This is a genomic window from Rhodococcus sp. SB1D (assembly GCF_048573875.1).
GTDB lineage: Bacteria > Actinomycetota > Actinomycetes > Mycobacteriales > Mycobacteriaceae > Rhodococcus_F > Rhodococcus_F qingshengii.
Genome location: NZ_JBMAIQ010000001.1, coordinates 114,508 through 170,411 on the forward strand (window position 1 = coordinate 114,508; position 55,904 = coordinate 170,411).

Below are 55,904 nucleotides of genomic sequence, written 5' to 3' on the forward strand. Positions count from 1 at the left end.
GGCGACGGCACACCGAACTGCCTCGTCGGAACCTGCTTCGCTGAGAGCGAGCAGTGCCGGATAGATCGCGTTGACGAGCGCGTCCCGGTCAATGGTTCCGAGGGCGCGACCGAAGGCTGACGACACCTGAAGAAGATTTGCCATGCGCAGGACGTCGGCGGATTTGTTGTGGCCGGCGGCGTGGAACAGTGCAGGGTTGAAGAAGACGGCATCTCCCTTCTCCAAAGGTAATTGGACGTAATTGGCCTCGAAGAACTCCTTGAACTCGGGACGCTCGAACGCGAGGTATCCGGATTCGAATTGTTGGGAGTACGGCAGATATTTCGTCGGGCCCGTCTCGACCGGCATGTCCACATGGGCGACTGCACCTTGCAAGGTGAGGGCGGGGGTCAAGCGATGAACGTGCGCTCGGAACTTCGCAGCGACGTCGCTCGACATGAAACCGAGGTGGTAGTCGCGATGTGGATTCTGTGCGGCGCCACCGGGATTGACGACGTTGACGTCCGACGTCACCTGATACATGGGGCCGAGCCAGGCTTCCGAAGCTAAGGCGACAATGCTGTTTGCGTAGTAGTCGACGTAAGCCTTGGGATCTTCGAGCGCCAACTTCAGTTGTGCTCCCCAGATCCGGTCATTGGCTCCGGGTTTGGCGAAGTGATCTCCGGACACCGCGCCGGCTTCGTGTTGGCGCGCAATGAGTTCACGGAAGACCGCACTGGCGCGATCCAATACCTCCGCGTCGAACGCGCCTTGGAAGACCGTGATGCCTGGACCGGTGAGTAACGCCCGGGCGATCTCGTCCTGAATCTCCGCCCGGATTTCAGGATTCGACAATTTGTCGACCAGAGCATCCGAGCGGTAGAGAAGAACGCCGTCGGCCACCGAATGGGCGTACGGGTAATCGACGGGGTCTGTCTCGTGTGCGACCAGAGCGGCGAAGTCTTCGATGTTGCAATCTTCTCGGTGCAATCTACCCGCGAACGGCACGGTGTGGTCGGTCAGTGCTGGAGTCATTCGGGGGCCTTCCTGCGGAGTTCACGATGTGCTGTGACTCAAAGACTGCCAAGGAAAAGCCATCGAAACTACCCCTGAAATCCATCAAAAAGACCTCAGGAAGCGCTCCCCGTGGACTCGACCGGTGACGGAAGATCTGCGCGCTACGACGGGATCACGTTCCTGGGTGAGAGTTAGAGAGTGAAGGCGTTCCGGAAAGCAGTGAGTGCGGTGTCACTGTCTCCGGATGCCCAGCCCTCCAATCCGATCGTGCCGGTGTAACCCTGCTCGGCGAGAACGCGTGCGATGGCTGGGTAGTTGATCTCGCCGGTTCCGGGTTCGCATCGGCCGGGTACGTCGGCCACCTGAATCTCGCCGATGTTGTCACCACAACGCCGCACGAGTTCGATGAGGTTTCCTTCGCCGATCTGTGCGTGGTAGAGGTCGAGCATCATCTTGAGGTTGGGGTGTGAGACGGATTCCACCAGTGCCAGAGTGTCTTTGGCTCTGGCCATCGGTACGCCAGGGTGATCGACGATCGTATTGAGATTCTCGAGGCAGAAGACGACTCCGGCGTCTTCACCCAGTCGCGCGATCTTCTCGAGAGCGCGTTGGGCCGTCAGCCACATCGCTCCCGTAGTTCGATACTGCGGGCGCGCGGCCTGTCCGTCGATCAGCTCGCCGGTATGGAAGTTCAGCCGAGGAACGCCGAGTTTCGCTGCCGGCGTGAGGCATAGCGCCGCTGTACGTACGAGTTCGGCGCTGCCCGTTTCGTCGAACAAATCGCCGTGAAGATAGCCGGTCATCGAGGAGAACCGAGCCCCGGTGGCGACCAGAGCATCGAGGTCCTTGTCTTGCCAACTCCAGATCTCGGCTGCGAACCCCGCCTCCGAGATCCGCCGAATGCGTTCGACGACAGGGAGTTCGGTGAACGTCATCTCGGCAGAGACCGCCAAATCGAAGGGGCTCACTGCGGCACCGACAGCAGCGATACGGGCAGTCCGGTTTCCACGGATTCTTTTGCAGCCAGTGCGATTTCCAGGGCGTTGCGAGCATCGAGACCGTCGACCGACGGCGCGCTGCCGGAGCGGATGCAGTCTGCGAAGTGCGCTAGCTGGGCAACATAGGCGTCGTGAAACAGTTCGATGTTCACCCGAGGTGTGTCGGCCCGAACGCCCGGTGAGCTGTAATGACGCATCGCGGTCCGCGTGACCTCGCCTGCACTCACCATTCCACCGGAACCGAAAACCTCGCCGCGAACGTCGTAACCGTAGGTGGCCTGGAAGTTGGCCTCGGCCGACGCGAAGGCGCCGTTGTCGAACCGCAACTGAACCATCGACGTATCGAGGTACCCCTGCTCCTTGTACTGCGGATGGACGAGAGCATCGGCCTGCGCGAACACCTCGACGACGCGTGCCCCCGGGTTGAGCCAGAGCAGGGCGTCGAAGTCGTGAATCAGTGTCTCGTTGAAGATCGTCCACGGCTTGACTCGAGAGGCGACGTCGGCGGTGATTCCCGGATCGCGAGTCAGAGAGCGAAGTAGCTGCGGTGTCCCGATCCCACCGGAGGTGATCACGTCGTGTGCCGCGGCGAAGTCGGCGGCGAAGCGCCGGTTGAAACCGACCTGCAGCGCAACATTGTTCGCGGCGCATGCGCCGATTGCGCGATCGGCGTCCTCGAGTGTCAAAGCCATCGGCTTTTCGCAGAAGACATGCTTGCCGGCCTCCGCTGCTGCTACCACGAGATCGGTGTGAGTTGATGCGGGCGTACTGATGAGCACCGCTTCGACGGTCGGATCGGCAATCAGCTCAAGGGCGTCGGTGTACGCGCGGGCGTCGGGACTGACACGTTCGATCAACGACGCCGCAGCGCCGGGCGCAGGATCGGCGACGGCGACGAGACGGGTGCCGGGGATACGCAGCGCGACGGACTCGCCGTGGAAACGGCCGATCCATCCAGCGCCGATCAGACCGACTGCAACAGAGGCAGACATGGGGGCTCCGTTCGGAGTGAGGATGAGGAACTAGATCGTTCTAGTCGTGTCAGTAAAGCGCTGGTTGCCTCGTGCGTCAACGTTTCGGCGTGTATTCGCTGGAACGATCTAGTCTGTGGAGGTGAACAGTCGACGCCCCACCTTGCAAGACGTAGCAGACCTGGCCGGTGTGTCACGCGCACTGGTGTCCATCGTCATTCGTGATGTCCCGGGTGCCAGCGATGCGACGCGGGTACGGGTCAAGGCGGCCGCGGACGAACTCGGCTATCGACCCGACAACGCGGCGCGACTGCTGCGCCAGCATCGCAGCCGCCTGATCGGTGTCAGTTATGTTGCCGCGCAAACCTTTCACGCGGAGCTGCTCGACGAGATCTACGACGCAGCCGAACGCTTGCGCTACGACGTCGTTCTCAGCGCCGTCTCGGACCGCAGGCCTGGCTCGCGCGCCGTGCGCACCCTGCTCGACGACCGATGCGAGGCGATCTTGCTGTTGGGTTCGCAGGCGCCGGAATCGGAGATCGTCGACCTGGCGGCGAAGGTTCCCGTCGTCGTGCTCGCTCGGAAGATGCCCTCAGCACATGTGGACGTTGTCCGCACGGACGACGAGGCGGGCGCCGTGATGGCCGTGAATCATCTCGTCGGACTCGGGCACCGCTCGATCGTCCACGTCGACGGCGGACGCGGTCCGGGCGCCCAGGAGAGGCGTCAGGGCTACCGGAAGGCCATGCGGGCGGCCGGACTGGAATCGCGGATACTTCCCGGCGGCCTCACGGAGGAGTTCGGCGCGGACGCCGCGCGGTCGATGGTCGAACAAGGGATTCCCGGTGCGGTCTTCGCTTTCAATGATCGTTGCGCGCTAGGAGTCCTGGACGTCTTCTTGCGTGCGGGAGTCTCGGTGCCCGGAGACGTCTCCGTGATCGGATTCGACAACAGTGCATTGGCAGGTTTGGCGCACATCGATCTGACCAGTGTCGGGCAGGACACGGCGTTTCTGGGTGGCGCCGCGGTGGAGCGAATCTCCGAACGCCTCGACGGCGGAAGTGGACTCTTGGGCAGGGACATAGTCGCGCAACCACAACTTGTAGTTCGAGGTTCAACTGGACTCGTAGGGCGTTGACCTGGCGTTTCGACCTAAACTAGTTTGTCCGGTCTTTGATAAGCAGTCCTAATGTCAGAACAAACTATTGACATTCGACTGTGACGGGTATTACATCTTTCACATACAACCGAGCACCATCCGTTCGCGGGCCGTTGGTTGATGTCGAGAGGGAGTTCACATGTCGTTTCTCACGGGACGCAAGAGCGTTGCCGTACTGGCCGGAGCCTCAGTCGTGGTCTTGGGTCTGGCCGCCTGTTCCAGCACCGGCGGAAAGCCGGATTCTTCCGGATCCGGAATGGGCGCGGGTACGGCGGACACGCCCCGCGCCACCATTGCGATGATCACCCACGAGGTTCCCGGTGACACGTTCTGGGATCTGGTGCGCAAGGGCGCCGAAACCGCAGCGGCCAAGGACAACATCGAACTTCGGTACTCCGCCGATCCCGAGGCACCGAACCAGGCCAACTTGGTTCAGAGTGCGATCGACAGCAAGGTCGACGGGATCGCCGTCACGCTCGCGAAGCCCGACGCCATGGTTGCAGCGGTCCAAAGTGCCACCGCCGCGGGCATTCCGGTGGTCGCCCTCAACTCGGGCCTCGAAACCTGGAAGGACATGGGCGTCAAGGAGTACTTCGGTCAGGACGAGTCGATTGCCGGTGAAGCTGCCGGCGAGCGACTCAACACCGAAGGTGCCACCAAGGTGCTGTGCGTGATTCAGGAGCAGGGCAACGTGAGCCTCGAATCACGGTGCGCCGGTGTGAAGAAGTCGTTCAAGGGAACGACGGAGATTCTCAACGTCAACGGCAAGGACATGCCGTCGGTGGAGTCGACCATCACCGCGAAACTTCAACAGGACCCGGCAATCGATCGAGTTCTCGCGCTCGGTGCGCCGTTCGCATTGACGTCCGTGACGTCGGTCGGCAATGCGGGCAGCAAGGCGAAGGTCGTCACCTTCGACACCAACGCGGCGCTCGTCGACGCCATCAAATCCGGTGACGTGCAGTGGGCAGTGGACCAGCAACCCTTCCTGCAGGGCTACCTCGCCATCGATTCGCTGTGGCTTTACCTCAACAACGGCAACGTGATCGGTGGTGGCTTGCCCACCCTGACCGGACCCGCGTTCATCGACAACACCAACATCGACTCGGTCGCCGAGTACGCCAAGAACGGAACTCGCTGATCCGGGCGCACGGAGGGCTGAGAGTCCGCCCTCCGTGCGCCTGTCCAGCACGGAAGGGAAATCATGTCCACTCAGGCAGATCTCGACCTTGCCGCCCATAAAGTCGTGACCGATGAACGGGTGAAGGAGCAAAAGCGCATTCAGCGTCTGCTGCTCCGCCCGGAGATGGGTTCACTTGTCGGCGCCATCGCCATCTTCATCTTCTTCTGTATCGTCGCGGCACCGTTCCGTACGCCGGAAGCGCTTGCGACAGTGCTCTACTCCAGCTCCACGATCGGCATCATGGCTTGCGCGGTCGCCCTGCTCATGATCGGCGGCGAGTTCGACCTCTCCGCCGGCGTCGCAGTCACCACGTCCTCGCTCGCCGCGTCGATGATCGCCTACAACCTGCACCTCAACCTGTGGGTGGGCGCGATTCTGGCGCTGGTCGTCTCGCTCGCCGTCGGATTCTTCAACGGCTACCTCGTCATGAAGACGAAGATTCCCAGCTTCCTCATCACCTTGAGTTCGTTCCTGATGTTGACCGGCATCAACCTGGCCGTCACCAAGCTCGTGAGTGGTCAGGTGGCCACACCCAGCGTCTCCGACATGGCCGGATTCGATTCCGCGAAAAAGGTATTCGCGTCGTCGTTCTCGGTCTTCGGGGTGTCCGTCAAGATCACGGTCGTGTGGTGGCTGCTGTTCACCGCGATTGCAACATTTGTTTTGTTCAAGACCAAGATCGGCAACTGGATCTTCGCGGTCGGCGGCAATCAGGACAGTGCCCGCGCGATCGGTGTCCCGGTGACCGCAGTCAAGATCGGTTTGTTCATGACCGTCGGCTTTGCTGCCTGGTTCGTGGGCATGCATCTGCTGTTCTCGTTCAACACCGTTCAGTCCGGTCAGGGTGTCGGTAACGAGTTCCTGTACATCATCGCCGCAGTCATCGGCGGTTGCCTGCTCACCGGTGGTTACGGAACCGCGATCGGCGCTGCGATCGGCGCATTCATCTTCGGTATGACCAACCAGGGCATCGTCTACGCAGGCTGGAACCCGGACTGGTTCAAGTTCTTCCTCGGCGCCATGCTGCTGTTCGCGGTCATCGCCAACAACGCATTCCGCAACTACGCTGCGAAAAGGTGACACATGAGTACCACAGCTGAAGTTCCCGCTCTCTCGAACTCGGGCGGCAACGTGCCACTGATCGAGCTCAAGGACGTCGGTAAGCAATACGGAAACATCATCGCGCTCAAGGGAATCAACCTGCGCGTCGGTGCGGGTGAAGTAACAGGCGTGCTCGGTGACAACGGCGCAGGCAAGTCCACGCTGATCAAGATCATCGCCGGTCTGCACCAACAGAGCGAAGGTGAACTACTCGTCGACGGTGAACCGACAACGTTCCACTCGCCGAAAGAAGCTCTCGGCAAAGGCATCGCGACGGTCTATCAGGACCTCGCCGTCGTTGCGTTGATGCCGGTGTGGCGCAACTTCTTCCTCGGGCAGGAACTGCGCAAGGGTGGTCTGATCAAGTCGCTCGACGCCAACGCCATGCGCGCGACGACTCTTTCGGAACTGTCGAAGATGGGCATCGAACTACCTGACGTCGACGCACCGATCGGTAGTCTCTCGGGCGGTCAGCGTCAGTGTGTTGCCATCGCCCGCGCCATCTTCTTCGGCGCGCGCGTGCTGATTCTCGACGAGCCGACAGCAGCGCTCGGCGTCAAGCAGTCGGGAATGGTGTTGCGCTACATCACCGCTGCCAAGGAACAGGGATTCGGCGTCATCTTCATCACGCACAATCCGCACCACGCGTACATGGTCGGCGATCACTTCGTGCTCCTCAACCGAGGCAGGCAGAAGCTCGACGCCAAGTACGACGACATCTCACTCGAAGAACTGACCAAGGAGATGGCGGGCGGTGACGAGCTCGAGACGCTGACCCACGAGCTTCGCCGCTAGATCAAAACCTCGCGACTACAGCCTCGGTTCGAATCGAACCGAGGCTGTAGTCGTTTCGTCACAGGATGGTCGTCGGCCGAACCCCGAGGCCGGAATGCATGTACGCCTCGTCGATCATCGTCATGTTGGCTACCGCGTCGCCCGGCCCGATCGGCAGCGCCGAGACCCCGGACAGATGATCGGCGAACGCTTCGAGTTGATAGGTGTACGACGACTTCGTGCCCAGATGCTCGACGCTCGTGCGCCCACCGGCCGTGACGGAGACACGGTCGTCGATGTCCGGCTGCAGGAAGTTGTGTACCAGGACGTCTCCTTCAGTGCCGAATACTCGGAAGATGAAGTGATACCGCTCGTCCAACATCGTGGTCACCACGGATGCCGTGGCGCCGCTGGGGTATTCGAGTTCGATGTCGAACCACGAATCAACCCTCGGAGCATATTCCTCGTGGCGGGTCTCGGTCACCACTGGCGCACCACCACAGACGTCACTCAGCGTCCGGGAAGCATGTAACCCGTAGCAGCCCAGGTCCATCAGTGACCCGCCTGCCAATGCGAGCTCCCACCGCGGGTCGTTCTCGGATGGTGTGGGCATCCGCAGTACGGTTTCCACCCGAGTGACCGCGCCGACTGTGCCGCTCCGAACCACATCCAGCAGGCGCCGGTTCACCGGATGAAAGAGGTAGTGGAACCCCTCGAGCAGCGTCACTCCGCTCACGCGCGCTGCCTCGGCTACAGCACGCGCTTCCACCGCGTTGCTCGAAAACGGTTTCTCCGTCAGCACGTGCTTGCCGGCCCGAACGGCGGCGAGATTCCACGGTCCGTGCAGGCTGTTGGGTAGCGCGTTGTAGACGACGTCCACCTCCGGATCCGAGATCAGCTCGGCGTACGAACCGACCACCCGTTCGATCCCATGCTGGGCCGCATAGGCTCTGGCCCGCTCGGGGTCGCGTGCGGCAACGGCCACCAGGCGGTGCCCGGTGGCCGTTGCAGGTTTGATCATCGCGTTCTCGGCGATGCGTGAGGCTCCCAGAATGCCTATCCGCAGCGGGGTAGGTGTCACAGAACCGACCGCAGATACTCGACGCTCGCTCGCACATCGCGCACCGGTCCCTCGTCCGACGGCGCTTCGGCCAGAATGGTGTCCTGCTCGAGCACGTACCACCCGTCGAAACCGTGGCGCTGCAATATGGCTGTGACACCGGCGATGTCGACGTCGCCGCCACCGAGTGGACGGTACATTCCCGCCTTCACGCCGTCGGTGTAGGTGAGCTCACCTCTGCGAACGCGTGATGCGAGGGCATCGTCGACGTCCTTGAGATGCACGTGGGTGATGCGCTCGGGAGCTTGACGCGCCAGGTCGACCGGATCGGTGCCGCCGATCAACAGGTGGCCGGTGTCCAGGCACAGGGGGATGGCCGAGCCGTCGAGCACTCGCAGGACCTCGTCGCGCTGCTCGATCATCGTTCCGACGTGAGGGTGGACAACTGCCCTGATTCCGCGCTCGGCCGCGGCGTCGGTGAGGCGATCGAGATTGTGCAGCAGGGTTTTCCAACTCTGCTCGTCCAGTTCCGGGCGTGAATCGTAGCCGTCGGAACCCGTCGCGGCGGCCAGGACCAAAACTTCGGCACCCGAGGCGACGAAACCATCGAGGATGGGGGAGATGCCGGGAACCGGATCATGATCGCGATCATGCAGCAGTACCGGTGCGAACCCGCCGACTGCGCTCAGATCGTGATCCGCGAGCACCTTGGCCATTTCGGCGGGTGCAGTCGGCAGAAAGCCCTCCGGTCCGATTTCCGTTGCCGCCAGACCGACTTCGCGCATTTCCCGGAGGACTTGCGCAGGGTCGAGCTGGTAGCCCCAGCCCGGGACTTCGCACACGCCCCAGGAGATCGGTGCGCCGGCGATGCGAGGAGTGCTCATGTGTGTGCCTCATTCTTGTCGTGAAGGAACAGATCTTTGACTTCGGTGATCGTGACGGGCCGACCCTCGCGCAGAGAGTGCGTTGCAGCTTCGGAGATCCAGGCCGACTCGACCGCATCTGCGGGCGTGCACGGTGATTCCCGACGCCCGGCGACAACGCCGAGGAATGCTTCGAGTTCCGCACGGTAGGCGGACGTGAAGCGGTCCATGAAGAACGTGTACGGCTCCTTCGAGGGGAACGATGTTTCGGGGTCGAGGGAGCGGAGTGGCAAGCGGTCGTCCAGCCCGGCAACGACGGAGTCCGCCGAGCCGAGTACCTCGAGTCGGCAGTCGTAGCCGCGGCCGTTGTAGCGGGTATTCGACACGACCGCGATGGTTCCGCCTTCGAAAGTGAGAACCGTTGCGGCGGTGTCGACGTCACCGGCATCGGCGATCCCGCGATCACCCTGATTCGAGCCGGTGGCAAAAACAGTGGTGACTTCGCGGCCGCTGATCCACCGTACGATGTCGAAGTCGTGGATCGAGCAGTCGCGGAAGATGCCGCCTGAGTGTTCGATGTACGAGATCGGCGGGGGAGCGGGATCGAGGGTGGTCGATCGGAGAGTGTGGATCCAACCGAGTTCTCCAGATCGAACCGCGTCGTACGCCGCCACAAATGACGGGTCGAATCGGCGCTGAAATCCGATCTGGACTGGTACCGACGTCTGCTCGGCAGTCGCGAGTACACGAACGGAGGATTCGATGGAGTCGGCTACCGGCTTTTCGCAGAACGTCGGGATGTCTAGGCGAACAGCGGCTTCGATCAATTCGGCATGTGAACTCGACGGCGCGGCGATCAGAACGCCGTCGATGCCCGACGCTAGAAGCGCGTCGGGATCGGCAGCGGACTCCACGTCGAGTTCGCTTGCCACGTCCGAGGTTCGACGTGCGTCGACATCGGTGACAACCAGTGCGTCGACGCCGTTTAGCGTCAGTAGATTTCGGGCGTGGTAGCTGCCGATTCGTCCGAGGCCGACGACTCCGATACGAGCGCCCATCAGTCCAGCCCTCCGAAGACGTTCTGGTCCCAGTCGATGATCGAACCCGTCACGACTCCGCTGCGATCGGAGAGCAGGAAGACGACGAAGTCGGCGATTTCGTCGACCTGTCCGAGCTTGCCCATGGGGAGGGTGCTGCCCGCGCGTTCCTGCCAGTCGTCACCAGCGTCGTGAAAAGCTCTCTGCGTGAGGTCTTCACCCTCGGTCTGTGTCCACCCGATGTCGAGACCGTTGATCCGGATACGATCCCAGCGATGCGCATGGGCGGCGTTGCGGGTCAGCCCCGCCAGCCCGGCCTTCGCTGCCACGTACGGCGCGAGATACGGCTGCCCGCCGAGTTCGGACGTGGAGATGATGTTGACGATGGACCCGGGGACCGCACGCTCGCGCATGTCTTTGACTGCTGCCTGCATCGTGAAGAACGGACCGCGAAGGTTCACCGCGATGTGCTGGTCGAAGAGTTCTTCGGTGGTGTCGAGCAGCGTTCCGCGTGAAGTGAGCCCGGCGGAATTGACCAGAGCATCCACGCGGCCGAAGTGAGAGATCGTCTCGGCCACGCTGTCGAGCGCGGAATCCGTTTGTGCCACATCGGCTTCGATGAAGTGAGTTCCCGGAAGTTCTGTCTCGAGAGCCTTTCCGACGTCCGGGCGTCGGCCGGTGAAAGCCACCTGAGCGCCCTCACGGACTGCGGCGCGTACGATTCCGGCGCCGACGCCTTGCGAGCCGCCACTGACCAGTAAGACGGTGTCGGCCAGGAGTGCGGGCCTGGTTACGCCCGGCGTAGAAGTCATGGGTTTAGTCTGGCTGTGACGAAGACCTCGAGCAACAGCAAAAAACCATCAAATATCCATCATCGTGAGGTAGTTGTGGCGCATCGATTCAAAGTACGGGAGATCGCTCAGCAGTCGGGCCTGAGTGAGGCCACCGTCGACCGGGTGCTCAACGACCGTCCTGGAGTTCGCGACGGCACACGATCGGAGGTTCGCCAGGCGATCACGGACCTGGAACGTCAACGCTCGCAACTGAAACTGGTCGGTCGCACGTTCATCGTCGACGTCGTGTTGCAAACTCCTGCAAGGTTTTCCGACGCCGTCCGTGACGCGCTCGAGGCCGAACTGCCCACCCTTGCACCCGCTGTAGTTCGTTCCAGGTTTCACTTTCGTGAAACCGGTTCGGTAGAAGCGATGACGTCGACGCTCGACAAGATTCGCCGGCGTGGCTCCCACGGAGTCATCGTCAAGGCTCCCGACACTCCGGAAGTCGTGGCGGCGATCGACCGGTTGGTGGCGGCAAGGATTCCGGTCGTCACGTTGGTGACCGACGTTGCCGGCAGCAGGCGAGCCGCCTACATCGGCATCGACAACCGAGCCGCTGGAGCCACCGCCGCGTACTTGATAGATCAGTGGCTGGGGGATCGGGAAGGCAACGTGCTGGTCAGCATGAGCAGTGGGTTCTTCCGCGGGGAGGAAGAACGGGAGATGGGATTTCGCTCCGCCATGCGAGTCTCGGCTCCGCATCGACGGTTGATCGACATTCCGAACAGTGACGGTCTGGATCAGACGAGTAGGAAATTGGTGCGAGCGGCACTCGAATCCGATCCGCAGATCCGTGCCGTGTATTCGATCGGTGGTGGCAACCTGGCCACGGTCGACGCGTTCGAAGAATTGAACCGGGAGTGCAGTGTCTTCATCGCCCACGATCTCGACGGTGACAATCGAAAGTTGCTGGGGGAGAAGCGAATATCGGCGGTGCTCCACCACGATCTGCGTGCGGATGTTCGCACTGCCTGTCAGGTGGTCATGAAGGAACACGGCGCCATGGGCGCTCACTTCGGCTTTACGACGTCACCGGTCCAAGTCGTGACACCGCTCAACATGCCCCCGACATAGCTGTGCGCGGTCAAGGAGTCCGGAGACTCCCTAACCGCGCACAGGGCCGAAGGCCTGACTATCGAGCGAAGAGCAGTGCTCGCTTGACTTCCTGAATAGCCTTTGTCACCTGGATGCCGCGGGGGCACGCGTCGGTGCAGTTGAACGTGGTGCGGCAACGCCACACGCCGTCCTTGTCGTTCAGGATGTCGAGACGCTCGGAAGCGGCCTCGTCACGGCTGTCGAAGATGAACCGGTGTGCGTTCACGATGGCAGCGGGACCGAAGTAGCTGCCGTCGCTCCAGTACACGGGGCACGACGTGGTGCAGCATGCGCAGAGGATGCACTTGGTGGTGTCGTCGAAACGAGCACGGTCGTGCTGGCTCTGGATGCGCTCACGAGTGGGCTCGTTGCCACTGGTGATGAGGAACGGCTTCACGGCGCGGAATGCGTCGAAGAAGGGCTCCATATCGACAACCAGGTCCTTCTCGACGGGCAGGCCCTTGATGGGCTCGACCGTGATGGTGACCGGCTTGCCGTCCTTGGGCAGCATGTCCTTCATCAGCAGCTTGCAGGCCAGACGGTTCACACCGTTGATCCGCATCGCGTCCGATCCACAGACTCCGTGTGCGCAGCTGCGACGGAACGTGAGGGTGCCGTCGAGGTAACCCTTTACGTACAGCAGCAGATTGAGCAGACGGTCGGTGGGCAGTGCCGGGACCTGGAAACTGTCCCAGTGCTGGCCCTCGCCCGATTCGGGATTCATCCGCGCGATCTTGAGAGTGACCATGACGGCCCCCTCGGGAACAGCGGGGAGTTTGGGTGCATCTACAGCAGGCGCAGACATCAGTACTTACGCTCCATCGGCTCGTAGCGGGTCTGGATCACCGGCTTGTAGTCCAGACGGATGTCGGAGAGCAGGCCGTCACCCTCCTTGTACGCCATCGTGTGCTTCATGTACTCGGCGTCGTTGCGATCCGGGAAGTCCTCGCGAGCGTGGCCGCCGCGCGATTCCTTGCGGTTGAGGGCGCCGACGACGGTGACCTCTGCCATTTCGAGGAGGAAGCCCAGCTCGATGGCCTCGAGCAGGTCGCTGTTGTAGCGCTTGCCCTTGTCCTGGACCGTGATGTGGTTGTAGCGCTCCTTGAGAGCACGCACATCCTTGAGAGCCTGGGTGAGGCGCTCTTCGGTGCGGAAGACGGAGGCGTTGTTGTCCATCGACTGCTGCAGCTCGGTGCGGATGTCCGCAACGCGCTCGTGGCCGTGATCGGACAGGATGACGCCGACCCAGTCTTCGACCATCGCGGCCGGGGTTTCCGGCATGTCGACGAACTCGGTGGAGTTCGCGTACTCGGCGGCAGCGATGCCGGCGCGACGGCCGAACACGTTGATGTCGAGGAGCGAGTTGGTACCGAGACGGTTTGCACCGTGTACGGAGACACAGGCGCATTCGCCGGCCGCGTATAGACCCTTGACGATCTCGTCGTTGTTGCGCAGCACCTCACCGTTGATCTTGGTGGGGATACCGCCCATGACGTAGTGGCACGTCGGGTAGACGGGCACGGGCTCCTTGACGGGGTCCACGCCGAGGTAGGTGCGCGAGAACTCCATGATGTCGGGGAGCTTCTCGTCGAGAACTTCCTCGGGGATGTGCGTCACGTCGATGTAGACGTAGTCCTTGTTCGGGCCGGCGCCGCGGCCTTCGAGAACCTCGAGGACCATCGAACGAGCCACGATGTCACGCGGAGCGAGGTCCTTGATGGTGGGTGCGTAACGCTCCATGAAGCGTTCACCGTCGGCATTACGGAGAATGCCACCTTCACCGCGGACGGCTTCCGAGATCAGGATGCCGAGACCGGCGAGTCCTGTCGGGTGGAACTGGTGGAACTCCATGTCCTCGAGGGGCAGGCCCTTGCGGAAGATGATGCCCATGCCGTCACCGGTGAGGGTGTGCGCGTTGGACGTCGTCTTGTACATGCGTCCCGAGCCGCCGGTCGCGAAGACGATCGACTTGGCGTGGAAGATGTGCAGCTCGCCGGTCGAGAGCTCGTAGCAGATGACACCGGTGGCAACCGGGCCGTCCTCGGTCTCGGTGATGGCGATGTCGAGCGCGTAGAACTCGTTGAAGAACTCGACGTCGTGCTTGACGCAGTTCTGGTAGAGCGTCTGCAGGATCATGTGACCGGTGCGGTCGGCGGCGTAACACGCACGGCGGACGGGTGCCTTGCCGTGGTCGCGTGTGTGGCCACCGAATCGACGCTGGTCGATCTTGCCTTCGGGCGTGCGGTTGAACGGCAGACCCATCTTCTCGAGGTCGAGCACCGCATCGATGGCCTCCTTGGCCATGATCTCGACGGCGTCCTGGTCGGCGAGGTAGTCGCCGCCCTTGACGGTGTCGAAGGTGTGCCACTCCCAGTTGTCTTCCTCCACGTTCGCCAGTGCGGCACACATGCCGCCCTGGGCCGCGCCGGTGTGGCTGCGGGTGGGGTAGAGCTTGGTCAGTACGGCCGTGCGGGCACGGGGGCCAGCTTCGATTGCCGCACGCATGCCTGCGCCACCGGCGCCGACGATGACCACGTCATAACGATGTTCCTGCATGAAGTCTGTGCTCCCCTAGCTCGCCGAGATATTGGGGTCGAAGGTGAAGATGACGTACGTGCCCAGGCCCATGATCAGGATCATCGAGAGAACGAGGATCGTGGTCAGCCAGAAGCGCGTGGAGTCCTTGCGGGAGTAGTCCGCGATGACCGTGCGCAGACCGTTACCGCCGTGCAGCTGTGCCAGCCACAACATCGTCAGATCCCAGAACTGCCAGAACGGGCTGGACCAGCGACCTGCGACGAACGCGAAGTTCAAACGGTGAACGCCACCGTCGAGCATCAGCATGATGAACATGTGGCCCAGGACCAGAACGATCAGGGCGACGCCGGAGAAGCGCATGAAGAGCCATGCGTACAACTCGAAGTTGTTCCGAGCCTTCGCGCGCGGGGACCGCGGGTTGTCCAGGCTTGCGGGACGGTCGTATGAGGTGCCCAGGCTCTTGGCTTCGGGTCCGTGAGTAGTCGCCATGTCAGTGCTCCGCAAACATGTTGATGAGGATGCGTCCGGCGCCTGGGATCATCACCAGGAACCAGATCGTCAGAATGGTCCAGAGCATGACGCGCTGGTACTTCGGGCCCTTCGACCAGAAGTCCACCAACATCACGCGCACGCCGTTGAGGGCGTGGTAGAGGACTACGCCGACGAGGCCGATCTCCATGAGGCCGACGAGGGGGTTCTTGTACGTGTCGATGACGGCGTCGTACGTATCGGGATTGACCCGAACGAGTGCCGTATCGAGAACGTGTACGAATAGGAAGAAGAAAGTAGCGACGCCTGTGATCCGGTGTAGAACCCAGGACCACATTCCGGGGTCGCCCCGGTAAAGCGACCTCGTGCGCTCCTTCTGAGGAGCGGCTTCAGTCGTAGTACTCATCGAGTGCTGTGCCTCCAACGTCATTGGTGGACGCGTCGAGCCTGCAGAGAGCTTCGATGTACCTCAGCCCGGGCTCGACGGGATCCTGAACCGACTTGACTCAGACTCTAAACCTATGTGAAACCGGGAACTAATCAGATGCGGGATTCGTACGCGTACCAAACTCTTTGTAAGGTTTGCCTTTCCAATCTCGCCGAGACGGTTTCGGCGTGGTTTCTGCATCCATTCAGTCGGCGTGATTGGATAACGAACCATGGGTGACATCGACTGGAAGTTGTTGCGGCACAACGCGCAAGTGGTCATGCGGCAGGCTTATGCACCGTACTCGGGCTATGCAGTGGGTGCAGCTGCCCTGGTAGACGATGGTCGGATCGTCTCAGGATGCAATGTGGAAAATGTCTCATACGGTTTGAGCCTGTGTGCCGAATGTGGACTCGTCGGTAACTTGGCCGCCACCGGGGGCGGGCGGCTGATTGCCTTCACGTGCTGCGACGCGAAGGGCTCGATTCTGATGCCATGCGGCAGGTGCAGACAGCTTCTTCTCGAGCACGGCGGGGGTGAGATGCTTGTCGACACGAGCAGTGGGTTCAAGCCGCTGAGCGAGCTGTTGCCTGATGCTTTCGGGCCGGAACAAGCAGAGGGGCTCCGCCATGTTTGACGCAGTTTCCATCATCGGCGCCAAGCGTGACGGCCGCGAGCTGTCGGGAACCGAGATCGACTGGATAGTTCAGGCGTTCACACAGGGGATCGTCGGTGACGAGCAGATGTCGGCGCTCGCGATGGCGATCTACTTCCGCGGAATGTCGCGAGCAGAGACCGGTCGATGGACCGAGGCGATGATCGAATCCGGCGGGAGGATGGACTTTTCGGACTTGCCGCTGCCCACCGTCGACAAGCATTCGACCGGTGGAGTGGGGGACAAGATCACCCTTCCGCTTGCACCCCTCGTCGCTGCCTGTGGTCTTGCAGTCCCGCAGTTGTCGGGCCGCGGACTCGGCCACACCGGTGGAACTCTCGACAAGCTCGAGGCCATTCCAGGTTGGCGAGCCGAGCTCACGGCGACGGAGATGGTCGACATTCTCTCGGACCCGAAAATCGGCGCGGTGATCTGCGCTGCCGGAGCGAATCTGGCCCCCGCGGACAAGAAGCTCTACGCGCTGCGCGACGTGACCGGAACGGTGGAATCCATTCCGCTGATCGCAAGTTCGATCATGAGCAAGAAGATTGCCGAGGGAACCGGCGCCCTGGTGCTCGACGTCAAGGTCGGTTCCGGAGCGTTCATGAAGGACCTCGGCGACGCGCGAGAGTTGGCACGCACGATGGTCGAGCTTGGCAACGACGCCGGCGTGCGTACAAGCGCTCTCATCACCGGGATGGACACCCCGCTCGGATTGACGGCGGGCAACGCCCTCGAGGTACGTGAATCCGTCGAGGTGCTGGCAGGCGGCGGGCCGTCGGACGTCGTCGAGCTGACCCTGGTCCTGGCTCGGGAGATGCTGTCCGCGGCCGGGATCGACGGTATCGACCCCGCCGACAAACTGGCCGACGGCACGGCAATGGACCGGTGGCGCGCGATGATCGCCGCACAAGGTGGGGACCCACACGCGACGCTGCCGGTGGCCCGGCACAGCGACGTTGTCACCGCGGACCGAGACGGCGTACTGACCCGACTCGACGCCATGGCGGTGGGCATCGCGGCCTGGAAACTGGGAGCCGGACGCGAACGGCAGGGCGAAGCCGTTCAGGCCGGTGCCGGCATCGAGATGCATGCAAAGCCTGGCGACGTGGTCCGTGCCGGGCAGAAGCTGATGACATTGCACACCGACACTCCCGAGAGATTTGATGCAGCGCGACGAAGCCTCGGCGGTGGATGGTCGATCGGGACCGATTCCGACACCGTTTCGCGACCGTTGCTCATCGAGCGAATTGTGGGTGATTCGCGTTAGCGTTGGCGAATGAACGCACCGGAGTTGACCACGATCCGCAGCGCACCCAAAGTTCTTCTCCACGATCATCTCGACGGAGGACTCCGACCCGAGACCGTTCTCGAACTGGCCGAGCAATGTGGCTACGACGAGCTGCCGGCGAATACGGCATCCGAACTGGCGCAATGGTTCCGAACTGCCGCTGACAGTGGATCGCTCGAGCTCTACCTCGAAACGTTCGCGCACACAGTCGCCGTGATGCAGACCCCCGAAGGGCTTGCACGGGTGGCACGTGAGTGTGCCGAGGATCTGGCCGACGACAACGTCGTCTATGCCGAGGTCCGTTTTGCGCCCGAGCAGCACCTGGAACAAGGCCTGAGTTTGGACGAGGTCGTCGAGCACGTTCTCGAAGGTTTCCGGGCCGGCGAATCCGCTGCCAGGGTCGCGGGACGGGAGATCCGCATCGGCTGTCTTCTCACGGCGATGAGGCATGCCGCGCGGTCGCGGGAGATCGCCGAACTCGCGGTGCGATTCCGGGACCGCGGGGTTGTCGGGTTCGACATCGCCGGTGCCGAGGCCGGTAACCCACCGAGCCGGCACCTCGATGCTTTCGAGTACATGCGTGATGCGAACGCTCACTTCACGATTCACGCGGGTGAGGCTTTCGGGTTGCCGTCGATCCACGAAGCCATCGCCTTCTGCGGAGCGGATCGGTTGGGCCACGGCGTGCGGATCGTGGACGACATCGACGTAGGAGTGCAAGGTGGGGCAGAGTTGGGTCGGCTCGCGAATTACGTCCGTGACATGCGCATTCCCCTGGAACTGTGCCCGAGTTCGAACGTGCAGACCGGGGCCGTAGCCGCCCTGGCGGACCATCCGTTCGGACTCTTGGCGGACTTGCGCTTCCGAGTGACCGTCAACACCGACAACAGGCTGATGAGCGACACCACCATGAGCCGGGAAATGGCCGCGTTGGTCGAGACCTTCGGTTACGGATGGACCGATCTCGAACGCTTCACCATCAACGCGATGAAGTCGGCCTTCATCCCGTTCGACGAGCGCCTCGCGTTGATCGACGACGTCATCAAGCCGGGCTACGCCGTGCTCATCGGCTAGATGACGTGCGCCCGACTACTCAGATCGAAGCCGGGTCTCGAACTCGCGTTCGAGTTCGCGCCAGGCCTCGGATTCCTTGGTGAACGGCGCACTCGGAGCCATCCGCGACGGATCGGGGTTGAGGAGGTACGAGACGTACCAACCCAGCTCGTTCGACGCGGACAGAGCCTCCTCGGTGGAGTCGTCGTCGGCGAAATCTGCTGCATCGGTGAACAATTCGACTGCGAGTTCCAGCTGCTCGGCATCTACGACGTCCGGGCCCTGGGCGAGGTCGTCGGCGATACCGGGCAGAACGTAGACGTTCTCGTCCGTGACCTCGATTTCGAGTGAACCGTCGACGGCCGCATTCTGAATTTCGCCGTACGTACTGACCTGCGAGAGATCGTGTTCGTGGTTGTCGGCGAGGTAGCGAGCGAGTGCGCGCTCGCTACGGAAGACGGTGATCAGTCCGTCCTTGCCGAGGAAGATCGCCTGATCCCCCATGTAGCAGCGCAGAGTGTAGAACGTCTCGGCCGAGGTGATGATGCGGATCGGGTCGACACCGACCTCACCCCAGAAGGTCTCGACTTCGTCTTCGTCCTCTTCGAGGTCGTCTTCGTCGAATTCCTCGTCCTCGCCCTCCTCGGCGACATCGTCGGCGTCGACGGTGTTCTCGGCGGCAGCGAGCAGTTCAGCTTCGGCGACCGCCACAGCAGCTGCATCGACCTTCGGGGAGGTGACCACCTTGTCGATGGCGTCGAGAACGGCGTCCCAGTCCTTGACGATCGCAGCGCCGACCTGGTCCCACAACTCCAGGCCTTCGCGGCCTTCGAAGGTGCCGGCGCCGGTGGCAAGCGCGCCGAGTACCGGATGGCCGCTGAAGAAGCGGATGACCGCGTCGAGTTCGCACACCTCACCGATGTTGCGAGCCATGTTCAGGGTGTCTTCGAGTTCCGAGACCGCCAGTGCCTCAGGGTCACCTGCGGCCAGTTCCGGCACGCCGACGAAATCGAACGTGAAGTTCTCTTCCGGTTCCAACTCGGCTGCCGACAGTCCGGAGACGACGGCCCACGCCGGATGCTCGACCAGGTCGTTGTCGGAGTCCGTTCGGATGAAGGCCGCGAGTTCCGCGACGGAGGAGAACCCGTAGAGGTCTTCCTCATGGCCGAGAAACGCTTCCCACTCGTCGTCGCCCTCGCGCCAGCGAGGTGCCCACAAAGTGACGAGGTCTCCGTCGGTGAGTCCGATTTCGATAGGGACGATGTCTCCAGCCATGGGCGGAAGCCTATCCACCGCAGCGCGAAAGGCATAGCGGGGGTTCGTCACGTTTGTTTCAGGGCTACTCGGAGCTCACTGACCAGTCGCTCGCGTTCGTCGTTGGACTGTCGAACTGCCTGGTGAATCGTGGCCACCGTCAATGCGGCCACCGTCTGAGAATTCATCGCGGTGACTGCGTCGGTGATCCGTAGGTCGACCAGAGCGCCCAGCCCGTCGACAGTCGCCGTGACTATCCCACCCTCGCTCGAGACGACTACCCGAAGAGCGCCGACCCCGTCGACGGCGTCCTGCAAGAGTCCCGTCCGGTGTTTCGCCAGCTCCATGATTCGATCAATCTCGCTCATATCGAACGCATCCAGCTCGACGGAAGGTTCTGGCCCTCGGCGGCGTCGACATCGGCCAGTTCGTCTCGGGTCGGGAGACCGAGCCGATCGAGGATCGCTGCCGGGACTCCGGTCTCCTCGAGCTCCACACGATGGCGGGCGCCGGCTTCGATTGCTGCATGTGAGCACAGCGTGAGTATCTGCTGCGCCAACCGCTGCCCGCCGTACCGCAGTTCGTCCTGGCTGATCCGCAGGTCCACGGGCACGGCGTGCTCCGTGGCGCGGACCGCGATGGTTCCGTTGCGGTTGACGGCTACGGCTGTGATGATCGGCGGTGATTCGCGCTTGTTCTCGGGCATGATTCCCTGTCATTCCGTCGGACGGTAGAAGCCGTGAAAGCCCATGCTGCTGTTCGTGGTTCGGATGGCGCTGATCTCGACAGGATCGCCGGCTTCGACCATCTGACCGTTGCCGATCACCATGGCGACGTGTCCGTCCCAGACCGCGAGGTCGCCCGGCATCAGATTGTTCTGATCGACCTGGTTCCCGATTCCCTGTTCCTGAGCCAACCTCGGAATATCGACTCCGGCCTGGCCGTACGCCCATTGCGTCAGACCACTGCAGTCCAGACCGACTCCGGGTGTCGTGCCTCCCCAGGCGTACGGGACACCCTGTTGAGTGAGCGCGTTGCGTACGGCAGCAGCGGCCTCGGCGTTCGGTGCGGTGGCAATCGAGCCGTCGGGAAGTTCGACCTCAACGCCACCGACGGAACCGGAACCACTTGCGGAACCGGAACCACCGACGGAACCGGAACCACCCGCCGACTCGGAGACCCCAGGTGCGGGATCGGGTATCGGGACGGACGGGACGAGTGCGGACATCTTGTCGGTCGACCCGGCCAGCTCACCGCGTACCCGCTCGATAACCGATACCGCGCGTCCGAGGTGCTCCAACGCGGCCGACAACAACATCAATTGGCCCGTCGGTGTCATCAGCGTCGGCCCGGCCTTGATCGCGAGTGTCAGAAACGACTGGAGAATCTCACCGAGTTCGGTCATTCCCGCGTACACGGACGTTGTCGCTTCGTCCACGACGCCGGCGATGTCGTTTCCGCGATCGGCGAGGTTTCGCGTCGACGTCTGCGTCTGCTCGGTTTTGGTCACCGCAGCAGTGAGAGCAGTCGACGAACTCTGAGAGGACGCCAGTTCGCTCAGTGCCGCGCTTCCCAGTTGGTAGGCGATCTCGAGGGCGTCCGTGGCGATTCGGATGCCGACGTCGGGTCCACTTGCGCTGGGGACACCAGTCCCGACAGTGTCGACCAGGTCGATGATCGGTCGTGCGAGTGCGTCGACGTCGATCATGAGCGTGCGGCTTCAGCGAGAGTCCTTCGTACCGATTCCTCGGAGTCGAGATAGACGGCGTGAGCGTCGCGGGTGGCTGACTGGACGCTGGAGATCACAGCGGACAGTCGATCGATGTCGTCGATGTGCGCTTGCTGTGCTCGGCTCGCGACATCGACGAAGTCGCCGCCGATCAGCCCCAGCACAGTGGACAGAGCCAAGTGATCGCCACCCGCCGCGTCCTGTCGAGCTTGCGCGACGTTGTCGGCAACAGTGCCCAACCGCGTGGCGAACTCCGCGATGCTTTCAGTGTCCAGATCCAGATTTGTCAACTTGTCTTCCCCCCGTTGCGCTTACTCCCTCTTGGACGCCGCGCGGGGTGCTCCGGTTCCCGAGGAACTATTCTGATGGTCATGCAAACGCACGTAGTCGACCATCCGCTCGCGGCGGCCCTCTTGACGACAATGCGTGATGCACGCAGTGAGAACGCATCTTTTCGTTCCGCACTTCGCAGGCTCACGCACATGCTGGTCTACGAGGCCATGCGTGACGCGGAGGTCGAGGAATTTCCGGTCGACACCCCGGTAGCAGCGACGACGGGCATCCGGCTCGCGAAGCCGCCGTTGTTGGTACCGGTGCTGCGGGCCGGTCTGGGCATGGTCGAACAGGCGAGTGCGCTGATTCCGTCGGCCGGCGTCGGCTTTGTCGGAATGGCACGTGACGAAGAGACTCATCAGCCGGTTCCGTACCTCGAATCCCTGCCGGCGGATCTGTCCGGGATCCCGGTGTTCGTGCTCGATCCGATGCTCGCCACCGGTGGTTCGATGGTGCACACCATCGACTTGCTGGTTGCGCGTGGCGCGACGGATGTCACGGCAGTGTGCGTCGTGGCCGCTCCGGCCGGCGTCGACGCGCTGGCAGCGTCCGGCCACCCGGTTCGTCTGGTCATCGCGAGCATCGACGACGGACTCGACGAGAACGCTTTCATCGTCCCCGGTCTCGGTGACGCCGGCGATCGGCAGTTCGGACCCCGCTAGAGCGAAAGGGCGAAGGTTCGGAGTTCGGCCAGCCGGGCCTTCGCCTGCTCTACTGCGTTCGCGAGGTCGGCGCGGTTCGCCACCGGGACGACAACTTCGAGATAGCACTTGAGCTTGGGCTCGGTTCCGGACGGTCGAACAACCACGCGGATCGACGGCCCGTCGAATATCACTGCGTCGGTGCGCATACCACCGCGAACCAGGGACAAGTCCTCGGTCGTGACCGGCTCGCCCGCGAGTTGGCTTGGCGGATCGGCGCGTAGCCGTTTCATCATTTCCGCGATGTCACTCGAGTCCTCGACGCGGCGGGATACTTGGTCCCCGCAATGCAGTCCGAATTCGACGGCATAGTCGCCTAGAACGTCCAACAGGGTTCTGTTGCTGCCCGCGAGGGTGGCAGCCAAGTCAGCCACCAGAACGGCAGCTGAGATTCCGTCCTTGTCCCGCACCACATCCGGATCGGCGCAGTGCCCGATCGCTTCCTCGTAGGCGTAGACGAGTCCGTCGCCGGCGCGCGTGAGCCACTTGAATCCGGTGAGTGTCTGCGCAAACCTGGCTCCGCGGGCTTTCGCCAACTTCGAGAGCAGGGTCGAGGAGACGATCGTCGTCGCCACCAACGAATCTTCGGGCGCCGTGCTCAGTACGTGGTCGGCCAGGAGCACCCCGGTTTCGTCGCCGCGCAACATGCGCCACTGATCACCGTCGCGAACTCCGACGGCGCAGCGGTCGGCATCCGGGTCGAGTGCGATCGCCAGATCCGCGTCGACACTTCGGGCAAGGGCGAGCAGGCGGTCTGCGGCGCCGGGCTCTTCGGGATTGGGGAACTCGACGGTCGGAAACGTGGGGTCGGGATCGAACTGCTCCGCCACGACGTGCAGGTCCTCGAATCCTGCTGCTCGCAGAGCCGCGGTCGCAGTCTCACCCCCGACGCCGTGCATTGCCGTGAGCGCAATCCGGATCGAGCGGGCGTCGCCGTGCGGGAGGGTCGCGATGCGGGCGATGTACTCCTCGACCAGAGAATCGTCGGCCGGAATCACCGATGCTCGCGCGACGTCGGCGGCACTACCGATGCGAGCGATCTCGCTCTCGATTTCACGATCGGCGGGGGAGACGAGTTGCGCTCCGCCCGAGAGATACACCTTGTAACCGTTGTCGGCGGCAGGATTGTGGGAGGCGGTGATCTGGATACCTGCCGCTGCCCCGAGCCTGCGCACCGCGAACGCCACCAGCGGTGTCGGCAGTGGGCGGGGGAGCAGGGTCACCTCGAACCCGGCCGCTGCCATGACCTCGGCGGCGGCCAGAGCAAATGCCTCTGAACCGAGCCGGGCGTCGCGGCCGACCACAACGCGGGACCCGCCCTGGCAGCGAGCTGTCAGCCAGGCCGCCAGACCGGCCGTGGTCCGGATGACGACCGCGAGGTTCATGCCGTTGGGTCCGCCGCGTACCGGCCCGCGAAGCCCAGCAGTGCCGAACGTCAGCGGTGCGGAAAAGCGTTCGGCCAGTTCATGTTCGGAAAGGGCGGCTAATTCTGCGCGGGTAACTGGGTCCGGATCGGCGTCGATCCACTCGTTGACGTTCAGTGGTGTCACAGCTGCTCGACCAGTTGGCGCAGCAGCACTCCCATCCGGGCCGCCGAAGCTTTGCCTGCCGCCAGCACCTCCTGATGGTCCAGTGGGGCGCCCGTGATTCCGGCGGCCAGATTGGTGACCATGGAGATGCCGAGAACGCGGGCGCCGAGCGCGCGGGCCGCGATGGTCTCGTGAACCGTCGACATGCCGACCAGATCGGCGCCGAGTGTACGAAGCATTCGAATCTCGGCCGGAGTCTCGTAATGCGGACCGGGAAGCCCGGCGTAAACACCCTCGGCAAGGTCCGGGTCGATCGAGCGAGCCAGCGCACGCAGTTCCGGCGAGTAGGCGTCGACCAGGTCGACGAACTCTGCGCCGACGAGGGGAGAGCGGGCCGTCAGGTTCAGGTGGTCACTGATCAGCACTGGTTGTCCCACTGCGTAGTCCTCGCGGATACCGCCGGCCGCATTGGTGAGGATGACGGTGTCGGCGCCGGCAGCAATGGCTGTCCGGACCGGGTGGACGACGGTACCGAGATCGTGGCCCTCGTATGCGTGCGCGCGCCCGAGCAGCAGCAGGACTTCGGTGTTTCCGACGCGCACCGAACGAATGGTGCCCGCATGGCCGAGGGCGGACGGTGGGGCGAAGCCAGGAAGATCCGCCATCGAGACTTCGGCTGTCACGTCCGCACCGGCGTCGCCGAACACGTCTGCGGCATCGGTCCACCCCGACCCGAGCACGATGGCGACTGACGGTGACGAAGAGCCAGTCATGGCGGACAGAGCAGCGGCGGCGGCCTCGGCGATCGTTCCCATGTGAGCAACCCTACTGAGGAGTCGGGTCGGTTCGCCGGGTGAGTTGGCGGGCGTTACTCTCCCATCCATGCCTTATCTCGAACGCGACGGCGACGTATTCATCCTGTACCTCGGCAACGAGGGCGAAACGGACAACGAGAACCGCTTCGGCCCCGAGTGGATCGACGCTGTTCACAGCAAGTTGGACGAGGTCGAAGCGCACGAGGGTCCCGCAGCCCTGGTGACGACGGCGACGGGCAAGTTCTACACGAACGGCCTGGACACGACGTGGATCTTCGGCAATCTCGACGGTCTGCCCGGCTACCTGGACAAGGTCCACACCATCTACAGCCGTTTGCTGACCTTCCCGATGGCCACGGTCGCGGCCGTGCAGGGGCACGCGTTCGGCGCCGGCGCCATGCTCGCGTCCTCGCACGATTTCCAGATCATGCGCGCGGACCGCGGCTTCTACTGCCTCCCCGAGGTCGGACTGAACATGCCGTTCACTGTCGGCATGTCAGCACTGTTGAACAGTCGTCTGCCCAAGCAGACGGCAGTCGACGCGATGACGACGGGGCGTCGCTTCGGCGGTGCCGACGCACTTGCTGCGGGCATCGTGCAGGAAACGGTCGACGGAGACGGAGTGCTCGCCGCTGCTGTGGCCAAGGCGTCGGCACTTACGTCGACTCACGGCAAGAACTTGGCGGGAATCAAGGCAGGCATCCACCGCGATGCTCTTGCAGACCTCGCTCAGGTGACTGACAAGAGCAACTTCTCCTTCGGGTGAGACAATGATCGCGTGAACCAGAATGTCGACAGCGCAGTCAGGTCCGTAGAGGCCGATCTGATTGCGCTGTCGCATTCGATTCACAGCGACCCGGAACTCGCCTTCGAGGAGTTCCGCAGCGCTGCCAAAGTGTCGGACCTGCTGGCGCAGCACGGTTTCGCGGTCACTCACGGGATCGTCGATCTGCCGACGGCCTTCGATGCCACCTACGGCAGCGGAGAGTTGGTCATCGCGATCTGCGCCGAGTACGACGCGTTGCCCGAGATCGGTCATGCCTGTGGGCACAACATCATTGCCGCCGCCGCGGTCGGGGCCGGCATCGCGTTGGCTACCGTGGCCGACGAACTGGGTATCACAGTCCGAGTGATCGGTACTCCCGCGGAGGAAACCGGTGGCGGCAAGGTCCTGATGCTCGAGCGTGGTGCCTTCGACGGCGTCGGCGCTGCCATGATGGTTCATCCAGGGCCGATCGACATCATCGGTGCGACCTCGCTGGCCTTGGCGGACATCGCCGTGAGTTATCACGGTCGCGAGGCGCATGCGTCTGCTGCGCCGGAGTTCGGTCGTAACGCCGCCGACGCAGCGACGCTCGCTCAGGTGGCGGTCGGACTGTTGCGTCAGCACCTGCAGCCAGGTCAACAGATTCACGGAATCGTCAGTGACGGCGGCACGGCTCCCAACATCGTTCCGGCTCGGTCCGAATTGCTCTACTACCTGCGTGCCGAAACGGCCGCGTCGTTGGCCAATCTGTCCGAGCGTGCCGACGCGTGCTTCGCCTCGGGTGCACTCGGCACCGGGTGCACCCACGAAATCCGCACGGTATCGCCTACTTACACCGAGCTGACCCCCGATCCGTGGCTGGCGGCGGCGTACCGTGAACAGATCGTCGATCTCGGGCGGGTGCCACTGGCAGCGGAATGGGAGCGCTCCCGTCCACTGGGTAGTACGGATATGGGTAATGTGACCAATGTGATTCCGGGAATTCACCCGGTCATAGGCTTGGATTCATCGGGGGCAGTGACACATCAGCCGGAGTTCGCGGCTGCGTGTATCACCACCTCCGCAGATCGAGCGGTCGTCGACGGTGCAATTGCGTTGGCCCGCACTGCTGTCCGGGTAGCGTCCGATCCAGAACAACGCGCCCGTCTGTTGGAAGGGGTAGATCGCCGGTGAACGCGGCAATCGACACGTGGATTCACGCGCACACCGACGACCTCGTCGCGTGGCGTCGACACATCCATGCCAACCCGGAGTTGGCTCGCCGCGAATACGCGACCACCGAATTCGTCGCCACCCGCCTCACTGCCGCTGGATTGTCGCCGAAGATCCTTCCCGGTGGCACCGGTCTCACGTGCGATATCGGACCGGAGGGTCCACGAATCGCACTGCGCGCCGACATGGACGCTTTGCCGATGCAGGAAGCGACCGGGGCGACGTACTCGTCCACGGTCCCCGGTGTGTCCCATGCATGCGGGCACGACGCCCACACCACCATCTTGCTCGGCGCCGGACTGGCTCTGGCCACGCTGCCCGAACTTCCCGTCGGGGTTCGGCTGATATTCCAGCCCGCCGAGGAAGTCATGCCTGGCGGAGCACTCGACGTCATCGCCGCGGGCGCGCTCGACGGTGTGTCCAGAATCTTTGCTCTGCACTGCGATCCGCGACTCGAGGCAGGCCAGGTCGGAATGCGCCTGGGCGCGATCACCTCTGCTGCCGACACGATCGAGGTCGTCCTCGACTCTCCGGGTGGGCACACGTCGCGGCCGCATTTGACCACGGATCTGATCTACGCGCTCGGCACCGTCGTGACCGGGCTGCCAGGAATGCTCAGCCGTCGTATCGATCCGCGTACCGGAACCGTCATGGTGTGGGGCGCGGTCAGCGCAGGTCAGGCGCCCAACGCGATTCCGCAGACCGGCATGATGACGGGCACGGTACGTACCGGCGATCACGACACCTGGGAGTTGCTCGAACCGCTCGTGGAAGAAATCGTCCACGGACTGCTCGCACCCACCGGAGTTCGCTACCAACTCAACTATCGTCGCGGAGTGCCTCCGGTCGTCAACGACGAGGTGTCCACTCGGATGTTCGAGGACGCCATCGCGACCGTCGGACAAGATGCTTTGGCGGACACCCCGCAATCCGGTGGTGGCGAAGACTTTTCGTGGTACCTCGAAACCGTGCCGGGTGCCATGGCGCGGCTCGGCGTGTGGTCGGGTGAGGGCGATCAGCTCGACATCCACCAACCCACTTTCGATCTCGACGAGCGAGCACTCGGCGTCGGTGTGAAGGTTCTGACGAGCCTGGTTCTGGGATAGTTCCGGTTCCCGTCGGGGGTACCGTTTTTCGTGTCGTTCGAGTGAAGGTACGGGCATGTCCATAGGTGTGGGAGTGCGAATCGGCACATTGGTGTCGACGGCTGTCGTTGCGTCGAACGATCCGGGTTCGGCCGATCCGGTGGTATTGGTTCGGGACACGATCCTCAATCAACGCAAGGACGGAACGACGGTGCTCGGTGGCACCGAGCAACTGGGTGCCGGCCGTGAGTTCGCCGAGAGCTGGTCGGGCTTTGTCGGTCGCGTCGGGGACCCGAGTGGCGTCGCGGGAACTGCCGATACTCGTTACCGCGCCGAGGATTTGGTGGCGACCTCGATTCGCTGTCTGTTGCAGGAATGCGAGCCGCTGCCCGATCGTGGTGGTCGAAGCGGGGGAGCGCCCGACATCGTCGCGACCTACCCGTCACGCTGGGACTCATCGACAGCGGCCCTCATGCAGGATTCGCTGGTCTACGCGGGCCTCGAACGGGTCACACTCGTCTCGGATGCCGAGGCCGTGTCGGCGTGGTTCGAGTCGGAAATCGCGGCACTCGCCGGCACGCTCATCGGCATCTATCACGTGGACGACACCGGGGCAGCGGTCACCCTCGTGCGTTCTGGTGTCGCGGCCGGCCGTGCATTCGGCTTTGCCGGCGACGGGAGTTCGCCGAGTTCACGCCTCGCGACGGCTCTGGGTGCGTTCGGTTGGATGCCGGAGAACCTGGACGCCGTAGTCGTCACCGGTGACGGCGAACCGGCGACAGACAAAGCGGCCATGATGTCCATAGCGGCCAGGATTGCCGAAAAGCTCGGTGTCAGATGTGAACTCGGTCCCGGACCTGAGCAGTCGGCTGCGCTGGGAGCCGCAATTCTGGCTGCCGGATTCACCTCGACGTCGCACACTATCGTGCCGATCGGATTGCCGCCTTCACACGACGTGACCGAGGTGTTCGACACCCTGGGACGCGAGAAGGTGGCGGCAGAAACCGCTGCCGGGGTGGCGACCGCCGAGCCGGAAACTGCAGTTGTCGCAGGCGAATCGGAGTCGCGCGGTTCCAAGCGTGTGCTCATCGGCGTGACGGTTGTGGTGGTGCTCGCAGCACTGGCAGTGCTCGCGTATTTCCTGCTGCTTTGAGCAGGACAGCTATCTAATCGGTAACACCGTTACCCGGACCGACATTGCGGCTGTTTCTCGTCCGCAACTCTCGTACGTACTCGGCCGGCGCTCCGGCAATCTCGGCAGCGTCGGCCATCACACCGATGTAGCGGGCCGACGGCAGCCCGCCTTCGTACGCATCCATGACGTAGAGCCACGCAAGTACCGCGTCGCCGGCGGTGTCGACCCGCACGCGGATCTTGCGGTGCAGACCCAGTTCGGCACCTTCCCAGCGGTCCAGACTCACTTCGTCCTCTTCCGGGACGTCGTAGAGCACCACGAAAACACTGGAATCGGGATCTTCGACCACGGTGGCGAGAGCACCCTCCCAGCCGAGGTCCTCGCCGCTGAAGGTCAGGCGCCAGCCTCGCAGCCACCCTGTCCCGGACATGGGGGAGTGTGGGCAGCGCAACAACATCTGCTCGGGATGCATGTTGGAACCGTAGGCGGCATAAATCGACACGGGCGCAAGCCTAAACCGTGGTCCGAGGGTGTGGCGAAGCGGACCACCGGACGCAAGTAATCTGGTACAAGCACTGCGCGACACGTGGTGCTCGAATAGCGTGACACTGGTCGACGGGAGACCCCTGCCGGCCACGCGAGGACTTGGAGGACACATGACCCGGATCGTGATCATCGGTGGCGGACCCGCCGGCTACGAGGCGGCACTGGTAGCCGCGCAGCACGGGGCCACGGTCACCCTGGTCGATTCGGACGGCGTCGGCGGTGCGTGTGTGCTGTTCGACTGTGTCCCGTCGAAGACGTTCATCGCGTCCACCGGAATCCGCACCGACATGCGTCGTGCATCCGACCTCGGCATCACTCTGGATCCGGAGCAGGCTTCGGTGTCACTGCCGAAGATCCACTCCCGAGTCAAGAGTCTCGCGTTGTCCCAGTCCTCGGACATTCGCGCACGGTTGCAGACGGTAGGCGTCGAGGTTCTCTCCGGCACCGCCGAACTGACCGATCCACTCCTCGGAATGGCAGCACACCAGGTTCGCGCGACGCTCGGAAGCGGCGAGCAGAAGACCATCGACGCAGACGTCGTGTTGATCGCCACCGGCGCCAGCCCCCGCATCATCCCGGGAGCCGAGCCCGACGGTGAGCGAATCATGACGTGGCGCCAGCTCTACGACTTGGACGAGCTTCCCGAGCACCTGGTCGTGGTCGGTTCCGGTGTCACCGGTGCCGAGTTCGTCTCCGCGTACACCGAGATGGGCGTCAAGGTCACGCTCGTGTCCAGTCGCGACCGTGTTCTGCCCGGCGAGGATGCCGATGCGGCGCTCGTGCTCGAGGACGCCCTCGCCGAGCGCGGTGTCACCCTCGTCAAGCACGCCCGCGCGGACGCCGTCGAGCGCACCGAGAAGGGCATCGTCGTCAAGCTCTCCGACGGCCGCACGGTCGAAGGAAGCCACGCTCTGATGACCGTCGGTTCCGTCCCCAACACCAACGGTCTCGGCCTGGAGCGGGTCGGCATCGAGTTGGACAAGGGTGGATACCTGCGTGTCGACCGGGTCTCGCGCACCACGGTTTCCGGTATCTACGCTGCCGGTGACTGCACCGGACTGCTCCCGCTCGCGTCGGTGGCTGCGATGCAGGGACGTATCGCGATGTACCACGCACTGGGTGAAGGCGTCAGCCCGATCAAGTTGAAGACCGTCGCGTCGGCCGTCTTCACACGCCCCGAAATTGCAACGGTGGGTGTTTCGCAGGCAGCGATCGACAACGGAGAGGTGCCTGCGCGCACCGTCATGTTGCCGCTCAACACCAACCCGCGCGCCAAGATGTCCGGTTTGCGTCGCGGATTCGTGAAGATTTTCTGCCGCCCGGCTACCGGCGTGGTCATCGGCGGTGTTGTGGTCGCACCCACTGCTTCGGAATTGATCCTGCCGATCGCGATCGCCGTACAGAACAACCTGACGGTCAACGACCTGGCGCAGACGTTCTCGGTGTACCCGTCGCTGACCGGATCGATCACCGAGGCTGCTCGTCAGCTCATGCGTCACGACGACCTGGACTGACAACCGACCAGAGTCTTCTTACAATGTGGGAACTCTGTTTCACATACTGAAGTATTGGTGGGATAGTCGAGATACCGACCGAATCAAGGGTCGGTATCTCGGCGCTCTCCCGCCCCGTTGACCCAGGACGGCTCAGGGTGTTTTTCCTCTGACCTTCATTCTGCGTGCCTGGGAGCTTCATATGACACACGCCGCGCTGTCCGCTCGCATGGACGGACTCCGTAGTTCTGCAATTCGCGATCTGCTCACCCTGACTGCCCGGCCCGACGTCATCAGCTTGGCCGGCGGACTGCCCGATCCCGATTTCATTCCGCGGGAGCGAATCTCGAAGGCAGCCCACGACGCACTCGGTGACCCCTCGTCCGTTCAGTACGGCGAGACCTCCGGCCTGCTGCGCCTCCGTGAGGTGATCGCCGAGCGCGAATCATCCAAGATCAAGCGGACACTCGACGTGTCCGAAGTCGTGATCACCCACGGTTCTCAGCAAGGTTTGAGCTTGCTCGCGCAGGTCCTCCTCGACGCCGGTGACGTCGTGGTCGTGGAGGAACCGGCATATACCGGTGCGCTGCAGGTCTTTCGAACGGCGCAGGCCCGTCTCGTTCCCGTCCAGCTCGACGAGGACGGAATGGACACCGACGCGCTCGAAGCGAAACTCGACGCCGGTCTTCGGCCCAAAGTTGTTCACACCGTGAGCAATTTCCACAACCCGCGCGGCGCGGTGCTTTCGGCGCAGCGGCGAGCGCACTTGGCGGCACTGGCGGACCGATACGGGTTCTGGGTTCTCGAGGACGACCCGTACGGCGAACTGTACTTCGGCGAGAAACCGCCCGCACCGCTGGCGGCGTTGTCGGACAGGGTGATTCGGCTGTCCAGTGCTTCCAAAGTGTTGGCACCGGCGCTGCGCGTCGGCTGGCTGCACGGCGACCGAAAGGTCTGCGAGGCGGTCGAACTGATCAAGCAAGGCGCTGACCTGTGCGGGTCTTCGCTCACACAGCAGATCGCCGCAGACCTCTTCTCCGACGTCGAATGGTTCGACGCGCATCTCGACGTGCTTCGAGCGGGGTACGGCGCGAGGGCGAAGGCGTTGGTCACGGCCGCCGAGGCGGAATTGAGTGGGCGTGCACGCTTTTCCGAGGTCCGCGGCGGGATGTTCTGTTGGATGGATTTCCTCGACGACGTCGACACCACCGAACTCCTGGGTGCCGCGCTCGCGCATGGCGTGGCATTTGTCCCAGGTTCGGCCTTCGCGGTCGAAGCGGACCTTGGTCGAAGCGCTCGACTGTGTTTCGCGACGTATCCCGAAGCGGTGCTGGTCGACGCCGTCGGCAGGCTCCGGGACAGTGTCACCGCAGGTACAGCCTGACTTTGTCGATAGTGTTGCGGAGCAGATCGATCTCCGTACCGGACGGCGGGGTGGTGACGGTGACGTGGTCGGCGACGGCCAGATCCCATCCCGTCGCCTCTCGCACCTGATGGACCGAGATGCCTTCGTGGACACTGGTCAGCTCCAACTCGCCGCCGGGGCCCTGGTGTGTCAGGACACCGAGGTTGGTGAACACCTTTGTCACTCCTGCACCTGCCGGCATGATGCCCTTTCCGCTGGCGTGGGCGCGGGCGGGGCTGGGTGAGGTGCAGAAGTCGAGCGCGGCCGGAAAGGAACTGAGGTCGTGGCGACGCATCACGACGAAGATCTCGGCCGCGTTCGCGATGATCTCGACGGCCCCGCCTGCTCCGGGCAGTCTGACCGTCGGGTTCTTCCAGTCACCGATGAAACTTGTGTTCAGGCTTCCCGTTCGATCGATTTGAGCGGCCCCGAGAAAACCGACGTCGACGTTGCCACCTTGCAGGACATAACCGAAGAGTGCGGCCATACTGAGCACGGATTCGGCGCCGGAGACCACGACGGAGTCGGCGATACCTTCGGCCATCGCCGACGGATGCGCGCCGCACACTCCGGATTCGTAGATCAGTTCTACGTCCGGATTCGACGTGTGGCGCGCGAGATCGACTGCGAGCGTGGGGAGCCCGACTCCGGCGAAGACCCGGCGCTTACCCGCCAACTCGCGTGCCGCGACGGCGACGATCGTTTCGGTGGAGGTGGTGTTGCCGCTGACAATCGTGGTGGTCACAGTCTGCTCCCGTAGTCGACTGGTGTGGAGAGTTTTGGTCCGACCTCGAGATCCGACCAGTAGTCGGCTCCGAGCTTGGCGAGATATTCGTCGTGATCGCCGAGTGTGTACACCCATTCGTCGAGCCAATTTCTCAGCAACGAAGGGTCTTTGGAAATCTCGGTCCAGCGTCGGTAGAAGCCGCAATCGCGGTCGTAGTATCCCTGTGCGTACGACGGGTGCGCGCCGCGCGGGCAGACGACAACCGCGTCGACTGCATGCGAGGGAATCAGAGTTCGGCTCGGATCTGACCTGATGACCTCGTCGTCGACCAGCTCTTCCACAACGACGATCGCCTTCTTCGCGGCGTAAACGGCTTCTTGCTGCACCCCGGCGATGCCCCAGATCTGTGCGTTCCCGGACGTGTCCGCTCGCTGTGCGCCGATGATCGTCACATCCGGATTCAACGGCGGCACAACGTAGACGCTCCCGCCGCCGTACGGATCCTCGACGAGTCTCAGTTGTGGGTTGAGTGCGGGTAGATCACTACCGGCGTACGACCGCAGCGGGAAGAAGGGAAGCCTGGCCGCTCCCGCCTGATACCGGCACACCATGCCGTAATGACTGTATTCCTCGACTTCGAGGGGGAGCGGGTCCTGGTTCTCGATGCGTCTGCGTAACTCGTACAGAGAACCTGCGGAGCCGCTGGCGAAGAACGAGGCAACCAGCTTTCGGACGCAGCCGGCGGCGACGAGTTGATCGGAAACGATGTCCGGCGTCATCCGGCAGAGCGTGAGGTCCTTTCTGCCCTGCCGGATGATCTCGTGTGCCGCGGCAAAAGGAATGAGATGCGAAAATCCCTCCAGCGCAACGGTCATCCCGTCTTCGACGTATCGGCCGACGGCCTCTTTCATCGAGAGGGTCTTGTCCACGTGTGTACCTCTTCTTGTTCTTTCGCGCACTCGGTCGGTTTCGGAACTTGACATGTTCGGCCGGTGTGGCGCAACAATGTCGGGTGGAAATTCATCAGATCAACGCATTTCTCGCGGTGGCTGAGGAGCTACATTTCGGCCGTGCGGCGCAGCGGCTTCGGATTGCGCAACCGCCGCTGAGTCGAACGATCAGGCAATTCGAGAAACAGCTCGGTTCGCCGTTGTTCGATCGGAGCACTCGAACTGTGCGGCTCACTGCTGCCGGTGAAGCGCTGCTGCTTCCGGCGCGCGAGATTCTGGACGCGTGCCGGATGGCCGAGATCGCGGTGTCTGCGGCAGGCAAGGGAACGACAGGTCGCGTTCGCCTGGGTTTCGCGGGGACTTCTTCGCATCTGCTCGTCGGGAGGTGGGCGAAATTGGTGAGAAAGACCAATCCCGGTATCGAATTCGTGCTCGACAGTTCTGCTTTCGCGAACGAGGCGTTGTTGATGCTGCTCGATCGACGACTCGACATCGGGATGGTGCGGTGGACCGTACCGCCGCTCGGGATCACGTCGAGATTGATCGCCGAGGAGAACTTTCTGGTGGCCATGTCCAAAGACCACCCGTTGGCGTCGAGGGACTCGGTTCGGTTGATCGAATTGGAGTCCGAGAATTGGGTGACGCTTCCGGCGGAGCCAGGTTCGATTCTGCGGGAGTCTCTGCTCACTGCCTCGAAGAACGCAGGGTTCCTGGCTCGCATCGTGCAGACGGCACCGGATTCGATGTCGTTGATCGCGCTGGTGTCCGCGGAAATCGGATGCTCGTTGACCATCTCCTCGGTGGCCCAGAGCATCGTGAATCCTGATGTTGTCTTTGTTCCGGTCATGGACCCACCTCCTCCTCTTCAACTGCGTATCGCCTGGCGAGAGGGAGACGACAGACCTGCTCTTCTCGAAGTGTTGAAATTGTCCGAGCAGGCGCTGCCGTCCCTGGCCTAGACGGTTGCCCGACCGGTAGGAATCTCACCCGCTTCGGACTTCGGTGAGTTCGCAGTATTGACAAGAGTGTTTTCGAGTTCGAGTTCGTCGTAGTCCGCTTGTTCGGCCGTCGAGAGTTCGCCCGCGTTGTAGCCGGTACGTCGGAGCAGGAGCAGGGTGCAGATCAGCGAGACAAGGGCGTACAGCCCGGATACGATCGCGACCCCGACGATATTGCCTGACGTGTTGAGCATCCACTGCGCCAGTACGGGAGTTCCGCCGCCGACGACAAGGGAACACAATTGGTACGCCGTCGACAGACCGGTATAACGGATGTTGGCGGGGAAGGCACGAGCGAGAACGCCGGCGATGGCGCCGTAGAACATCGAGTGCGGGATCGTGGCCAGACACATCGCGACGACTGCGATGGTGAAGTTCCCGGTTCGGATCGCGAAGAACATGGCGGGCATGAGGACGAACTCCGGTATCACCATCAGGCACATGGCTTTTCGCATGTCGATCTTGGAGACCAGGACGGCACCGAAAGGTTGGACGATGAACTGCACGACGAGCGCGATCGCGATGGCGGCCAGGAAGGTTCCTCGATCGTATCCGAGTTCTTTTGTAGCCCAGGACAATGCGAAGGTGTTCTTGAAATAGGTGACCTGGGCGAGGGGAAGTGCGCCGGCGCCGAGGAGAACCAGTACCCAATGCTTGCGCAAGACTTCGGCGAGCGGAAGCTTGACGACCTTCTTGCGCGCGAGAACGGCCTTCATCTCGTCCGACTCTTCGAGTTTGAGGCGAATGATCATCCCGAGAATGACCAGCACCGCCGAGATGATGAACGGGATGCGCCATCCGTACAGGAGGAACGACGGCGTCGGCATCGAGGACAGAAGGAAGAACGCGATGGTGGCCAACAGATTTCCGGCGGGTGAGCCCTGTTGGGCGAACGCGGAGTAGAGGATGCTCTTGCCCTTCGGTGCATTTTCGCTGGCAATGAGCACTGCGCCGCCCCACTCGCCACCGACCGCGACTCCTTGGATGACGCGAAGGGTGACCAGACCGATCGGCGCCCAGATCCCGACCTGTGCGTAGGTGGGGAGGAGTCCGATGCCGACCGTGGCGACACCCATCATCATCAAGGTGATGACGAGAGTGTTCTTGCGTCCGATCCGGTCGCCGAGGTGTCCGAAGATGATCCCGCCGATCGGCCTGGCGAGGAAGCCTGCCCAGAGCGTGATGAAGGCGAGGAGAGTTCCGACTCCGTTCGGGAGAGTGTCGGAGAAGAAGATGTCGCCGAATACCAGGGCAGCGGCAGTGCCGTAGATGTAGAAGTCGTACCACTCGATAGTGGTTCCGATGAACGAAGCGATACCGGCTCTTCGCGCCTTGGCGTTGATCTCCTCGGAACTGCGAGTGGGTGAACTCATGCGTGGCGACCTTTCTCTGCAACATTCGCGGCGCCGAAACGTGGCGTGCCTGAATGAGATTCGCAGAGTGGTGTAGGTCACGTCCAATACCAACTTGGTCGCCTATTGATACCTCAGGAGTATCAATAGGCGACCATGATCAGCTCTTCCGGTATGGAAGGATCGGGGTGATTACTCGGACCAGTTGTACGTCCGCTCGACGGCCTTGTTCCACTCCGCGTACAGCCGTGACCTTTCGGACTCGTCCATCGCCGGTTCCCACGTCTTGCCGACGGCCCAGTTGTTGCGGATGTCTTCGGTATCGGCCCAATAACCGATGGCGAGGCCCGCTGCGTATGCAGCACCGAGAGCTGTCGTTTCGTTGACCACCGGACGGATGACGGGAACTCCGAGGATGTCCGACTGGAACTGCATCAGGGTTTCGTTGACCACCATGCCGCCGTCGACCTTCAGTGCGGACAGTTCGACTCCCGAATCCGCTCGCATGGCGTCGATGACCTCGCGGGTCTGGTATGCCGTCGCCTCGAGCGCTGCGCGGGCCAGGTGTCCCTTGTTGACGAAGCGCGTCAGGCCGACGATGACACCCCGGGCATCCGGTCGCCACCGAGGTGCGAACAGCCCGGAGAACGCGGGCACGAAGTAGGCGCCGCCGTTGTCATCGACACTTGCGGCGAGCGGCTCGATGTCCTTGGCGTTCTGAATGATTCCGAGATTGTCTCGAAGCCACTGGACCAAGGAACCCGTCACGGCGACGGAACCTTCGAGTGCGTACACGGCTGGGGCTTCGCCGAGTTTGTAGCAGACGGTCGTCAGTAGTCCGTGCTTGCTGTGCACCGGCTTCGTGCCCGTATTGAGAAGCATGAAATTGCCGGTGCCGTAGGTGTTCTTGGCTTCACCCTCGGAGAGGCAGGCCTGGCCGAATGTGGCTGCCTGCTGGTCACCGAGGATTCCGGCGACCGGCACACCGGCGAGATTGCCGCGTGGACGTCCTGTGCCGTAGACCTCTGAGGAACTACGGATTTCCGGGAGCATCGACATCGGGATTCCGAAGTCCGCACAGATCGATTCGTCCCACTGGAGGGTCTCGAGATCCATCAGCATCGTGCGTGACGCATTGGTGACATCTGTCACGTGGACGCCCTCGGTCAGGTTCCACACGATCCACGTGTCGACAGTGCCGAAGCACAATTCGCCGGCCTCCGCTTTTGCTTTCGCACCGTCGACGTTGTCGAGAATCCAGCGGATCTTCGGCCCGGCGAAGTAGGTCGAGAGTGGTAGTCCGGTCTTGTCTCGATACTTGTCCGGACCCTCGTCGCCGCCCAGTTCGACACACAGTTGATCCGTGCGCGTGTCCTGCCACACGATCGCGTTGTAGATCGGCTTACCCGTCGAACGTTCCCAAACGACGGTCGTCTCACGCTGATTCGTGATTCCGACGGCAGCGATGTCGGCCCGCGTGAGATCGACCTTCGCGAGAGCGCCGGCCACCACCTCCCGAGTGTTGATCCACAGCGCCACCGGATCGTGCTCGACCCAACCTGCTCGCGGGAAAATCTGCTCGTGTTCTTTCTGCGCAACGCTCACCACGGCGCCGTCGTGATCGAAGATCATGCAGCGGCTCGACGTCGTGCCTTGGTCGATGGCGGCGATGTATTGATTCACTGTGCTCCTAGGTTCGGGCGTGTTCGCAGTAATCCGTGCGCTGTCGCAGTATGTGGATCAAGCTACTAGCCTGTAAACGGATTCGTCGTCGACTTACAGGAGACCGGGTTGAGTAAGCAGCAAGGTGCGCAGTTTCTCGGCCCGCAGCAGCGCGAAGCTGCTTGGGAACAACTTCAGACCGAGCAATTCGACGTCGTCGTGGTGGGCGGTGGTGTCGTCGGTGTCGGAGCGGCCCTCGATGCGGCCACCCGCGGGCTGAAGGTTGCGTTGGTCGAGGCCCGTGACTACGCATCCGGTACGTCCAGTCGCTCGTCGAAGATGTTCCACGGCGGTCTCCGCTATCTCGAGCAACTCGAATTCGGCCTCGTTCGTGAAGCATTGCGTGAGCGCGAGCTCTCGCTGACCACGCTCGCTCCGCACCTGGTCAAGCCGCTGAAGTTCTTGTTCCCTCTGGCTCACCGCGTGTGGGAGCGCCCGTACATGGCCGCGGGAATCTTCCTCTATGACCGAATGGGCGGCGCCAAGTCGGTCCCCTCCCAGAAGCACTTGACGCGGGCGGGCGCACTGCGCATGTCGCCGAGCCTCAAGCGCAGTTCACTGACCGGTGGCATCCAGTACTACGACACCGTCGTCGACGACGCTCGGCACACCATGACCGTTGCACGGACCGCCGCCCACTACGGCGCGGTCGTCCGAACATCGACGCAGGTCGTGGGATTTCTGCGTGAAGCGGACCGGGTCTCGGGAGTTCGTGTTCGCGACTGCGAAGACGGCCGTACCGCGGAGGTCAAGGGTCACGTCGTCATCAATGCAACCGGTGTCTGGACGGACGAAATCCAGGCCCTCTCACGTCAGCGCGGACGGTTCCGGGTGCGAGCGTCGAAGGGCGTACACATCGTCGTCCCGCGCGATCGCATCGTCAGTGAAGCCGCCATCATCCTGCGTACCGAGAAATCGGTGCTGTTCGTCATTCCGTGGGGCAGTCACTGGATCATCGGCACCACGGACACCGACTGGAACTTGGATCTCGCTCACCCAGCGGCAACCAAAGCAGATATCGACTACATCCTCGGCCACGTGAACTCCGTTCTGGTCACGCCGCTGACGCACGCCGACATCGACGGTGTGTACGCAGGCCTGCGTCCGCTGCTTGCCGGTGAGAGCGACGAGACGTCGAAGCTCTCGCGCGAGCACGCCGTTGCCCGTGTGGCTCCAGGCCTGGTCGCCATCGCCGGTGGAAAGTACACGACGTATCGGGTCATGGCGGAAGACGCCGTCGATGTCGCAGCAGAAGACATTCCGGCGCGAGTGGCGTCGTCGATCACGGAGAAGGTGCCGCTCGTCGGCGCCGACGGATACTTCGCGTTGATCAATCAGACTGTGCAACTGGGCGAGCAGTACGGCTTGCATCCGTATCGCGTCAAGCACTTGCTCGACCGCTACGGTTCACTCATCACGGAGGTCCTCGAACTCGGCCGACAGACGCCGGAGTTGTTGCAGCCCATCACAGATGCCCCCGATTACCTTCAGGTCGAGGCTGTGTACGCCGCCGCGGCCGAGGGTGCATTGCACCTCGACGACATCCTGGCTCGCCGCATGCGCATCGCAATCGAGTACCCGCATCGTGGTGTCAACTGTGCGCAACAGGTTGCCGGATTGGTTGCTCCGATTCTCGGTTGGGATCCCGCCACCGTCGAGCGCGAGGTCGACACGTACCGAGCGCGCGTCGAAGCGGAGATCGAGTCGCAGACCCAGCCGGACGACGAGTCGGCCGACGCCTTGCGCGCCGCAGCGCCGGAGTCTCGGGCCGAGATCCTCGAACCCGTCGTCGTGGTGCCGGATCGGGTCTGAGTCGCCCGTCGTTTGTTCTCGGTCTGTCGCGGGTAGGCGGATGTCGAATCACCACCCGTGTCAGCACAGACCGGTCGAGCGTCGCCCAGGAGGATCCCAATGTTCGGTAGTCGGTCGAGATCTGCTGAGGAACACATAGCCACTGCTTATCTGGTCACTCACCTGTGCGGAGCGATGGTAGGGCTGCAACTCTCGCGGTCACTCTCGGACTCGTACGGCGCGTGGGCCGACGGTGAGCTGGACTCGTTGCCGGGTGAGCTCGAGTACGAGATCGAGCAGCTGCTGCAACTGATCGAGGACACCCAGGGCATATCTCTGCCGCGGTACTCCAAGATCGACGCGACGGTCAATCGGATCAGGCGCCTCGTCCATGTCGACGCCATCTGGCGCAACCGTCTCGTGAAGCTGGCAACTCTCGAGATCATGCGGACCGCTCTGTGCGGCAAGAGTGCGATGTGGGAGGTCCTGAGAGACATTCCGGCCGGGGAGACGGAGGAGCAGTACCGCGAGCTCAACGACCTGGTGTCCAAGCAGATCACCACCGTCACGGCTCTGCATCACCGCGCGGCCACGGAAGCTTTTCAGGGGACGGACGGGCGGGAATCGGCGAGCGGCGGCGACCCCATCCGCTCGAGTAAGTAAGGTTTGTACCGTTCGGTGAAGAATTCGATGAACGGTAGACCCCGAGGTGTATGGAGATGGCTGAGCGCGACCAAGCACTGACAGAACCCACGGCAGTGTTCGCGGCGTTGGCGGAGATCCTCTACTCCGCCGCAGACAGCGCCGAGGTGTACTCCGCGATCTGTTCGGCGGCTGTCGAGTTGATTCCCGGTTGCGATCACGCAAGCCTGATGCTGCGACGGGGAAACACCAACGTCACGGTAGCGGCAAGCGACGAGATCGCCGAGCATGCAGACGATCTCGAACGTGCGACTGGCGAGGGGCCGTGCATCGACGCCCTCGACACGGAGGCGCCGCAGCTCGAGTCAGATCTTCGCACTCCGAATCAGTGGCCCGAGTTCGCTCGGAAAGTAGTGGCAGAGACACCCATTCGTGGCTCGATGGGGTTCCGACTGATGGTCGATCGTCAGAAGTTCGGTGCCCTCAACCTCTTCTCCGACACTCCGGGAGCATTCACGGAAACTGTTGCCGACCACGCGATCATGTTGGCATCGTTTGCATCCGTGGCCGTCACCGCGCTGAACCGAGGAGAGGATGCCGACTCGCTGCGGCGAGGTCTGGCGAGCAGTCGCGAAATCGGTCAGGCCGTCGGTCTGCTGATGGCATTGCATCGGGTGTCCGACGACGAGGCCTTCGACATTCTGGTGCGAACCTCGCAGAACATGAACGTCAAGATCGCCGAGTTGGCGCGCAAGGTCATCGTCCAGCATCGTTCGACTCTGGACTGAGCGCTTCGTTCGCCCCGGGAGAGCCGAGGAGTTGAGATCGCTTGCGATCCACCGTCTCTCGAAGTGCCGTCACCACCGCTGCGACTTCCGGTCGGCGCAAGGATTCAGAACGAGCCACCAACCAGTACGAAAGTCTGACTTCGATGTGAGCCGGCAGCACGCGAATCAGATCGTCGTGCTGCTCGGCCATGAAGCAGGGGAGCAGGCCGATGCCGGCACCCGCGCGCGTTGCCTCGATGTGGACGAACACGTTGGTGGACGTGACGGCCTCGCGCATGGAAACCGTGAGCTTGCGGGCCAGATCGAGTTCGTCGACCTGCAGCATCGAGTCGATGAAATACACGAGCGAGTGTTCGGCCAGCTCTTCGGCACTATCGGGCACTGCATTCTGACGTAGATACTCTCGGGAGGCGTACAAACCCAGCGCGTAGTCGGCCAGATGGACGGCCTCGGCGCGGTGAACTTGAGGTTTGCCGACAACAACCTCGATGTCGAGCCCCGAGCGTATCTGCGACGCCTTTCTGGTCGCGACGACTATCTCCACGCTCACGCGAGGATGGCGTCTGCGAACCGCTGCGCCGGCGGGGGCCGCGATGTATGCGCTGAAGCCGTCGGTGGCCGAGACCCGCACGACGCCGTCGAGTTGCTGCTGACCGGTGGAGTCGAGTGCCAGTTCGTTCACCGCGGCCTCGATGCGCTCGGCCGCGCTGAGGGCTTGTCTGCCCAGGTCGGTCAACTCCCAGCCGCCGGACGAGCGGACCAGTACACGGCCGCCGAGGCTCTTCTCGAGCGAGGCGATGCGGCGCGAAATGGTGGTGTGGTTGAGGCCCAGGTCGTCGGCGGCGGTGTTGAAGCGGCCGGTGCGACCGACCGCGAGAAGCACCAGTAGGTCGTCCGGGCTCAGTCCGAGTGTCATATCTGCATTTTTGCACCTGTATGGTGCGAGATTTGTCATTGTCGTGCCAAGAATCTGCACCGATACTCATCGAGTCACAAAAAATGTGCGAGCGGTCACATTCCTGATCGTGAAGAGCAGGCGAATCGCGAACTGAAGACGAGGGAGTCCACGATGAGCGTCGACAACATGCCGAAACCCGAGAGCCAAGCCCCACCATCGGGGCTGAAGAAGGTGGTCGGCGCCTCGATGGCGGGCACCGTGGTCGAGTGGTACGAGTTCTTTCTGTACGGCACGGCGGCCACGCTGGTCTTCAGCAAAGTCTTCTTTCCTGGCGGCGGCAACGAGCTGGATGCGATCATCGCGGCTTTCATCACCTACGCCGTCGGATTCGCCGCCCGGCCACTCGGCGGAATCGTCTTCGGATATTTCGGAGACAAGTTCGGCCGGAAGCAGTTGTTGCAGTTCAGTTTGCTGCTGGTCGGTGCCGCGACCTTCCTGATGGGCTGCCTACCGACCTACGGTCAGATCGGCTACTGGGCGCCGGCACTGCTGGTCACGCTGCGCTTCATCCAAGGATTTGCTGTCGGCGGCGAATGGGGTGGGGCGGTACTCCTTGTCGCCGAGCACAGCCCGAATCGATCTCGCGGGTTCTGGTCGTCCTGGCCTCAGGCCGGCGTGCCGATGGGCAACCTGGTGGCCACTGTCGTGCTGTTGATCCTGACGTCGACGCTCTCGGACGAATCCTTCATGAGTTGGGGCTGGCGCGTTGCCTTCTGGCTCTCCGCGGTGATCGTTCTGGTCGGGTACTACGTTCGGACCAAGGTCACCGACGCTCCCATTTTCATTGCGGCGCAGAAGGAAGCAGAACTGGTCAAGGCAACCTCGTACAGCGTTTTCGAGGTGGTCAAGCGTTACCCGCGCGGAGTGTTGACCGCGATGGGCCTGCGTTTCGCCGAAAACGTCATGTACTACCTCGTGGTGACCTTCTCGATCACCTACCTCAAGGTCGTCGTTCATGCGGACACGGCGCACATCCTCTGGTGGATGCTGATGGCACATGCCGTGCACTTCGCAGTGATTCCGTTGGTGGGCAAACTGTCCGACACGATCGGTCGACGCCCGGTGTACATGATCGGCGCCGTCACCGCAGGAACATGGGGATTCTTCGCCTTTCCGATGATGAACAGCGGGCACAATGCAGTCATCTTGTCGGCAATCATCATCGGGCTTGTGTTCCACGCGTTCATGTACGCCGGCCAACCCGCGATCATGGCCGAGATGTTCCCGACCCGGATGCGCTATTCCGGTGTCTCCCTGGGATATCAGGTCACGTCGATCGTGGCAGGTTCACTGGCTCCGATCATCGCGACCGGACTGCTGAGCAAGTTCGACTCCTCGGTCCCCATCGCGATCTATCTCCTGCTGGCATCCCTGGTCACTATCGTCGCAGTCGTTTTCGCGCGGGAGACCAAGGGAATCTCGCTCGAGTCCGTCGATGCCGCCGACGCACGAGTGCTCGCCGACGAGCGGGCCGGTGTTTCCGCATGACGCTCTCCGGCAAAACGGCACTGGTCACCGGTGGTGCCAGCGGTATCGGCGAGGCGTGTGCTCGACTCCTTGCCGCCCGCGGCGCCCACGTCACCGTCGCTGATCTCGACGACGTCGCCGCGAAGGCGCTGGCCGACGAGATCGACGGCACTGCGTGGGCCGTCGATCTCCTCGACACCGACCAACTCGTGGATCTGGCACTCGAGACGGACGTACTTGTCAACAACGCCGGCATTCAACGGGTCAGTCCCATCGAGGATTTCGACGTCGAGGACTTCCGGAAGATTCAACGCCTCATGGTCGAAGCGCCGTTCCTCCTGGTCAGAGCGGCCCTGCCGTACATGTACCGCAAAGGATTCGGGCGCATCGTCAACATTTCCTCGGTCCACGGGCTCCGCGCTTCGGCATTCAAGAGTGCGTACGTCACGGCAAAGCACGGACTCGAAGGGCTGTCGAAAGTTGTTGCGCTCGAAGGTGCCCCACACGGTGTCACCAGTAACTGTGTCAATCCGGGCTACGTCCTGACACCACTCGTGCGATCCCAGATCTCCGACCAGGCAAAGGTTCACGGAATCAGTGAATCCGAGGTTGTCGAGAAGGTGATGCTCACCGAGAGCGCGATCAAACGGATGGTCGAGCCCGCAGAAGTGGCATCGCTGGTGGGGTGGCTGGCATCGCCCGAGGCGTCGATGGTGACGGGGGCTTCGTACACCATCGACGGCGGGTGGAGCGCCAGCTAGATCACTGGGGCTGCTGTGTTGTTCAAGCTGCCGGGTTCAGGCTTCGGGAATCTCGATTCCGAACTTCTCGCGGGTGATGACCTCGGGTTCGGGACCGCCGCGAACTCCGGTGTCGAGTGCGTCGATTGCGGAGAGTTCTTCGGCGGTGAGTTCGAAGTCGAACACGTCGAAGTTCTCCGCGATCCGCGAGGGAGTCACCGACTTGGGGATCACCTGGCGGCCCTGCTGGAGGTGCCAGCGCAGCATCACCTGTGCAGGCGACTTGCCGTGAGCGGTCGCGATGGCGCCGATGGTGGCGTCCTCGAGGGTCGAGCCGTGGGAGCCGTCGCGGTAGAACGTGATTCCGCCGATCGGTGACCATGCCTGAGACAGAATCCCGTGATCGGCGTCGGCCTCGAGCAAAGTCGACTGCCTGAAGTACGGATGAACCTCGATCTGGTTGACCGCCGGCACCACGGACGTTGCGTCCAGGAGTCGGGTGAGGTGATCCGGCATGAAGTTACTGACTCCGATGGCGCGGACCTTGCCGTCGGCCAGAAGCGTTTCCAATGCCCTGTACGCGTCGATCGTGCGCTCGAACTCGCTCGGCAACGCCTGATGGAGGATCAGGAGGTCGAGTTGTTCGACACCGAGTTTGCCTGCGCTCTTGTCGAAGGCATGCAGAGTCTCGTCGTATCCGTAGTCGGTGATCCAGACCTTCGACTCGACGAAGATGTCCGCGCGATCGAGTCCGGATCGCCGGATCGCCTCACCGACGCCCTTCTCGTTGCCGTAGGCCGCGGCAGTGTCGATATGGCGATAACCCGTCGACAGCGCGGACTCGACGGCGGCGAGTGTTTCGTCCGGCGGCGTCTGGTACACGCCGAAGCCAAGCGCGGGGATGTCGACGCCGTTGTTCAGTTTCAGACTCGGGATTCTCATGTCGTCCACGGTAGCGGCGGCCGGGGGTTCGGCGGGAGTGACTGCTCAGCCGGGTAACGGCAGTACCCCTTCAGACCTGGGAATTCGCGATCGGGGGACTCGTCAATGAGTGAGCACTATCTTCAACCCGACTATGAGGGTGGCGACGGCGGCGAGGCCGAACGCTGCCAGATGGGTGTTCGTACTGACTTTCTCGCCGTGCAGTCGGCTGATCACGTAACTGGTGGAACCGATCCGCAGGATCAAGACGATTTCCGCGATCAACTGCGCCGTCCGTGGTTCCAGGAAGTTGAACCACGCCGTCGCGAGAATGACGACAGGAACAACCGCAGAGGTGAGGATCGGGACGGAATCGCGAAGAGAGTCGATTCTCTCCGCGGTCGTCAGTCGGCGATCGTTGCGAATGCTCTCGCCGACTCCCTCGGCAAATGTGTGGGCGATGTATGTCGACAATGCCGTGCCGACCACAATCGCGGCGCCGAGCGATTCCTGAGATTTCGTCACCGGTATGAGTGCGGCGAGGACAAGAATGTTGCCGTAGATGTACGCGGTGGTCCTCGCCGCCACACGTTCTTGTCCCAGCGGCGCACCGTGAGACGTGATCGGACGGTTCAGCAGGGTTCGCAGGTCCCACTCCATGTTCAGAGCATGGCAGATCAGACCCTGGGGCTGTAGTGCATCGGGTTATCTCGCTGCTCGAGCGGGGGCAGGTTGCGCGCCGGTGTGTGGACCAGTGGTGCATCGGCGGGGATTCGGCCGTCAGCTCGATCCCATCCCGCGCGAGCACGTGGCTGATACCGGTATCGCCACGGCACCAGACGGAAGACGGCGTTGACGGTGCGGCCGACAGCGTTGTGAATTTTCTGATCGCGACTGGTCCACGAGTAGCCGAGTAGGTCTCGAACCGGTTGGTCGTACATTCCGACCGTCAGCCACACGAATCCGCGGGCGAGGGGGATTCGGGCGAGCCGCCACAACGGATCGGGTAGCCACGTCATGTACGGGGGCTTGCCGAGTCCCGACAGGTCGAGGACGTCGCGGGTCGCCTTGTTGTCTTCGAGTACGTTGCGGCACATGTGGTCCCAGTACTCCTGAAATGCTTCCCAGGTCTCGGGAACAGGGCGCATGCTCATCCCGTACAGGCGATACCACTGAATGTGCTCGGTGAAGAGCTGACGTTTCTGGGCCTCGGTCAAGCCACCGGAGAAGTTCTCGGCAGTGACGATGGTGCCCATGAAGAACGTTGCGTGCGCCCAGTAGAAGGTGTCGGGATCAAGTGCGTGGTACCGGCGTCCCAGCTTGTCGACGCCCTTGATTCGTGTGTGATAGCCGCGGACTTCTTCGGCTGTCTGCTGCGCGCGATCGCCGTCGAAGACCACGCCTGCAATGGGATACAGCGAGCGGTACAGCCGTTCCCAGCGCTCGTCGAAGAACTGCGAGTGCTCCTCGACCCCGGCGCCGAGACCAGGGTGCATGTTTTGCATCGAACCTGCCCAGACACCTTGGAGCATCCCGCGCCAGTCGCCGAAATACTTCCAGGTCAGGGAATCCGGACCGAGGGGAACCGGGGTGCTGCTGTCGTCAAGTTGACTACGCATGTTGTCAGATTAGGATCGACAACAGCGGTAGTCAAGGATCGAATACCGGGTGCATTGAAGAACAAGTGTCGGCGAAGTGGGGAAGTTGTGAGCATCGAAGAACGCAGGGCCACTCGAAAGGCGACGTTGTTCGACGTCGGAGTGACACTGCTCGGTGCGGTCGACGGTCCGTCCGTCAATGTGCGTGCGGTCTGCAAGGCCGCCGGTTTGACCGAGCGGTACTTCTACGAAAGCTTCACCGATCGCGATCAGTACGTTGTCGCGGTCCACACGTTTGTCGCCGAGCGTGCGCAGTCGGCGCTTGCGTCGGCAGTGGAGTCGGAGACGACATCCGAGGCCGTCGCCACCGCTGCGGTCGACGCTTTCGTCAAGCTGATGGTCGACGATCCGGCGATGGGGAGAGTGCTCCTGATCGCCCCGCTCTCGGAACCCGTCCTGAGCGGCCGCGGTATCGAATCGATGCCGGCGTTCGTCGACCTGGTGTACGACCAGTTGTCCGAGATCGCTGATCCCGTGGACAAGCAACTGGTGGCAGTCGGACTGGTCGGGGCGTTGTTCACACTGTTCATCGGTTATCTGGACGGCACGATCGTCGTGGACCGTGATCGATTTGTCCGCCACTGCGTCAGGCTGCTGATCAACGCTAACCAGGCGTGAAGGGCTGGCAGGCCGGGCAGAAGAAGATATTTCGCTCGGTGAGCTGATCCGGTCCGAGGGTGTCTTCTCTGATGCGAGTTCCGCAACGGCGGCACGGTTTTCCGCGTCTGCCGTACACCCATGTCTGCCTACCGGGGCGGGTGTCGCCGGTGGTGACCCGGATGCGACGTGACTTGTTGACGTTGATGGTGCGAAAAGACAGATCCACTATCGCGTCGAGATTCCCCGCGAGATGTGTCGGCGTTTTCGGGTGAATACCTCGTAGGAAGCAGATCTCGTTTCGGTACACGTTGCCCAGTCCGGCCATCACCCGCTGATCCAGGAGCGCGATTCCGATCGGTACGGAGTCGGCGGCCCGTAGATTTCGGGCGGCCACGGAACTGTCCCAATCGGTCCCGAGCAGATCCGGTCCGAGATGTCCGACGGCCTCCTGTTCCTGCCCGAGTTCGAGGATCTCGGTGATTCCCAGTGAAAAGCCAACTGCTACAGAGTCTTCGGTGGCCAAGATGATGCGCGCTTGATGGGCGGGTCGGCGCCAGCGCTCGCCGGGGCGATAAATCTGCCACTGACCTTCCATCTTCAGATGCGTGTGAATGGACGCTTCGCCCACTCGGATCAGGAGATGTTTTCCGCGGCTGGCGACGGAATCCACGCGGTGGCCCGAGAGATCAACCGTGGCGTAACGAGGAACGCGGACGTCGCAGGTGGTGAGTACCTTCTCGGCCAGGGCAGCGCGCAGTTCATTGGCGGCCCGCCACACGGTATCGCCCTCAGGCATGGTCGCCGCACCCACACTTCAGGATCTCAACTTCCACGATCTCAATCATCATGACCCCAATCCTCATGACCGCAACCGGAATCCGCGAGGGGTGGCCGCGAAGCCGGCTTCGACCAGGACCGGAGCAAAATCGTTGCCGTGGATGGTCTCTCCGTCGACCTTCTCCACTACCAACTTGTCGATGGCGCGAGAAGTCACCTTCTGAGCAAGTGACAGTGCTGCCAGGCGCAACGTTCCGCCGTCGTCGGTGAATGTCAGGATCGTGCGACCGCCGCGCTCGACGAACAGAACCAACTCACCCTCCACCAGAACTACCAGTGCGCCGGCTTTTCGTCCGGGTCGGTGTCCTGGTGACTCCTCGCCCCCCGACGCCGGCCACGGCAGCGCCGCGCCGTACGGGTTTGCCGGGTCGCACGCCGCGAGAGTGACTGCAGCCGAGGAGGTATGGCGCCCCTCGATGGAATCACCGAACGTCCGCAAGCGGTCCACCACGGGAGGCGTGGAGAATTGAGCGCCGCCCAGGGTGTCCACGAAGTATCCGCGTCGAGCGCGCCCGTTGTCCTCGAACGTGCTCAGTACCTTGTAGATCAACGCGAAACCGCCCGGCACGTTCTCGCTCATCACCGAACCGCGGGTGACGACGCCGTATCGTTCGAGCAGCAGATCAGCCGTGGCGTGCGCCCGGATAGTGGGGTCAGGTTCGATACCTGGCAGCTGGAACCACCGACCGGAGGCAGTTGCCGGTCCCGTGCGCGCGGGCGTGGAAGCGCGGGCCATTCCGCGGTACGGACGGGCCCGCGGAACACGGCGAGGCGATCGGTGACTGGTTGTTGTTCTGGTGGTGTCGGAGAGAAGTGCGCGCAGCGGTGCAACGGTGTCGTTACCGATGTGTCCGAGCCACACCAACTCCCACAGTGCCGTCGTCACCGCACTGTCGACCGTGTCCGCAGCCGACTCCGTAGTTCGCAACGCGTCGACCAACTGGCGGAAGAAGTAGGCACCGCCGCCGGACAGCAGGTCGAGGATGCGCTTCTGCAATTCCGAGACGTCGGTGTCGGCGGGCGAATTGAGCGTGATCGGTGCCAGGTCGGCGGGGTGCAGCACTACCCACCCGTCCTTGCCCGAGATAGCTCCCGATCCGGACCACAGGACTTCACCCGTCGACGTGAGTTCGTCCAACATCGCGGGAGAGTAGTCGGCAACTCGGCTCGGCAGGATCAACGATTCGAGAGCGGACGCCGGAATCGGGACGCCGGCAAGTTGATCGACCACCGTTGCAACACCGTCGATTCCTCGCAGCGTGCCGCCCACGTGCTGCCAACTGGGAAGGAATCGCCCGAGGGTCGCGGTGCTGACCGGCTCGACCTCCTGCCGTGCCGCGGCGAGCGAGCGACGCCGCAAGCGACGCAGGACCTCGGCGTCGCACCATTCGCTTCCGGTTGCAGACGGGCGGAATTCACCTTCCAGGACCCGCTTTTCGAGCGCGAGCCGACCGAGAACGTCACGCGCGACTGATACTCCGAGACCGAAGCGTGCAGCCGCGTCGGCGAGAGTGAAGGGACCGTGGGTGCGGGCGTACCGGCTCAGGAGGTCGTCGAGTGGTTGATCGACCGGCTCGATGAACGCGGCCGGAACGCCGATGGGTAGGGGAACGCCGAGTCCATCGCGAAGCCGCGCTGCATCTTCGACGACGGTCCACCAGCTCTCGCCCGCATACGAGACGTGGAGGGCGCGTTTGTCCGTAACCAACTTCTCGAGCCATGAGACCGGGTCCTCGAGACAGCGTTCGGTGACTTCTTCGGTGGTCAGCGGGCCGAGCATGCGGAGGAGGTCGGCAACACCCTCGAGGTCTTTGGCCTTTCGGTCAGGGACGAGCCGTTGCAGTTCACGTTCGGCCTGCTCGATCACTCCGGCGTCGAGGAGCTCGCGCAGTTCGACGCGGCCGAGGAGTTCGGCCAACAGCGTGGAGTCCAAGGACAAAGCGGCGGCGCGTCGCTCGGCGAGGGGGCTGTCGCCCTCGTACATGAACGAACCCACGTAGTTGAACAGGAGCGCACTGGCGAACGGAGACGGAGAGGCCGTCTCCACCTCGACGATTCGAATCTGCCTTTTCTCGATCTTGCCGAACAATTCCTTCAGTGCAGGCAGGTCGTAAACGTCCTGCAAGCACTCGCGTACGGTCTCGAGCAGGATCGGGAAGGTCGGGAACTTGCGGGCGACGTCCAGCAGTTGCGCCGACCGCTGACGCTGCTGCCACAGTGGTGCACGTTTTCCGGGATTGCGGCGGGGGAGAAGCAGTGCGCGGGCGGCACATTCGCGGAATCGGGAAGCGAAGAGCGCGGAGCCGCCCACCTCTTGGGTGACCAGATCTTCGATGTCCTCGACGTCGAAGGTGAACAGTTCGGCGCCGGGAGGTTCGTTCTCGGTGTCGGGGAGACGGATGATGATGCCGTCGTCGGAGGCCGTCGGACTGGAATCGACGCCGTATCGTTCCTGCAGGCGCGCCCCGATGGCGAGGGCCCACGGTGCGTGAACCCGTTGGCCGTACGGGGAATGCAGCACCAGACGCCAGTCACCGAGTTCGTCGCGGAAGCGTTCGACCACCAGGGTTCGATCCGACGGCACCTGCCCGGTGGCATTCTTCTGCTCACCGACGAGTTGGATCAGATTGGTTGTGGCGTTGTGATCGAGCCCGCCCACGCGACAACGCTCGACGACGTCGGCTTCGTTACCCAGCGCGGTCTCTCGAACGAATTGTCCCAACGCCTGTCCGAGTTCGGCGGGGCGACCGAGTCCGTCGCCGTGCCAGAAGGGCAAACGACCCGGCATGCCGTAGGCGGGGCTGACCAGAACCCGATCGAAGGTGATCTCCTCGATCCGCCAACTGGTGGCGCCGAGCGCAAAGACGTCGCCGACCCGGGATTCGTAGACCATTTCCTCGTCGAGTTCGCCGACGCGGGACGCTTTCTCGCCAACCATGTAGACGGTGAAGAGGCCGCGGTCGGGGATTGCGCCGCCGGAAGTGACGGCCAAACGCTGCGAACCCGGGCGGCCCGTGAGCGTGTTGGACTCACGATCCCAGACAAGGCGAGGACGTAATTCGGCGAACTCGTCCGAGGGGTACCGCCCCGCCAGCAAGTCCAGAGTCGATTCGTACGCCGAACGGGGAAGCGTTGCAAAGGAACCGCTTCGGCGCACCGTCTCGAACCAGTCGTCGACGTCGATCGGTTCGAGAGCGGTGGCCGCAACAGTTTGCTGAGCGAGGATGTCGAGGGGATTGGCCGGAACGGCCATCGCTTCGATCTTGCCTTCGACCATGCGCTCGACGGTCACCGCGCAATGAATCAGGTCGGTGCGATGCTTGGGGAAGACGACGCCTCGCGATATCTCGCCGACCTGGTGGCCGGCGCGGCCGACACGTTGCAGGCCGCTGGCAACAGAAGGCGGTGCCTCCACCTGGATGACCAAGTCGACGGCGCCCATGTCGATTCCGAGTTCGAGGCTGCTGGTGGCGACGACGCATCGCAATCGACCCGATTTGAGGTCGTCTTCGATGAGGGCTCGCTGGTCTTTGCTGACCGATCCGTGGTGGGCGCGAGCAAGGAGGGGTTCGGCGCCGTAGTTGACCTCGGTGGGAGCCCCGATCTGCGCGGGCGGGCGAGATGTTTTCTCGACGGCCAGACCGATGCGTTCTGCATGAATCTCGTTGAGCCTGGCTGTCAATCGTTCGGCGAGGCGGCGAGAGTTGGCGAACACGATGGACGATCGGTGGTCGAGAACGAGGTCGACGATCTGTTCCTCGACGTGGGGCCAGATCGAACCGGCTTGCGGGGTGGGAGATTCGGAACCGTCGTCCGGCGTCGCGATCCCCAGTTCGGTCATGTCCTCGACGGGAACACGGACCGTGAGGTCGAAGGTCTTGGCGGCAGGCGGTGCCACGATCCGGATGGGTGCCGAACCGGCGAGGAACCGCCCGATCTCCTCGTGCGGACGGACAGTGGCCGACAATCCGATGCGTTGCGCCGGACGCTCGAGCAAGCCGTCCAGGCGTTCCAGTGAGAGCGCGAGGTGAGAGCCGCGCTTGGTGCCCGCCACCGCGTGAACCTCGTCGACGATCACGGTGTCGACACCGACCAGTGTTTCCCGGGCAGCGGAGGTGAGCATCAGGAACAACGACTCAGGCGTGGTGATCAGGATGTCCGGGGGTCGTTTGATCAACGAGCGCCGATCGGCCTGGGACGTATCACCGGAACGGACACCGACGGTGATCTCGGGCGGAGTGAGGCCTAGACGCTTCGCCGTCTGCGTGATGCCGACCAGCGGCGCGCGAAGGTTCCGCTCGACGTCCACACCCAGCGCTTTGAGCGGCGAAATGTAGAGGACTTTGGTGGCGCGTTCGCCTTCGTCCTTGGCGGCGAGTTGATCGAGCGCCCACAGGAACGCCGACAATGTCTTGCCGGAGCCGGTGGGCGCGACGACAAGTGTGTGAGAGCCACTCGCGATGGATTCCCAGGCGCCGAGCTGCGCAGCAGTCGGAGCGCTGAAAGCGCCGCCGAACCACTCGCGTGTGGCGGGCGAGAACCTACCGAGGACGTTGGTCACGACCACCATATTGCCCCTTCCCACCGACAGCGTGTTCGTGCCTGCAGCCGAAGCGCAGAGCATACTATTTGCCCTGTTATAGCGATTCTCTTGTTATCGAGAAGGCGAGTGCCTGATGGAAGCAGTCAAGATTGTCCTCGAGCTGGCGGTAGTGCTCGGGGCGATTGTCATGGGTACCAGATCGAGCGGTGTCGCTCTCGGTCTGTGGGGCGGCGCAGGTGTTGCCGTCCTCGTGTTCGTCTTCGGAGAGGACGTCGGCAGTCCGCCGGTCGACGCTCTCCTCATCGTCCTGTCCGTCGTCCTCGCGTCGTCGATGATGCAGGCGGCCGGTGGTATCGACTGGATGGTCACCATCGCGGCCAAGTTGATCGAATCTCGCCCGAAACAGATCACGCTGATCGCGCCGTTGGTGTCATTCCTGTTCTCGGTCGGTGCCGGCACGTCCAACATCCTCTACCCACTGCTCCCCGTCATCTACGACGTCTCGTACAAGAACGGTGTGCGGCCGTCACGACCGCTGTCGCTGTCAGTTGTCTCGACCGGTGTGGCGCTGGCGTGTAGTCCGGTGTCCGCGGCAATGGCGGCAATGGTCACGCTGACCGACGTGCCGCCCTACGATTTCGAACTCATCGACATCATCAAGATCACCTTCCCGGCTGCTGTTGTCGGCATCGTCCTTTCCTCCATCGCGGTCAACCGACTCGGCAAAGATCTCGCCGACGACCCGGAGATACAGGCGAAGATGAAGTCGGGCGAATTGGCCGGACCTGGTGCAGCCTCCAAGACCGAACTCGTCTCGACGAAGACCGGACGAAACGCGGCACTGATCTTCCTCGCCGGCGTCCTGGCTATCGTGATCTTCGGCCTGTTCAAGGGGATTCGTCCCGAAGCTGCCGACGGTACTCCGATGGGGATGACACCGATCATCGAAATGCTGATGTTCGTCGTGGGTACGTTGATCCTGCTGGTGTGCCGCCCGAATGTCGCCGACGTGCCGTCGTCGACGGTGTTCCGTGCCGGTATGGTCTCGGCCATCGCGCTGTTCGGTCTGGCATGGCTGACGGACACGTTCATCAGCGCCCATTCCGAGCTGATCACGAGCACCGTCGGCGACTGGGTCAACGCCGCGCCGTGGATCTTCGCGCTCGGTGTCTTCCTGGTCTGTGTACTGACGACCAGTCAGTCGACCGCTACGAGGACCATCGTGCCGATCGGTCTCGCTGCCGGGATTGCACCCGGTCTGGTGAGCGGAATGTGGGCCGGAGCGTTTGCCGGCGTCTACCTGTTGCCGACAAACGGTTCGCAGATCGCGGCTGCGAACTTCGACCTCTCGGGCAGCACGAAGCTCGGTTCCAAGCTCGTCGACCACTCGTTCTTCCTGCCGACCATCATCTTGGCCGTCACGACGATTGCGGCCGGCGCGTTGTTCGGAGTGGTGCTCGGTTGAGTATTGCGACTGAGTCAGCCCTGAGTGACAGCGCTGAGTCAGCTGTTGCGGTAGTGGTCCCAGCTCGCCTTGCACGCGTGGGCGAGCTGGTCCACCCGTTCGGCGTCGGGTGTAGGCCAGTCGACGCCGGGTTCCATGATGTAGGCGGCCAGTTCGTCTCCCAGTAGGAATTCTCGTTTGAATTCGGCCTGAACCGCGCTCAACGTGATCCCGGCTTCGGCGGCGCGGGCGCTCAATTCGGCGAATCTGGCTCCGGCTCGAATGATTTCGAAACTGCCGAGGTACGGCTGATTGAGAGCGACGGCATCCGGATCGTCGACCTGAAATCCCTTGCGATGTGAGATCGCAAGTGTGCGAATGAGCTCCGGATCCATCGTCACGGGATTGTCGCCGCGTCGATTGCCGTCGTGGTCGCCACGATTGGAGAGCGCGACGACGTCGGGGAGCCGATCTGCTTCCGGCCGTTCGACATTGACGGCGCCGTCCTGCCGGGTGGTGTGGTTCATCGTGTCGTGGAACGACAAGGTCGTGAACGATCGACCGAGTTCGAAGCTCTTCGCCACCATGGCTTCGATCAGTGCGTCGCGAGTTCTCTCGTAGACGCCCAAACCGTGTTCAGCTGTCTCGGTGAAGGTCTCGGCGAGGTCCTTCCAGCCCGCGTCGTCGGTCGGCTCGAGCAGCAGGGGGTAGAACGAGAAGGTGACAGGGCGAACTGCGTCGACGCCGGTGAGGTCTGCTTTGTTGCCTGCACCGGCCTTGTGGACGCGGGCGAATGCTTCGCGCAGTGACGCTTCCAGGTTTTCGGGCTTCGCACGGTTGGGATCGCGAATCATGCGAGGGTGCGGATTCTCCACGTATACGATGCGCGAATCGATTTCGGCCCAACGGCGCACGATGGGACTGGTGGACATGTCGGTGAAGTCGAATTGCAGCCGCTGTGTGAACTCGGGTGCGAGAAAACGTGAGAGTTCTGCTGGAATCGCGGAACCCGAGTGTGGGCAACTGACAAGAAGGTCGGCGTCGGCGATGGCGTCGTCGAGACTGCGGGAGTCACGATCGGCATAGAACGTCAGGTCCTCCGCCGTGAACACGGTTCCGGCCGGGATGAGTACTGGTTCTCCACTGGTCATGAATCCCAGCGTAATCGAGTACAACCTTGCGTACTCAGTATCCGGTGAGTCGTTCCACGAGAGCCGTTTTGATCTCCGGGCGACCA

General features: G+C 62.9%; 54 protein-coding genes (2 of these 54 only partly in view). 23 read left to right on the top strand and 31 right to left on the bottom strand.

Annotation, left to right across the window (positions count from 1 at the left end; all coding sequences use genetic code 11):
* The 3 genes from ACN50D_RS00525 to ACN50D_RS00535 form a co-directional block, all read right to left on the bottom strand.
* Window positions 1-1,014 carry the 5' portion of a phytanoyl-CoA dioxygenase family protein gene (locus tag ACN50D_RS00525; protein ID WP_007727347.1) on the bottom strand. 171 nt of this gene lie to the left of the window's left edge, so only the first 1,014 of its 1,185 coding nucleotides appear in the window; its start codon is at window positions 1,012-1,014; the stop codon falls past the left edge of the window.
* A gap of 173 nt (window positions 1,015-1,187) precedes the next feature.
* Window positions 1,188-1,964, bottom strand: a complete 777-nt coding sequence (locus ACN50D_RS00530) for a TIM barrel protein (RefSeq protein ID WP_210378292.1) — start codon at window positions 1,962-1,964, stop codon at window positions 1,188-1,190.
* Window positions 1,961-2,986, bottom strand: a complete 1,026-nt coding sequence (locus ACN50D_RS00535; RefSeq protein WP_007727343.1) for a Gfo/Idh/MocA family oxidoreductase — start codon at window positions 2,984-2,986, stop codon at window positions 1,961-1,963. Before ACN50D_RS00535 ends, ACN50D_RS00530 begins: the two co-directional genes overlap by 4 nt.
* 115 nt (window positions 2,987-3,101) lie before the next feature.
* Between ACN50D_RS00535 and ACN50D_RS00540 the strand changes: the two genes are divergently transcribed.
* From ACN50D_RS00540 to ACN50D_RS00555, 4 genes are all read left to right on the top strand, one after another.
* Window positions 3,102-4,103 carry a LacI family DNA-binding transcriptional regulator gene (locus ACN50D_RS00540; RefSeq protein WP_007727340.1) on the top strand — a complete coding sequence of 334 codons (1,002 nt, stop codon included), beginning with the start codon at window positions 3,102-3,104 and terminating at the stop codon, window positions 4,101-4,103.
* Window positions 4,104-4,263: 160 nt separating this feature from the next.
* Complete coding sequence (locus tag ACN50D_RS00545; RefSeq protein ID WP_007727338.1) at window positions 4,264-5,265, top strand: substrate-binding domain-containing protein; 1,002 nt, start codon at window positions 4,264-4,266, stop codon at window positions 5,263-5,265.
* A 63-nt stretch (window positions 5,266-5,328) separates the two neighbouring features.
* Window positions 5,329-6,387 (top strand): ABC transporter permease, encoded by a 1,059-nt coding sequence (locus ACN50D_RS00550; RefSeq protein WP_003940759.1) that lies wholly within the window; start codon window positions 5,329-5,331, stop codon window positions 6,385-6,387.
* 3 nt (window positions 6,388-6,390) lie between these two features.
* Complete coding sequence (locus ACN50D_RS00555) at window positions 6,391-7,203, top strand: ATP-binding cassette domain-containing protein (RefSeq protein ID WP_007727336.1); 813 nt, start codon at window positions 6,391-6,393, stop codon at window positions 7,201-7,203.
* Between the two features lie 58 nt (window positions 7,204-7,261).
* Here ACN50D_RS00555 and ACN50D_RS00560 read toward each other — a convergent pair whose 3' ends face one another.
* The 4 genes from ACN50D_RS00560 to ACN50D_RS00575 are packed head-to-tail and all read right to left on the bottom strand — an operon-like array spanning window position 7,262 to window position 10,954.
* Window positions 7,262-8,263, bottom strand: coding sequence for a Gfo/Idh/MocA family protein (locus tag ACN50D_RS00560; RefSeq protein WP_210378294.1), 1,002 nt, complete (start codon window positions 8,261-8,263; stop codon window positions 7,262-7,264).
* Window positions 8,260-9,126 (bottom strand): TIM barrel protein, encoded by an 867-nt coding sequence (locus ACN50D_RS00565; RefSeq protein ID WP_007727332.1) that lies wholly within the window; start codon window positions 9,124-9,126, stop codon window positions 8,260-8,262. Before ACN50D_RS00565 ends, ACN50D_RS00560 begins: the two co-directional genes overlap by 4 nt.
* Window positions 9,123-10,163 carry a Gfo/Idh/MocA family oxidoreductase gene (locus ACN50D_RS00570; protein WP_042449644.1) on the bottom strand — a complete coding sequence of 347 codons (1,041 nt, stop codon included), beginning with the start codon at window positions 10,161-10,163 and terminating at the stop codon, window positions 9,123-9,125. The genes ACN50D_RS00565 and ACN50D_RS00570 overlap by 4 nt, the downstream gene beginning before the upstream one ends.
* Window positions 10,163-10,954, bottom strand: a complete 792-nt coding sequence (locus tag ACN50D_RS00575) for an SDR family oxidoreductase (RefSeq protein WP_003940964.1) — start codon at window positions 10,952-10,954, stop codon at window positions 10,163-10,165. The genes ACN50D_RS00570 and ACN50D_RS00575 overlap by 1 nt, the downstream gene beginning before the upstream one ends.
* A gap of 75 nt (window positions 10,955-11,029) precedes the next feature.
* Between ACN50D_RS00575 and ACN50D_RS00580 the strand changes: the two genes are divergently transcribed.
* A complete protein-coding gene (locus tag ACN50D_RS00580) occupies window positions 11,030-12,052 on the top strand; it encodes a LacI family DNA-binding transcriptional regulator (protein ID WP_083057767.1) in 1,023 nt (340 codons plus the stop codon).
* Window positions 12,053-12,110: 58 nt separating this feature from the next.
* Here ACN50D_RS00580 and ACN50D_RS00585 read toward each other — a convergent pair whose 3' ends face one another.
* Genes ACN50D_RS00585 through sdhC form a run of 4 tightly spaced genes read right to left on the bottom strand, consistent with a single transcriptional unit; the run spans window position 12,111 to window position 15,506 of the window.
* The gene (locus ACN50D_RS00585; protein WP_003940925.1) at window positions 12,111-12,878 is read right to left on the bottom strand and encodes a succinate dehydrogenase iron-sulfur subunit; all 768 of its coding nucleotides are present in this window, start codon (window positions 12,876-12,878) and stop codon (window positions 12,111-12,113) included.
* Window positions 12,878-14,629: a succinate dehydrogenase flavoprotein subunit gene (gene sdhA / locus ACN50D_RS00590; protein WP_003941011.1), complete on the bottom strand. Its 1,752-nt coding sequence runs from the start codon at window positions 14,627-14,629 to the stop codon at window positions 12,878-12,880. Before sdhA ends, ACN50D_RS00585 begins: the two co-directional genes overlap by 1 nt.
* Before the next feature lie 15 nt (window positions 14,630-14,644).
* Window positions 14,645-15,100, bottom strand: coding sequence for a succinate dehydrogenase hydrophobic membrane anchor subunit (locus ACN50D_RS00595; RefSeq protein WP_003940699.1), 456 nt, complete (start codon window positions 15,098-15,100; stop codon window positions 14,645-14,647).
* A 1-nt stretch (window position 15,101) separates the two neighbouring features.
* Complete coding sequence (gene sdhC / locus ACN50D_RS00600; protein WP_020969155.1) at window positions 15,102-15,506, bottom strand: succinate dehydrogenase, cytochrome b556 subunit; 405 nt, start codon at window positions 15,504-15,506, stop codon at window positions 15,102-15,104.
* A gap of 253 nt (window positions 15,507-15,759) precedes the next feature.
* Here sdhC and ACN50D_RS00605 point away from each other — a divergent pair, with 253 nt between their 5' ends.
* The 3 genes from ACN50D_RS00605 to ACN50D_RS00615 are packed head-to-tail and all read left to right on the top strand — an operon-like array spanning window position 15,760 to window position 18,547.
* The gene (locus tag ACN50D_RS00605) at window positions 15,760-16,164 is read left to right on the top strand and encodes a cytidine deaminase (RefSeq protein WP_042449639.1); all 405 of its coding nucleotides are present in this window, start codon (window positions 15,760-15,762) and stop codon (window positions 16,162-16,164) included.
* Window positions 16,157-17,452: a thymidine phosphorylase gene (locus ACN50D_RS00610; protein ID WP_003940738.1), complete on the top strand. Its 1,296-nt coding sequence runs from the start codon at window positions 16,157-16,159 to the stop codon at window positions 17,450-17,452. The genes ACN50D_RS00605 and ACN50D_RS00610 overlap by 8 nt, the downstream gene beginning before the upstream one ends.
* Window positions 17,453-17,461: 9 nt before the next feature.
* On the top strand, window positions 17,462-18,547 hold the full coding sequence (locus ACN50D_RS00615) for an adenosine deaminase (protein ID WP_050654872.1): 1,086 nt from the start codon (window positions 17,462-17,464) through the stop codon (window positions 18,545-18,547).
* A gap of 15 nt (window positions 18,548-18,562) precedes the next feature.
* Here ACN50D_RS00615 and ACN50D_RS00620 read toward each other — a convergent pair whose 3' ends face one another.
* The 5 genes from ACN50D_RS00620 to ACN50D_RS00640 are packed head-to-tail and all read right to left on the bottom strand — an operon-like array spanning window position 18,563 to window position 21,799.
* Window positions 18,563-19,801 carry a hypothetical protein gene (locus ACN50D_RS00620; RefSeq protein WP_050654873.1) on the bottom strand — a complete coding sequence of 413 codons (1,239 nt, stop codon included), beginning with the start codon at window positions 19,799-19,801 and terminating at the stop codon, window positions 18,563-18,565.
* A gap of 47 nt (window positions 19,802-19,848) precedes the next feature.
* Window positions 19,849-20,148, bottom strand: coding sequence for a YbaB/EbfC family nucleoid-associated protein (locus ACN50D_RS00625; protein ID WP_063316660.1), 300 nt, complete (start codon window positions 20,146-20,148; stop codon window positions 19,849-19,851).
* Window positions 20,145-20,486, bottom strand: a complete 342-nt coding sequence (locus tag ACN50D_RS00630; RefSeq protein ID WP_050654874.1) for a hypothetical protein — start codon at window positions 20,484-20,486, stop codon at window positions 20,145-20,147. Before ACN50D_RS00630 ends, ACN50D_RS00625 begins: the two co-directional genes overlap by 4 nt.
* Before the next feature lie 9 nt (window positions 20,487-20,495).
* Complete coding sequence (locus tag ACN50D_RS00635) at window positions 20,496-21,488, bottom strand: C40 family peptidase (protein ID WP_210378297.1); 993 nt, start codon at window positions 21,486-21,488, stop codon at window positions 20,496-20,498.
* On the bottom strand, window positions 21,485-21,799 hold the full coding sequence (locus tag ACN50D_RS00640; RefSeq protein ID WP_007727320.1) for a type VII secretion target: 315 nt from the start codon (window positions 21,797-21,799) through the stop codon (window positions 21,485-21,487). Before ACN50D_RS00640 ends, ACN50D_RS00635 begins: the two co-directional genes overlap by 4 nt.
* 81 nt (window positions 21,800-21,880) lie before the next feature.
* Here ACN50D_RS00640 and upp point away from each other — a divergent pair, with 81 nt between their 5' ends.
* A complete protein-coding gene (upp, locus tag ACN50D_RS00645; RefSeq protein ID WP_210378299.1) occupies window positions 21,881-22,504 on the top strand; it encodes a uracil phosphoribosyltransferase in 624 nt (207 codons plus the stop codon).
* On the opposite strand, the gene ACN50D_RS00650 is transcribed toward upp, so the two are convergent.
* Together ACN50D_RS00650 and ACN50D_RS00655 are read right to left on the bottom strand one after the other, a co-directional pair.
* Window positions 22,501-24,093, bottom strand: a complete 1,593-nt coding sequence (locus ACN50D_RS00650; protein ID WP_211920471.1) for a phospho-sugar mutase — start codon at window positions 24,091-24,093, stop codon at window positions 22,501-22,503. The two genes, upp and ACN50D_RS00650, sit on opposite strands and share 4 nt — an antisense overlap.
* Window positions 24,090-24,887, bottom strand: coding sequence for a purine-nucleoside phosphorylase (locus ACN50D_RS00655; protein ID WP_007727315.1), 798 nt, complete (start codon window positions 24,885-24,887; stop codon window positions 24,090-24,092). The genes ACN50D_RS00650 and ACN50D_RS00655 overlap by 4 nt, the downstream gene beginning before the upstream one ends.
* 67 nt (window positions 24,888-24,954) lie before the next feature.
* Between ACN50D_RS00655 and ACN50D_RS00660 the strand changes: the two genes are divergently transcribed.
* The 4 genes from ACN50D_RS00660 to ACN50D_RS00675 are packed head-to-tail and all read left to right on the top strand — an operon-like array spanning window position 24,955 to window position 29,103.
* Window positions 24,955-25,653, top strand: coding sequence for an enoyl-CoA hydratase-related protein (locus ACN50D_RS00660; RefSeq protein ID WP_003940710.1), 699 nt, complete (start codon window positions 24,955-24,957; stop codon window positions 25,651-25,653).
* Window positions 25,654-25,665: 12 nt separating this feature from the next.
* On the top strand, window positions 25,666-26,826 hold the full coding sequence (locus ACN50D_RS00665) for a M20 family metallopeptidase (RefSeq protein ID WP_003940688.1): 1,161 nt from the start codon (window positions 25,666-25,668) through the stop codon (window positions 26,824-26,826).
* The gene (locus ACN50D_RS00670; RefSeq protein WP_003940741.1) at window positions 26,823-27,971 is read left to right on the top strand and encodes a M20 family metallopeptidase; all 1,149 of its coding nucleotides are present in this window, start codon (window positions 26,823-26,825) and stop codon (window positions 27,969-27,971) included. The genes ACN50D_RS00665 and ACN50D_RS00670 overlap by 4 nt, the downstream gene beginning before the upstream one ends.
* A gap of 55 nt (window positions 27,972-28,026) precedes the next feature.
* The gene (locus tag ACN50D_RS00675) at window positions 28,027-29,103 is read left to right on the top strand and encodes a hypothetical protein (protein ID WP_211920469.1); all 1,077 of its coding nucleotides are present in this window, start codon (window positions 28,027-28,029) and stop codon (window positions 29,101-29,103) included.
* 13 nt (window positions 29,104-29,116) lie between these two features.
* Here the strand turns inward: ACN50D_RS00675 and ACN50D_RS00680 are convergent, their stop codons facing one another.
* Window positions 29,117-29,587: a gamma-glutamylcyclotransferase gene (locus ACN50D_RS00680; RefSeq protein WP_003940753.1), complete on the bottom strand. Its 471-nt coding sequence runs from the start codon at window positions 29,585-29,587 to the stop codon at window positions 29,117-29,119.
* 154 nt (window positions 29,588-29,741) lie between these two features.
* On the opposite strand from ACN50D_RS00680, the gene ACN50D_RS00685 reads away from it, so the two are divergent.
* Both ACN50D_RS00685 and ACN50D_RS00690 read left to right on the top strand, forming a co-directional pair.
* A complete protein-coding gene (locus tag ACN50D_RS00685; RefSeq protein ID WP_003940987.1) occupies window positions 29,742-31,145 on the top strand; it encodes an NAD(P)H-quinone dehydrogenase in 1,404 nt (467 codons plus the stop codon).
* A 181-nt stretch (window positions 31,146-31,326) separates the two neighbouring features.
* Window positions 31,327-32,508 carry a PLP-dependent aminotransferase family protein gene (locus tag ACN50D_RS00690; protein WP_050654879.1) on the top strand — a complete coding sequence of 394 codons (1,182 nt, stop codon included), beginning with the start codon at window positions 31,327-31,329 and terminating at the stop codon, window positions 32,506-32,508.
* Here ACN50D_RS00690 and ACN50D_RS00695 read toward each other — a convergent pair.
* Both ACN50D_RS00695 and ACN50D_RS00700 read right to left on the bottom strand, forming a co-directional pair.
* Entirely contained in the window at window positions 32,489-33,274 is a 786-nt protein-coding gene (locus ACN50D_RS00695; protein ID WP_050654880.1) for a CoA-transferase subunit beta, read from the bottom strand. The genes ACN50D_RS00690 and ACN50D_RS00695 overlap by 20 nt on opposite strands.
* Window positions 33,271-34,185, bottom strand: coding sequence for a CoA transferase subunit A (locus ACN50D_RS00700; RefSeq protein ID WP_228232565.1), 915 nt, complete (start codon window positions 34,183-34,185; stop codon window positions 33,271-33,273). Before ACN50D_RS00700 ends, ACN50D_RS00695 begins: the two co-directional genes overlap by 4 nt.
* Window positions 34,186-34,268: 83 nt before the next feature.
* Between ACN50D_RS00700 and ACN50D_RS00705 the strand changes: the two genes are divergently transcribed.
* Window positions 34,269-35,165 carry a LysR substrate-binding domain-containing protein gene (locus tag ACN50D_RS00705; RefSeq protein ID WP_030535055.1) on the top strand — a complete coding sequence of 299 codons (897 nt, stop codon included), beginning with the start codon at window positions 34,269-34,271 and terminating at the stop codon, window positions 35,163-35,165.
* Here ACN50D_RS00705 and ACN50D_RS00710 read toward each other — a convergent pair.
* Window positions 35,162-36,577: an MFS transporter gene (locus ACN50D_RS00710; protein ID WP_064443409.1), complete on the bottom strand. Its 1,416-nt coding sequence runs from the start codon at window positions 36,575-36,577 to the stop codon at window positions 35,162-35,164. The genes ACN50D_RS00705 and ACN50D_RS00710 overlap by 4 nt on opposite strands.
* A 171-nt stretch (window positions 36,578-36,748) precedes the next feature.
* Entirely contained in the window at window positions 36,749-38,239 is a 1,491-nt protein-coding gene (gene glpK, locus ACN50D_RS00715) for a glycerol kinase GlpK (RefSeq protein WP_007727296.1), read from the bottom strand.
* A gap of 108 nt (window positions 38,240-38,347) precedes the next feature.
* On the opposite strand from glpK, the gene ACN50D_RS00720 reads away from it, so the two are divergent.
* From ACN50D_RS00720 to ACN50D_RS00730, 3 genes are all read left to right on the top strand, one after another.
* Entirely contained in the window at window positions 38,348-40,090 is a 1,743-nt protein-coding gene (locus ACN50D_RS00720) for a glycerol-3-phosphate dehydrogenase/oxidase (protein WP_125050568.1), read from the top strand.
* Window positions 40,091-40,264: 174 nt separating this feature from the next.
* Window positions 40,265-40,732 (top strand): hypothetical protein, encoded by a 468-nt coding sequence (locus tag ACN50D_RS00725; RefSeq protein WP_228232568.1) that lies wholly within the window; start codon window positions 40,265-40,267, stop codon window positions 40,730-40,732.
* 50 nt (window positions 40,733-40,782) lie between these two features.
* The gene (locus ACN50D_RS00730) at window positions 40,783-41,499 is read left to right on the top strand and encodes a GAF and ANTAR domain-containing protein (protein WP_003940742.1); all 717 of its coding nucleotides are present in this window, start codon (window positions 40,783-40,785) and stop codon (window positions 41,497-41,499) included.
* Here the strand turns inward: ACN50D_RS00730 and ACN50D_RS00735 are convergent.
* Complete coding sequence (locus tag ACN50D_RS00735) at window positions 41,468-42,415, bottom strand: LysR family transcriptional regulator (protein ID WP_007727290.1); 948 nt, start codon at window positions 42,413-42,415, stop codon at window positions 41,468-41,470. The two genes, ACN50D_RS00730 and ACN50D_RS00735, sit on opposite strands and share 32 nt — an antisense overlap.
* Window positions 42,416-42,568: 153 nt before the next feature.
* Here ACN50D_RS00735 and ACN50D_RS00740 point away from each other — a divergent pair, with 153 nt between their 5' ends.
* Together ACN50D_RS00740 and ACN50D_RS00745 are read left to right on the top strand one after the other, a co-directional pair.
* Window positions 42,569-43,945 (top strand): MFS transporter, encoded by a 1,377-nt coding sequence (locus ACN50D_RS00740; protein WP_003940819.1) that lies wholly within the window; start codon window positions 42,569-42,571, stop codon window positions 43,943-43,945.
* Window positions 43,942-44,685 (top strand): 3-hydroxybutyrate dehydrogenase, encoded by a 744-nt coding sequence (locus tag ACN50D_RS00745; RefSeq protein ID WP_030535050.1) that lies wholly within the window; start codon window positions 43,942-43,944, stop codon window positions 44,683-44,685. The genes ACN50D_RS00740 and ACN50D_RS00745 overlap by 4 nt, the downstream gene beginning before the upstream one ends.
* Window positions 44,686-44,721: 36 nt before the next feature.
* Here ACN50D_RS00745 and ACN50D_RS00750 read toward each other — a convergent pair whose 3' ends face one another.
* The 3 genes from ACN50D_RS00750 to ACN50D_RS00760 form a co-directional block, all read right to left on the bottom strand.
* Complete coding sequence (locus ACN50D_RS00750) at window positions 44,722-45,606, bottom strand: aldo/keto reductase (protein WP_050654915.1); 885 nt, start codon at window positions 45,604-45,606, stop codon at window positions 44,722-44,724.
* 102 nt (window positions 45,607-45,708) lie between these two features.
* Window positions 45,709-46,245: a hypothetical protein gene (locus tag ACN50D_RS00755; RefSeq protein WP_003940745.1), complete on the bottom strand. Its 537-nt coding sequence runs from the start codon at window positions 46,243-46,245 to the stop codon at window positions 45,709-45,711.
* 17 nt (window positions 46,246-46,262) lie between these two features.
* The gene (locus tag ACN50D_RS00760; RefSeq protein WP_042449607.1) at window positions 46,263-47,204 is read right to left on the bottom strand and encodes an oxygenase MpaB family protein; all 942 of its coding nucleotides are present in this window, start codon (window positions 47,202-47,204) and stop codon (window positions 46,263-46,265) included.
* 87 nt (window positions 47,205-47,291) lie between these two features.
* On the opposite strand from ACN50D_RS00760, the gene ACN50D_RS00765 reads away from it, so the two are divergent.
* The gene (locus ACN50D_RS00765; protein ID WP_064074929.1) at window positions 47,292-47,861 is read left to right on the top strand and encodes a TetR/AcrR family transcriptional regulator; all 570 of its coding nucleotides are present in this window, start codon (window positions 47,292-47,294) and stop codon (window positions 47,859-47,861) included.
* Here the strand turns inward: ACN50D_RS00765 and ACN50D_RS00770 are convergent.
* Both ACN50D_RS00770 and ACN50D_RS00775 read right to left on the bottom strand, forming a co-directional pair.
* A complete protein-coding gene (locus ACN50D_RS00770) occupies window positions 47,848-48,639 on the bottom strand; it encodes a DNA-formamidopyrimidine glycosylase family protein (protein ID WP_030535047.1) in 792 nt (263 codons plus the stop codon). The genes ACN50D_RS00765 and ACN50D_RS00770 overlap by 14 nt on opposite strands.
* Window positions 48,640-48,702: 63 nt before the next feature.
* The gene (locus ACN50D_RS00775; RefSeq protein ID WP_210378301.1) at window positions 48,703-53,250 is read right to left on the bottom strand and encodes an ATP-dependent helicase; all 4,548 of its coding nucleotides are present in this window, start codon (window positions 53,248-53,250) and stop codon (window positions 48,703-48,705) included.
* A gap of 106 nt (window positions 53,251-53,356) precedes the next feature.
* Here ACN50D_RS00775 and ACN50D_RS00780 point away from each other — a divergent pair, with 106 nt between their 5' ends.
* Complete coding sequence (locus ACN50D_RS00780; RefSeq protein ID WP_007727257.1) at window positions 53,357-54,688, top strand: anaerobic C4-dicarboxylate transporter family protein; 1,332 nt, start codon at window positions 53,357-53,359, stop codon at window positions 54,686-54,688.
* Between the two features lie 38 nt (window positions 54,689-54,726).
* Here ACN50D_RS00780 and ACN50D_RS00785 read toward each other — a convergent pair whose 3' ends face one another.
* Both ACN50D_RS00785 and ACN50D_RS00790 read right to left on the bottom strand, forming a co-directional pair.
* Window positions 54,727-55,818 (bottom strand): N-formylglutamate amidohydrolase, encoded by a 1,092-nt coding sequence (locus tag ACN50D_RS00785; protein WP_007727250.1) that lies wholly within the window; start codon window positions 55,816-55,818, stop codon window positions 54,727-54,729.
* A gap of 34 nt (window positions 55,819-55,852) precedes the next feature.
* A protein-coding gene (locus ACN50D_RS00790; protein ID WP_039972812.1) for an acyl-CoA dehydrogenase family protein crosses the window boundary here: on the bottom strand, window positions 55,853-55,904 show its final stretch. The gene runs 953 nt beyond the window's last position; 52 of the gene's 1,005 nt are visible here — the last part of the coding sequence; its start codon lies beyond the right edge, outside the window; its stop codon occupies window positions 55,853-55,855.

What these genes read in the sequence shown, in the direction of transcription:
- ACN50D_RS00535 (WP_007727343.1), bottom strand. Translation starts at nt 2,986, where the DNA reads ATGTCTGCCTCTGTTGCAGTCGGTCTGATCGGCGCTGGATGGATCGGC.
- ACN50D_RS00545 (WP_007727338.1), top strand. Translation starts at nt 4,264, where the DNA reads ATGTCGTTTCTCACGGGACGCAAGAGCGTTGCCGTACTGGCCGGAGCC.
- ACN50D_RS00550 (WP_003940759.1), top strand. Translation starts at nt 5,329, where the DNA reads ATGTCCACTCAGGCAGATCTCGACCTTGCCGCCCATAAAGTCGTGACC.
- ACN50D_RS00555 (WP_007727336.1), top strand. Translation starts at nt 6,391, where the DNA reads ATGAGTACCACAGCTGAAGTTCCCGCTCTCTCGAACTCGGGCGGCAAC.
- ACN50D_RS00565 (WP_007727332.1), bottom strand. Translation starts at nt 9,126, where the DNA reads ATGAGCACTCCTCGCATCGCCGGCGCACCGATCTCCTGGGGCGTGTGC.
- ACN50D_RS00570 (WP_042449644.1), bottom strand. Translation starts at nt 10,163, where the DNA reads ATGGGCGCTCGTATCGGAGTCGTCGGCCTCGGACGAATCGGCAGCTAC.
- ACN50D_RS00575 (WP_003940964.1), bottom strand. Translation starts at nt 10,954, where the DNA reads ATGACTTCTACGCCGGGCGTAACCAGGCCCGCACTCCTGGCCGACACC.
- ACN50D_RS00585 (WP_003940925.1), bottom strand. Translation starts at nt 12,878, where the DNA reads ATGTCTGCGCCTGCTGTAGATGCACCCAAACTCCCCGCTGTTCCCGAG.
- sdhA (WP_003941011.1), bottom strand. Translation starts at nt 14,629, where the DNA reads ATGCAGGAACATCGTTATGACGTGGTCATCGTCGGCGCCGGTGGCGCA.
- ACN50D_RS00595 (WP_003940699.1), bottom strand. Translation starts at nt 15,100, where the DNA reads ATGGCGACTACTCACGGACCCGAAGCCAAGAGCCTGGGCACCTCATAC.
- sdhC (WP_020969155.1), bottom strand. Translation starts at nt 15,506, where the DNA reads ATGAGTACTACGACTGAAGCCGCTCCTCAGAAGGAGCGCACGAGGTCG.
- ACN50D_RS00605 (WP_042449639.1), top strand. Translation starts at nt 15,760, where the DNA reads ATGGGTGACATCGACTGGAAGTTGTTGCGGCACAACGCGCAAGTGGTC.
- ACN50D_RS00610 (WP_003940738.1), top strand. Translation starts at nt 16,157, where the DNA reads ATGTTTGACGCAGTTTCCATCATCGGCGCCAAGCGTGACGGCCGCGAG.
- ACN50D_RS00615 (WP_050654872.1), top strand. Translation starts at nt 17,462, where the DNA reads ATGAACGCACCGGAGTTGACCACGATCCGCAGCGCACCCAAAGTTCTT.
- ACN50D_RS00620 (WP_050654873.1), bottom strand. Translation starts at nt 19,801, where the DNA reads ATGGCTGGAGACATCGTCCCTATCGAAATCGGACTCACCGACGGAGAC.
- ACN50D_RS00625 (WP_063316660.1), bottom strand. Translation starts at nt 20,148, where the DNA reads ATGAGCGAGATTGATCGAATCATGGAGCTGGCGAAACACCGGACGGGA.
- ACN50D_RS00630 (WP_050654874.1), bottom strand. Translation starts at nt 20,486, where the DNA reads ATGCCCGAGAACAAGCGCGAATCACCGCCGATCATCACAGCCGTAGCC.
- ACN50D_RS00635 (WP_210378297.1), bottom strand. Translation starts at nt 21,488, where the DNA reads ATGATCGACGTCGACGCACTCGCACGACCGATCATCGACCTGGTCGAC.
- upp (WP_210378299.1), top strand. Translation starts at nt 21,881, where the DNA reads ATGCAAACGCACGTAGTCGACCATCCGCTCGCGGCGGCCCTCTTGACG.
- ACN50D_RS00655 (WP_007727315.1), bottom strand. Translation starts at nt 24,887, where the DNA reads ATGGGAACGATCGCCGAGGCCGCCGCCGCTGCTCTGTCCGCCATGACT.
- ACN50D_RS00660 (WP_003940710.1), top strand. Translation starts at nt 24,955, where the DNA reads ATGCCTTATCTCGAACGCGACGGCGACGTATTCATCCTGTACCTCGGC.
- ACN50D_RS00675 (WP_211920469.1), top strand. Translation starts at nt 28,027, where the DNA reads ATGTCCATAGGTGTGGGAGTGCGAATCGGCACATTGGTGTCGACGGCT.
- ACN50D_RS00685 (WP_003940987.1), top strand. Translation starts at nt 29,742, where the DNA reads ATGACCCGGATCGTGATCATCGGTGGCGGACCCGCCGGCTACGAGGCG.
- ACN50D_RS00690 (WP_050654879.1), top strand. Translation starts at nt 31,327, where the DNA reads ATGACACACGCCGCGCTGTCCGCTCGCATGGACGGACTCCGTAGTTCT.
- ACN50D_RS00710 (WP_064443409.1), bottom strand. Translation starts at nt 36,577, where the DNA reads ATGAGTTCACCCACTCGCAGTTCCGAGGAGATCAACGCCAAGGCGCGA.
- ACN50D_RS00725 (WP_228232568.1), top strand. Translation starts at nt 40,265, where the DNA reads ATGGTAGGGCTGCAACTCTCGCGGTCACTCTCGGACTCGTACGGCGCG.
- ACN50D_RS00730 (WP_003940742.1), top strand. Translation starts at nt 40,783, where the DNA reads ATGGAGATGGCTGAGCGCGACCAAGCACTGACAGAACCCACGGCAGTG.
- ACN50D_RS00735 (WP_007727290.1), bottom strand. Translation starts at nt 42,415, where the DNA reads ATGACACTCGGACTGAGCCCGGACGACCTACTGGTGCTTCTCGCGGTC.
- ACN50D_RS00740 (WP_003940819.1), top strand. Translation starts at nt 42,569, where the DNA reads ATGAGCGTCGACAACATGCCGAAACCCGAGAGCCAAGCCCCACCATCG.
- ACN50D_RS00745 (WP_030535050.1), top strand. Translation starts at nt 43,942, where the DNA reads ATGACGCTCTCCGGCAAAACGGCACTGGTCACCGGTGGTGCCAGCGGT.
- ACN50D_RS00750 (WP_050654915.1), bottom strand. Translation starts at nt 45,606, where the DNA reads ATGAGAATCCCGAGTCTGAAACTGAACAACGGCGTCGACATCCCCGCG.
- ACN50D_RS00755 (WP_003940745.1), bottom strand. Translation starts at nt 46,245, where the DNA reads ATGGAGTGGGACCTGCGAACCCTGCTGAACCGTCCGATCACGTCTCAC.
- ACN50D_RS00760 (WP_042449607.1), bottom strand. Translation starts at nt 47,204, where the DNA reads ATGCGTAGTCAACTTGACGACAGCAGCACCCCGGTTCCCCTCGGTCCG.
- ACN50D_RS00770 (WP_030535047.1), bottom strand. Translation starts at nt 48,639, where the DNA reads ATGCCTGAGGGCGATACCGTGTGGCGGGCCGCCAATGAACTGCGCGCT.
- ACN50D_RS00775 (WP_210378301.1), bottom strand. Translation starts at nt 53,250, where the DNA reads ATGGTGGTCGTGACCAACGTCCTCGGTAGGTTCTCGCCCGCCACACGC.
- ACN50D_RS00780 (WP_007727257.1), top strand. Translation starts at nt 53,357, where the DNA reads ATGGAAGCAGTCAAGATTGTCCTCGAGCTGGCGGTAGTGCTCGGGGCG.
- ACN50D_RS00785 (WP_007727250.1), bottom strand. Translation starts at nt 55,818, where the DNA reads ATGACCAGTGGAGAACCAGTACTCATCCCGGCCGGAACCGTGTTCACG.